Source organism: Streptomyces javensis, from assembly GCF_039525925.1.
GTDB lineage: Bacteria > Actinomycetota > Actinomycetes > Streptomycetales > Streptomycetaceae > Streptomyces > Streptomyces asiaticus.
The window spans coordinates 1-56,782 of record NZ_BAAAIF010000042.1 but is presented as its reverse complement, the minus strand read 5'-3'; the positions used below and the strand labels follow the sequence as shown (position 1 = coordinate 56,782).

The window sequence follows — 56,782 nt, the reverse complement described above, 5'->3', positions numbered from 1 at the left end:
GCGCCGGGAGCGCACCGGACGCGGCGCGTACCTGGACGTCTCGATGCTGGAGGCCGCGCTCACCGCGATGGGGTGGGTGACCTCCAACTACCTGATCACCGGCCGTCCGCCGCGGCCCATGGGCAACGAGAACTTCACCGCCGCGCCGTCGGGGACGTTCCGCACGGCGGACGGGTACCTCAACATCGCGGCCAACCGCCAGCGCCAGTTCGCCACCCTGTGCCGGCTCATCGGCCGTGCGGAACTGCTGGACGACGAGCGGTTCGCGCACCCCGCGGACCGCAAGGCCCACCGCGAGGAGCTGCGCGCCGAGATCGAGAAGGGGCTCGCCGAGCGGACCGCGGGGGAGTGGGAGGAGGTACTCGCCGACGCCGGGGTCCCGGCGGCTCGGGTGCTGTCCGTACCCGACGCGCTGGGCCTGGAGCAGCTCGCGGAGCGGGACTTCGTCCGCACCCTGCCCTTCCCGGACGGTCGGACGCGCGAACTGCGCGTGCTGGGCAGCCCGTTCCGGGTCGACGGCGAACCGGTGGCCGCGACCGCCCCGCCACCGCTGCTGGGCCAGCACACCGACCAGGCCCTGGCCGAACTCGGCTACACCCCGAAGGAGATCGACACGATGAAGGAGCGTGGCGCGATATGACCCGCCGGTCAGACGAGGTGCCGGAATCCGCGGAGGTGCCACAGGACGTCACCGACTGGTGGGCCACCGGCGTCAGCCGCATCCGCCCCGGCGAGATCCTGCTGCGCGGCTACCCGGTCGAGCAGCTGATCGGCCAGGTGTCGTTCGCCGAGACCGTCTGGCTGCTGCTGCGCGGCGAGTTCCCCACCCGGACCCAGGGCCGGTTGCTGGAAGCCGCGCTCGTCGCCGCCGTCGACCACGGGCCGCAGGCCCCGTCGATCGCCGCCGCCCGGATGGCGGCCACCTGCGGACTGGGGCTGAACAACGCGGTGGCCACCGGGGTGAACCTGCTGGGGGACGTCCACGGCGGGGCCGGTCAGCAGTGCATGGGCGTCCTGGCCGAACTGGAGGAGGCCGTGGCCGAGGGGGCGGACCTCGACGCCGCCGCGAAGAACCTGGTGGCGGAGTACCGCGCCACGGGCTCCCATGTGCCCGGATTCGGCCACCGCTTCCACCCGTACGACCCGCGCCGCACCCCGCTGCTCGACCTGGTGGGCGCGGCGGTGGCGGACGGCGGGGCGCCGGGCTGGGCGCTGCGCGCCGGGACGGCCCTGGAGCGGGCCCTGGCGGAGGGCCGCAGCCGTCCCGTTCCGATGAACATCGACGGCGCCACCGCCATCGTCTACAGCGAACTCGGCTTTCCGCCCGAGCTCGGACGCGGGCTGTTCGTGCTCTCCCGCAGCGTGGGCATCCTCTCCCACGCCTGGGAGGAGAAGTCCGGCGGGGCGAGGATCAAGGGCCCGCTGCCCCGGCGGCTGCTGCCCTCGTACGAGGGCCCCGCGCCCCGGAACCTCGACCGGCCGGCGGGCGGCGGGAACGGCGCCGAAGGCGCGTGAACGTCAGCGACGCCGGCAAACGTCAGCCGCTCCCGCCGAGGAACCGCAGCTCCGACAGCCGCTTCGCGGCCTCGGCCAGCGCCGGGCGGAAGGACTCGACGCGCTCCTCGGTGAAGCGGCTGGTGGGCCCGCCGAGCCCCACCGCGGCGACGACCTGCCCGGCCGCGTCGGTGACCGGGGCGGCCACGGCCGACACCCCGTCCGCGCGCTCACCGTGGCTGACCGCCCAGCCCCGCTCCGCGGCGAGCCGCGCCCGTGTCGCCAGGACGGCGGCGAAGTCGGGGCCGCGCCCGGCCGCCGCGGCCACCCGGCTCAGCGTCCGGGCCGAGCCGCCGATGAGCAGGACATGCCCGGAGGCACCGGCCCACAGGGGCATCTCCTCGCCGATGCGCACCACATGGCGCAGCTGCTGGGTGCCCTCGTGCTGGGCCACGCACACCCTGGAGCCGCCCTGGCGGATGTAGATCCGGGAGGATTCGCCACCCGACCGGACCGAGAGGACGCGCAGACACTCCACCGCCTCCGGGGGCAGCCGCCAGGCGTCCTGGGCGAGCGCCGCCCAGCGCAGCAGACCCGCGCCGGGGGTGAGCCGGCCGTCCCCCCGGCTCCACAGCAGCCCGCGCTGTTCGAGGGTGGCCACCAGCCGGACCACGGTGGACTTGGCCAGCCCGGTGGCGTCGGTCAACTCCCGTACGCTGCGGGAGCGGTGGGTCTCGTCGAACAGGGCGAGCAGATCCAGTGCGCGCAGGACGCTCCGTACGCCCTCGCCGCCCTCTCCGGCCGCCGTCCCCATCGCCGTCCTCCTCGCCGCACACCGCATAAGCCACCTATCGGTGCGACGGTACCACCAGGCGGTTCAGGGGAGGCGGGGGTCGGCTACGCCGGGATGACGGTGGCCAGGTCGGCGGGCATCCGGCCCCGGAGATCGTCCCACTCGCCCTCGCTGATATGGCGTTGCAGGACCTCCAGGACGGTGTGGACCAGCTGCTCGGTGTCGCCCTGGACCGCGTACGGGAAGTCGTGCCGGATCCGCTGGAAGAACTCCTCGCTGTGCGTCTTCACGGGCGTCTCCGCTGGTCTCCACCCCTCGTAGTAGATGCCGCGCACCAGCATCGGGAGCTGTGCGCCGAACTGGACGGCCTCGTCCACCGTCAGCCGGTCCCGCAGCTGGTGCAGGACCGCGCGCAGGGCGGCGTAGGACTGTTTACGGCGCTCCTTGGGCCAGCCGTACGCGTCCTCGATCTCCTTGAGGAGCCGGTTGGTCTTGTCGACGGTCGTGTCGAACGCGGGAAAGCCTGTCGCAACCATCGTGTTCGTCCTTTCGATGCCTCAGAAGCCTCCTGGGGCGGTGGAGGCGGGAGGCGTCATCATCGGGTATCGGGTCGACGGCTCAGGGACCCGGCGGATGCCACTCGATCATCAAAATCGTGGCGTCGTCGCTGAGTTCGCTGTGCCGGTGGTCGAGGATCGCGTGGATGAGCAGGCGCAGCACCTCGGGGGCGTTCTGCCCGGCGGCCGTCGAGCGGATGATGTGGTCGGCGAAGCGCTCCAGGCCGAACTGCTCGCCTCCCTCGTCGCGCGACTCCACGACCCCGTCGGTGTAGAGCAGGACGCGGTCACCGGGCTCCAGCGTCGTCTCGTGGATCTGGCGGGGCGTGTCGGACAGCCGCGCGGGCAGCCCCAGCGGCGGTTCGGCGGGCCGCTCCAGCTCCTTGCCCAGCAGCCGCTGGCGGCGGATGACCAGCGGGGTGGGATGGCCGCAGTTGGACCAGCGCAGCGCCCCGCTGGGCATGTGCAGCTGGAGGAAGACGCCGGTGCAGAACTGGTCCGGAAGCCATTTGGCCAGCGCGTCGTCCACGGTGGAGACGAGCGCCGCCAGATCGGCGCCGGTGCGCCGGGCGTTGCGGCTGCCCGCCATCGCCACGGAGGTGGTCAGCCCGGACGCCAGGTCGTGGCCCATCGCGTCGAGGATCGTGGCGTGCAGGACGTCCTCGGTGAACGAGTGGTCGAAGGCATCGCCCCCCAGCTCGTACGCGGGCTCCACGACGGCCGTCGAGACCACCCGGCCGGTGCCGATGGAGCGGGGCGGGAGGAAGGCCCGCAGCATCTCCGTGGGCAGCTGCATGGACCGGGTGCGGGTGCGCTGCGCGAAGGTGTCGATATAGGTCCGCTTGGACGTGATGACCATGGCGAGGAGCGAGGCCAGCGTCCGGCAGCGCCAGAGCCTGAGCCCGTCCAGGGAGGCCATCCGCAGTTGCAGGACCCCCAGCCGCTCCGCGCCGTTCAGCAGCGGCAGCCATACGCTGAGCCCGCCCGCACCGTCCTCCTCGACCCGCACCGAATCGGTGCGGTAGGCGAATCCGGCCAGGGAGTGGTCGAGCTCCAGGCGCGGCTCGCCCTCCTCGAGCGGCATCAGCAGCCGCTGCCGGAGATCGATCAGGAAGACGACCGCGCGGCCCATGTTCATGGCCTCGGTGTAGTGGTCCAGGGCCACCGGGAGCTCCGCCGGTGATGCCTCCTGGGTGGCCCTGAGCAGCTCTTCCAGCAACTGCTCAGCGGTCTCGGCCGAGGTCGACACGTTCGCGTCCACCATGCGCTCAACCTTACGGCGGCGGGCCCAGCGACGCCCGGGGGTCGCGGGGGATCACGGGGGATCACGGGGGCGTGGGCACCGGCTCCCGGGGGACGGTGGCGGGCTCGCGTACGGCGGCGGTCTGCGGCACGGCCACAGGGGCTTCGCGTACGGCGGTCTGTGGCACGGCTAGGACGGTCTGCGGTACGGCTGGGGCGGCTTCGCGTACGGCGGACTCCCGTACGACCACGGTGGCATCGCGCACCCCCGCCCTCGCCCCCGACCGCGGTGCCCGGGAGAGCAGGACCACCCCGCGGGCGGCCGCCGCCGCGCCCACGGCGGCCAGGGCCCAGCCGCCCGGGCCGCCCCGGAACCGCTCGTCCAGCAGGACGATCCCGATGGCGGCCGCCGCCACCGGGTTGGCCAGGGTCAGGGTGGCCAGGGGTGCGCCGAGGCCGCTGCCGTAGGCGCTCTGGGACAGCAGCAGACCGCTCACCGCGAAGACCGCGACCAGCAACGCCACGACCACGGTCCGCCAGGACACCAGGGCCGCCCCGGGGGCGCGGGAGTCGGCGAGCGCGACCGTGAGGGTCTGGGTGAGCGCCGAGGCGACACCGGAGGCTACCCCGGACGCGGTGGCGAACCGCAGCCCCCGGCCCGGGGTGCCGCGCCCCCCGCGCCCCGGCCGGACGCACAGCCCGATGAACGCCAGCACGACGGCCGCGAGCCCGACCGCCTCCGGCAGGCTCAGCGTCTCGCGCGGGGTCTCCCCGGCGGTGACCGGCAGCAGGGCGCCGAGGCCGAGCAGCGCGAGGACCACGCCCCGCCACTCGTCCCGGACCACCCGCCGCCCCGCGAGCCGCGCGCCCAGCGGGACGGCCGCCACCAGGGTCAGCGCGCCGAGCGGCTGGACCAGGGTGAGCGGTCCGTACCGCAGCGCCGCCACATGCAGCAGGGCACCGGTGGAGTTGAGGCCGACCGCTCCCCACCAGGCGCCGCGCAGCAGCAGCCGCGGCATGCGGTCCGGCCGGCCGCCCGCGGCCAGCCGTTCCTGGGCCACGGCCGCGGTCGCGTAGGCGACGGCCGAGGCGAGCGCGAGCGCTACGGCTATGACGGTCGGGTTCATCGTGAACCCTGCCTTCCTCTGGGCACTGTCCGCCTGTCACCGGTGGAGCTATCGGCACACGGACGTATCGATACGAGAGTGTACCGGTGCGAGACCGTATCGGTACAAGGGTGTATCGGTACGCGGATGTGTCGGTACACTGCGTGGTCGGGGAGGGAAGCCGGAGTCCGGTGGACCGAGGAGGAGGACCCGATGGCGACGCAGAGCCCGGAGACGGACGCGCCGCAGCGCCGTTCCAAGATCACCCCCGAGCGGGAGCAGGAGTTCTACCAGGCGGTCCTCGATCTGCTCCAGGAGGGCGGCTACGAGGCCCTCACCATCGAGGCGGTCGCCGCCCGCACCCGCGCCAGCCGCTCCACCCTCTACCGGCAGTGGTGCACCAAGCCCCAGCTCGTCGTCGCCGCGCTGCGCTCGTGCAAGCGCCCCTTCGCGCTGGAGGGCATCGACACCGGCTCCCTCGCGGGTGATCTGCGCGCGGTCGCGGAGGCCGTGGGCGAGGCGGGGGAGGTGTGCGGCGGTGACACCGCGCTGGTGTACGCCCTCGGGCACGCCGCGTTGCAGAACCCCGAACTGCTCCAGGCGCTGCGTGCCGCGCTGATCGAGCACGAGGTGAAGACGATCCAGGCGATGGTCCGCCGGGGGGTGGAGCGCGGTGAGGTGGCCGCGGACAACCCGGCTGTCGAGTTCGTTCCCACTCAGCTGATCGGCGCGATGCGGGTGCGTCATCTGCTTGAGGGGCGGGTCGCCGACCGTGCGTATCTGACGCGCTTCCTCGAGGCTTCGGTCTTCCCCGCGCTGGGGTTGGCGCCTTAGGGGGCCTTAAGGGGCGTTGGCGCCTTCAGACCGGTCCCGTAAGGCCGTCGGCCGGGCTGTCGGGCTGCGGAGCCCGTAAGGCCGTCGGCCGGGCTGCCGGGCCCGTCGGCCGGGCTGTCGGGCCGTCAGATGATGGGCGGGCGGCCCAGCTTGGTCATGTGCCACACCGTGCGCCAGCGCATCGGACGGCGCCGCCCGCAGCTGGTGCGCAGGCCCTCCAGGAAGCCGCCCGCCCAGGCCCGGAGCCCGGTCAGGGAGCGGGTGCGGGCGAGGGTGAGCAGCGTCCAGGTGGCCAGGTAGAGCGGCACCAGCGGCAGCGGCAAGTGGCGGCGGGCCAGCCAGACCCGGTTGCGGGCGGTCATCCGGTGGTAGACGGCGTGCCGGGCGGGGGAGGTCCGGGGGTGCTGGAGCAGCAGTTCGGGGGCGTAGACGACCTTCCAGCGCGCGTCGAGGGCCCGCCAGGCGAGGTCGGTCTCCTCATGGGTGAAGAAGAACGCGTCCGGCCAGCCGCCGATCTGCTCCAGCATCGCCATCGACAGGCCGTGGGCGCCGCCGAGGAAGGTGGTCACCTCACCGCCGCGCATCGGGTCGGACGCGCGCAGCCGGGGCACATGACGGCGCTGGGTCTCGCCCCTCTCGTCGGCGATGCGGAAGCTCACGATGCCCAGGCGGGGGTCCTCGGCGTACAGATCGCGCACCCGGCGGAAGACATCGGCGTCCACCAGCAGCCCGTCGTCGTCGAGGTCGACCACCACGTCCACGTCGCCGAACTCGCGCAGCCGCCGCCAGGCGACGTTACGGCCGCCCGAGACCCCGAGGTTCTCCGCCAGCTCGACCGTGGTCACCTCGCCGGGGAACTCCGGAAACTCCGGGAGCGGGGAGCCGTTGCCGACGACCACGACGCGGGCCGGGGGCACGTCCTGCTTCGCGACCGACTCCAGCAGGGCGGCCACCTCTCTGGGCCGGTTGCCCATGGTCAGGATGGCGATACCCAGGCGTGGTTCGGGGGCGGCGGACACGGTGGGACTCCAGAGTTCGGTTGCGATGCCCGCGATCGTAACCGTTCACTCAGAAAGACACTTCCGTATGGCTGATGTTCATCAAGGGCCGAGCAAGGAGTCAGTTTCAAAGACTGAGCAAAGCAATCAGCCGTCGAGTGCGGCGAGCGCCTTCCTGGCCGCGCCGATGGCGCCCTTGCGGATCTCATCGGAGTCGGCGGCCTTGTGGCTCTCGAAGTCGCCGCCGTTGTAGGTCACGGTGACCGTGGCGTTGTCCTGGTGGACCGTCACCACGGCCTCGCGTATGCCCTGGTCGTCGTCCTCGGTGGTCTTCTCGGTCACCGAGGCGTCGTCGCCGAGGCCGGGTACCGCGCTGCCGCCCTCGCTCTTCTGCTTCCCCGCGACGCTCTTGACGTCGTAGGCGATGTCCAGCCAGCGGTAGTCGAAGTCGTCCAGCGCGTGCCAGGAGCAGCCCGTACGGCGGTTGAGGTCGCTGGACTTCAGCTCGTTACCGGTTGTTTTGGCCCCTGGCACCAGGTCCTTGATCATCGACTCCGGGAGAACCGTGCACGCCTCCTCGGGCGGCTTGGTGTAACGCGGTGCGGCGGCGCTGGTGGCCGGGGCCGAGGTCTGCGGGGAGGGGCCCGCCGGGGTGGCGCTCGTGTCCGAGTCGTCCGATGTCGTCATGGCCACTCCCGCGGCGGCGAGGACGGCGACGGGCAGCAGACGGGCGACCAGGGTGAGCGGCAGAGAACGCACGGCGGTCTCTCTTCGTTCGGATGCCGGTGTGGGGCGGTGGTGGTGCGGCGGTGGGGCGGTGGTGGTGCGGCGGTGGGACAGTGGTGAAGATGTGGCGCGGTGGGAAACGACCCTGCCATATCGAGCGGTCCTCGAACAGTCCGGGGGTGGCGAGGGGGCGGCCGGGAACCGCTGTGCCGATGGGGTGAATTGCCCGCATCTCCACATTATCTCCACAATCGGAGGGTTATCTACGACGGGTGACGTTCCCTCATCCGTCAGCCGCGGCCGATGTACGGCATCGCCGTCGCCATGACCGTCGCGAACTGAACATTCGCCTCCAGCGGCAGCGACGCCATATGCCGTACCGTCCGTGCCACGTCCGCGACGTCCATCACGGGCTCGGCCACCACCTCCCCGCTCGCCTGCGGCACACCGGCGGACATCCGCTCGGTCATCTCGGTCGCCGCGTTGCCGATGTCGATCTGCCCGCAGGCGATGCCGTACCGGCGCCCGTCCAGCGACAGCGACTTGGTGAGCCCCGTGATGGCGTGCTTGGTGGCCGTGTACGCCACGCTGTCCGGCCTGGGCACATGCGCCGAGAGCGAGCCGTTGTTGATGATCCGGCCGCCCCGCGGGTCCTGATCCCGCATCAGCCGGAAGGCCGCCTGCGCGCACAGGAACGCCCCGGTGAGGTTGGTGTCCACGACCGACCGCCAGTCCTCGTAGGCCAGATCCTCCAGCGGCACGCCGCGCGGGCCGAAGCTGCCCGCGTTGTTGAACAGCAGATCCAGCCGTCCGAATCGCTCCCGTACCGCCGCGAAGAGCGCGTCCACCCGCTCCGGGTCGGCCACGTCCGTCGGCACCACCGGGGCCGGGGGACCGCCCCCGGCCAGCCGCGCCGTCTCGGCCAGGGCCTCCTCGCGGCGGCCCGCCAGCACCACCGACCAGCCCGCCTCGAGGAGTTCGAGCGCCACGGCCCGGCCGACACCGGAGCCCGCGCCCGTCACCACCGCCACTTTCGACACCACCGACACACGACCGTCGCTCATAGCGCCGCAGCGTACGCCACGTCAGTTCACCGTGCGGGTGGGCCGGTTCGCACGCCGGTTCGCGCGCCGATTCGCGGCAAAGGTCCCTTCCGGCAACGGACCTCACCGAGCGGTCATATCGATGTCGTGTGCACGCAAACGCCCGGCCGTCCTCCGACACTCCAATTCCTCTGACGCCACGAGCCAGGGGAGAGCACATGGCACACGACTCGCATCAGCGCGCCATACGAGCCGCGGCCGCAACGTTGGGACGCCGCCGCTTCCTCACCGTGACGGGGGCCGCCGCCGCGCTCGCCTTCACCACCAACCTGCCCAGCGCCCACGCCGCGCAGGTGTCGCCGCACGCGCTCGCCGACAACCCGTTCACGCTCGGCGTGGCCTCCGGCGACCCGCTGCCCGACGCCGTCGTGCTGTGGACCAGGCTGGCGCCCCGGCCCTACGAGCCGGGGAACGGGCTGCCCGAAAAGGGCACCGTCAAGGTCGAGTGGGAGATCGCCCGCGACGAGAAGTTCCGCCGCGTCGCCCGCCGGGGGACCGTCACCGCGCACGCCGAGTTCAACTACACGGTGCACGTGGACGCCAAGGGCCTCGAGCCGGGCCGCGTCTACTGGTACCGCTTCAAGGCCGGGAACTGGACCAGCCCGGTGGGCCGCACCCGCACCACCCCCTCCGCGGGCGCCAAGGTCCAGGAGGTCCGCTTCGGCCTGGTGTCCTGCCAGGCGTACCACGACGGCTACTTCACCGCCTACCGCCACCTGGCGCAGGAGGACCTGGACGCCGTCTTCCACGTGGGCGACTACCAGTACGAGTACGCGGTCAACGCCGCGGGCGGCGCCCGCAACTACACCGACCGCACCCTCCCCGCGGTGTTCAACAAAGAGACCATGACGCTCGGGGACTACCGGCTGCGCTACGCGCTCTACAAGTCCGACGAGGACCTCCAGGCCGCCCACGCCGCCTTCCCCTGGTACGTCACCTGGGACGACCACGAGACCGAGAACAACTACGCGGGCGACATCGACGAGAACGGCGGCCCGTCGGACGAGTTCCTGATCCGCCGGGCGGCCGCCTACCGGGCGTACTGGGAGAACATGCCGCTGCGGATGCCGCAGCAGCCGAGCGGCGCCGACATGCGGCTCTACCGCCGCTTCCACTACGGCAAGCTGGCCCAGTTCGACATCCTCGACACCCGCCAGTACCGCTCCAACCAGGCGTACGGCGACGGCTGGCAGTACCCGGGCCCGGAGTCCGAGGACCCCTCGCGCACCCTCACCGGCACCGCCCAGGAGCGCTGGCTGCTGGACGGCTTCCAGCGCTCCACCGCCACCTGGAACGTGCTGCCGCAGCAGGTCACCTTCTCCCAGCGGAAGAACACCACGGCCGCGCGCTCCAAGCTCTCCATGGACTCCTGGGACGGCTACCCCGCCTCCCGGGAGCGGATCCTGGCCGGTGTCGAGAAGGCGGGCCTGGACAACTTCGTCGTCCTGACCGGCGATGTCCATGTGCACTACGCCTTCGACATCAAGAAGGACTTCGACGACCCGGGGTCCCGGACCCTGGGCGTGGAGTTCGTCGGCACCTCCGTCAGCAGCGGCAAGGACGGCGCCGACAAGCCCGACAACTGGTCCACGTACATGGCCGCCAACCCGCATATGAAGTTCTACAACGGCCGGCGCGGCTATGTGACGGTCTCGCTGGACGAGGAGCGGGCACGGGCCGACTACAAGACTGTCTCCGCGGTCACGACCCAGGGCGCGCCGCTCACCACGGCGGCGTCGTTCGTCAGCGAGGCCGGGAACCCCGGCCTGAAGCAGGTCTGACGGGCGGGCGGGCCCGGCGCGCACCCCATGCGCCGGGCCCGCCCCGCTCACGCCCCGCCCTCGTTCGTGTCCGCGTCCTCGCCCACGCCTTCGTCCTCTCGCGCTCCCTCTCCCGCTCCCTCTCCCGGGTACCGCACCCCCAGCCGCTCACGGGCCGCGTCCAGGGTCCGCATCACCGCCAGCGTGCCGTCCAGCGGTACCAGCGGGGACTCCGTCTCGCCCGCGCGCAGCGCGCGCATCACCTCCGCCGCCTCCCGCTGGTAGGAGCGCAGCCCGTCCACCGCCGTGATCTCCTCCGGATCCCGGCCGGGCCGGTGCAGTACGCACCGCTCGGGCTGGAAGAAGCCGCGCGGGAACTCGATCCGGCCCGCCGTGCCCGTCACCGCCGCCGTCATCGGCGTATCGGCGGTGATCGAGCAGGACAGCAGCGCCACCGCCCCGCTGTCCCAGCCCAGCGCCAGGCCCGTGTTCACGTCCACGCCCTCGGGGGAGAGCTGTCCCACGGCCCGCACCTCGTCCGGCTCGCCGAGCAGCAGCTGCGCGAAGGACACCGGATAGACGCCGAGGTCCAGCAGGGCGCCGCCGCCCAGCGCCGGATCGCGCAGCCGGTGGTCCGGTGGATACGGGCCGGGCAGTCCGAAGTCCGCGTGGACCGCCCGGACCTCGCCGATCGCGCCATCGTGGATCAGCTCGGTCATCCGACGGACGACCGGATCGCAGTACGTCCACATCGCCTCCATCAGGAAGCGGCCCCGGGCCCGGGCGAGGTCCACCAGCTCCTCGGCCTCGCGGACATTGAGCGTGAACGGCTTCTCGCACAGCACCGCGCGCCCCGCCTCCAGACACAGCCCGGCCGCCGCGCGATGGGCCGAGTGCGGGGTGGCGACATAGATCACATCGATGTCGTCATCGGCGGCCAGCTCCTCCCAGCCGCCGTAGGCGCGGGGTATCCCGAACCGCTCCGCGAACCGCTTCGCCGACTCAGGACGGCGCGAGCCGACCGCGATGACCTGCGCGTCCGTCATCTCCAGCAGATCCGTGGCGAACGAGGCGGCGATCCCACCGGTCGCCAGAATCCCCCACCGCACGGTGCCCGACCCGCTCGTCCCGGCCATCCCGACCCCATTCCCCCCTGTCCCCAGAGGTTCGAGTCCATTCGAATCGCTGAGAGCATAGAAACGTATCAACGACTCATGGAAGGTACGCATGCAGCAGCCCGGCCAACCGGCCGCCGCTCCCACCCGGGCCGACCTGCCCGGAACCCCGTCCCCCGAAGCCTCCCTCACCTCCGCTGCCGCCTCTCCCGGGCTCACCGCGCAGCGCCGTACGAGCCTTCTCGTCACCCTGATCCTCGGCGGGCTCACCGCACTCCCGCCGCTGTCCATGGACATGTACCTCCCGGCCCTGCCGGAGGTCACCGACGCGCTCCACAGCTCGGCCGCCACCGCCCAGCTCACCCTCACCGCCTGTCTGATGGGCATGGCGCTCGGCCAGCTCGCCGTCGGCCCGATGAGCGACCGGTGGGGGCGCCGCCGTCCGCTGCTCATCGGCATGGTGGTCTACGTCATCGCCACCGCCATCTGCGCCTTCGCCCCCACCGCCGGGCTGCTCATCGGCTTCCGGCTGCTCCAGGGGCTCGCGGGCGCCGCCGGTATCGTGATCGCCCGCGCCGTCGTCCGGGACCTCTACGACGGCATCGCGATGGCCCGCTTCTTCTCCACCCTGATGCTGATCTCGGGGGTGGCACCCATCGTGGCCCCGCTCATCGGCGGCCAGATCCTGCGCCTCACCGACTGGCGCGGGGTCTTCGCGGTGCTCACCGTGATCGGCACCCTGCTCACCCTCGTGGTCTGGCGGTGGCTGGGCGAGACGCTGCCGCCCGAGCGGCGCCAGGACGGAGGGCTCGGCCAGACCCTGCGCACCATGCGCGGGCTGCTCGCCGACCGCGTCTTCACCGGCTACATGCTCGCGGGCAGCTTCGCCTTCGCGGCGCTCTTCGCCTATGTCGCCGGGTCGTCCTTCATCGTCCAGGAGATCTACGGCGCCTCACCGCAGACCTTCAGCCTGCTCTTCGGGCTGAACTCGATCGGCCTGATCGCCACCGGTCAGCTCAACGGCCGGGTGCTGGTCGGCCGGGTCAGCATGGACAAGGTGCTGATGGTGGGGCTGGTCGTGATCACCGTCGCGGCGGCCGCGCTGCTCGTGCTGGCCTCCGGGGTCTTCGGGAAGGCCGGGCTGGTCCCGGTGGCGGGGAGCCTGTTCGTGCTGATGTCCGCGATGGGCCTGGCCATGCCGAACACCAACGCCCAGGCCCTGAACCGCACCCCGCACGCCGCCGGTTCCGCCTCCGCGCTGCTGGGCACCTCCACCTTCCTGCTGGGCGCGGTCGCCTCCCCGCTGGTGGGGATCGCGGGCGAGACCACGGCGGTGCCGATGGCCGTCGTCCAGCTGGTTTGCGCGCTCGCGGCCGTGGCCTGCTTCATGGGACTCTGCCGTCCGTGGCAGCGACGTACGAAGCACAGCGTGGCCGTGGTCTGACCCGGCTGGTGGAGACCGTCAGGGCGCTTCCCGAGGGGGAGCGCCCTTGGTGTTCCGGGGTGGCGCTGGCCGCCGGGACCGGCTCCGGCCCGCTGGCCGAGGAGTGCTTCGGCTGGGCGGTGCGTTACGCGGCGTACGACGAGACCTCCGACCGGGGCGTGGAGCTGCCGCGCGAGCGATGGGTGCCGGTGCGCCGCGACACCCTCTTCGACCTCGCCTCGCTCACCAAGCTGTGCACCACGATCGTGGCGCTGCGGGCCGTCGAGCGCGGTCTGATCGCGCTGGACGGGCGGGTGGCCGCGTACGCCCCGGAGTGCACGGCCGCCGCCGAGCACGGCATCACCGTACGGCAGCTGCTCACCCACACCTCGGGGCTGATCCCCGAACTGCCGCTGTACGAGTACGGGTACGAGGAGGACGGCCGGGAGCGGGCGCTGGCCCGGCTCGCGGCCGAGCCGCCGACCACCCCGCCCGGCACCGCCCGCCGCTACTCCGACCTCAACTTCCTGCTGCTCCAGCGCGTCCTGGAGCGGTCGGCGGGGCAGCCGCTCGACCGGCTCGTCCAGGAGACGGTCACCGGCCCGCTGGGCATGGCCGACACCCGCTTCAACCCGCCCGCCTCCTGGCTGCCCCGGAGCGCGGCCACCGAGGACCAGCGGCGGCCCTGGGGCAAGCTGGACCGGGGGATGCTGCGGGGCGTGGTGCACGACGAGAACGCCTGGGCGCTGGGCGGGGTCGCGGGGCACGCCGGGCTCTTCTCGACGGCCGGGGACCTGGCCGTGCTGTGCCGGGCGCTGCTGGCCGGGGGCGGGCCCGTGCTGTCGGCCGAGTCCACCGAGCTGATGCTGACCGCGCCGGGGCTGGGCTTCGAGGTCGACCAGCCGTGGTTCATGGGGGAGTTGGCGGGACGGGGCGCGGCGGGGCACACCGGGTTCACCGGGACCAGCCTGGTGGTGGACCGGGCCCGCGGGGCCTATCTGGTGCTGCTCGCCACCACCGTGCATCCGCGCCGTCGCCCCGGCGACAGCGCGCCCCGCGCGGCGGCGGCCACGGCGCTGGCCCGCGCACTGGGCTGACGGCGCGGGTCGGCGCACCCCTTGGGTGGCCCCCTGCCTGGCCCACGGCTGGCCCTTGACCGGCCCACGGCTGGCCCTTGGCTGACCTGCCCTCACCAGTCGGTGGCGTCCGGACAGTTGGCCTGATCCGTTCGCTTGGTTAGCCTGTGCAACTGCCGTGTACCCCCGGACGGCCGCGCTTGCTCCACCGCCATGAGGAAGACCGCTGTGACGAACCTCCAGGACCCGCAGGACTCTCCGGCCCTTCAGGACCCACCAGGCGCGGAGGACGCGTCCGGCGGTCCGGGCCCGGCGGCACCGCCCCCCGGCTGCCCCGCCCACGCCGACCCCTCCTACGGCGACCCCTCCTCCGCCGGACCCGCGCTGCTGTACGGGGAGCGGTACCTGCGGAATCCCGCCGAGAGCTATGAGCGGATGCGGCGCGACCACGGACAGGTGGCCCCGGTCCTGCTGGATTCCGACGTCCCCGCCTGGCTCGTCCTCGGCTATCGCGAGATACGCCAGGTCGTCACCGACGTAGAGACCTACGGCCGCGACTCGCGCCGCTGGAACCGCTGGGACGAGGTGCCGTCCGACTGGCCCCTCATGCCCTGGGTGGCCCACAGCCCCATGATGCACTTCACGGAGGGCGACGAGCACCGGCGGCGCTCGGCGGCCGTCAGCGACGCCCTGGCCTCCGTCGACCCCTTCGAACTGCGCCGGCACTGCGAGCGCTTCGCCGACTCGCTGATCGACAAGTTCGTCGGCAGCGGCAAGGCGGACCTGGTCTTCGACTACGTCTACTCGGTGCCCGCCCTCGCCATGGGCCAGATGTTCGGCCTGCCCGAGGACCAGCTGGAGTACATGGCGGAGGCGGTGACCGTCTCACTGCTCTCCAACGACGAGGCCATGGCGGCCCAGCAGCGGGCCGCCGAGGTGGTGCAGCGGCTGGTGGCGGCCAAGCGCGAGGAGCCGGGCCCGGACGTCACCTCCCGGTTCATCCAGAACTCCCCGGACCTCACCGACGAGCAGCTCGTCGGGGACCTGATGGTGATGATCGCCGCGGGCATGCCCGCCACGTCCTACTGGATCGGCAACACCGTCCGGCTGATGCTCACCGACGACCGGTTCACCATGACCCTCGCGGGCAACCGCCGCAGCATCGGCGAGGCCATGAACGAGGTGCTGTGGGCGGACTCCCCGCTCCAGAACGTCATCGGCCGCTTCGCCACCCGGGACACCACGCTCGGGGGCCAGCGCATCCGCGCCGGCGACCTCCTCGTCCTCGGCCTCGCCGCGGCCAACGCGGACCCGTTGCTGTGGCCCGACGCGGGGGCGGGGTACGCCGGGAACAACGCGTATGTGTCCTTCACCGGGGGCGACTACGGGTGCCCGGCGGGCGCGCCGGACCTGGGCAAGATCATCTCGGAGACGGCGATCGAGGTGTTGCTCGACCGGGTGCCGGACCTGGAGCTGGCGGTCGAGCCCGACGAGCTCCAGTGGATGGACTCCCTCTGGTACCGCTGCCTGGTCTCCCTCCCGGTCACCTTCACCCCCGCCCCGGCCGCGGGCCCACCCAACGGATCGTGACGCCTGCGGCGGGCTGTTCCCCTACCCGCCCCTTCCCGAAGCATCGAAATGCGGCTCCGCCGCGCGGTGGGGCTCCGTCCCGGACCCCTCGGTGGCGCGGGCCAGGTGGCGGGCTGAGCGTCGGTGTGCGGCTCCGCCGCGTGTGGGGGCCCGCCCAGACTTTGGGGTCCAGGGGCGAAGCCCCTGGTATCGGGAAGGGGCGGGTAGGGGGAAGCCCCCGGCACCGGCCGCCGGCCAGGTGGCGTCCGGCGGATCGTGGCGCCTGCGGCGGGCCGCGTGTCGATATGCGGCTCCGCCGCGCGGTGGGGCTCCGTCCCGGACCCCTCGGTGGCGCGGGCCAGGTGGCGGGCTGAGCGTCGGTGTGCGGCTCCGCCGCGTGTGGGGGTCCGCCCAGACTTTGGGGTCCAGGGGCGAAGCCCCTGGTATCGGGAAGGGGCGGGTAGGGGGAAGCCCCCGGCACCGGCCGCCGGCCAGGTGGCGTCCGGCGGATCGTGACGCCTGCGGCGGGCCGCGCATCGATATGCGGCTCCGCCGCGCGGTGGGGCTCCGTCCCGGACCCCTCGGTGGCGCGGGCCAGGTGGCGGGCTGAGCGCAGGTGTGCGGCTCCGCCGCGTGTGGGGGTCCGCCCAGACTCTGGGGTCCAGGGGCGGAGCCCTGGTTCGGTAAGGGGCGGGTAGGGGAAAGATCCGCCGAAGGCGCGGGGCCGTGCCGATGGGCGACTCCGCCGCGGACGACCGACGGCAGCTCGGGGCACTCCCAGCGGAGCGCTCGGCGCAGCGCCCAGCGGAGCGCCTAGCGGGACGGCGCCTCCTCGGGCGGCCAGACATCCCCCCAAGCCACGTCCCGCGCGGCCCGGTACAGCGCCCCCTGACGCTTGGTCACCGTGGCGCGCCCCAGCCCCTCCTCGGGCGCGCACAGGTCCAGCAGCACCTGGCCCTTGCGGATCTGCGGGCGGCGCACCACCCGCGCCCCGGCGGGCGTCGCGTCGAACCGTACGGCCGCGACGTAGCTGAACTTCTCGTCCTCGTACGGCAGCGAACCGCCCTTGACCCGCCGGTGGAGGGAGGATCGGCTGACCCGGGTGGCGAAGTGGCACCAGTCGGTGCCGGGTTCGATCGGGCAGGACACGCCGTGCGGGCAGGGGGCCACGATCCGCAGCCCGGCCGCCAGCAGCCGGTCCCGGGCCTCGCGGATCCGCAGATAGCCGTCCGGGGTGCCCGGTTCGATCAGCACCACGGCCTGCGCCGCGCGCGCCGCCTCGGCCACGACGGCGTGCCGGTCGGCCTCGGTCAGCTCGCCCAGCACATAGCTGACGGTCACCAGGTCGGTCCCGTCCGGCAGTGCGAGGCCGTCGCCGATGGCCCGGCGCTGCCAGCGGGCGGTGCGCAGCGCCTCGGAGGGCGCCTGCCGGGCCAGTTCGCGGCCGAGGGTGAGGGCGGGTTCGGCCCAGTCCAGGACCGTGGTGGTGTGCCCGGCCCCCGGCCACGAGGCGGCCACCGCCCAACTGGCCGCGCCCGTACCGCCGCCGATGTCGATGTGCGTGGCCGGGGCCCACTCGGGCGTACGCGCGCGGAAGGCGTCGAGGGCGGCGCGCACGGCCTCGAAGGTCGCGGGCATCCGGTACGCGGCGTACGCGGCGACGTCGGAGCGGTCGCGCAGCACGGGCGCGTCGGTCGGGGTACGCCCCCGGTAGTGGCCGATCAGCCGGTCGACCGCCTGGGCCGCCTGGCGGGGCGGCAGACCGTCGAGGAGTCCGGCGAGCGCGGTGTGGGGCGTCTCGTCGGTGGGGGCGGCGTCGGGGGCGTGCATTCGGCGAATTCTACCGGCGGGAGGGGTCGCCTTCGGCGCCTGGGCAGGGGCCGCCGCCTGGGCCGGGGGCCTCCCGCGGGCCCCCGCTGCCCTCGGGGCTCTGCCGCCTGGGCTGGGGGCTTCTCGCGGGGGTCCGCCCGCGTCCCAGGTGGGTGTCGGCGCCTGGGCCGGGGCCCCCTCGCGGGGTTCGCTGCCCTCGGGGCTCTGCCGCCTGGAGTGGGGGTCTCTCGCGGGGTCGGCTGCGTCCCGGGTGGGTGTCGGGGTCTGGGCCGGGGGCCCCTCGCGGGGTTCGCTGCCCTCGGGGCTCTGCCGCCTGGGCTGGGGGCTTCTCGCGGGGGTCCGCCCGCGTCCCAGGTGGGTGTCGGGGTCTGGGCCGGGAGCCCCTTGCGGGGTTCGCTGCCCTCGGGGCTCTGCCGCCTGGGCTGGGGGCTTCTCGCGGGGGTCCGCCCGCGTCCCAGGTCGGCGTCGGAGTCTGGGCCGGGGGCCCCTCGCGGGGTCGGTTGCGGCCCAGGCCACCCTCCCCACCCGGGCGGGGGCGCGTGGTCCGGCCTCGCTCACCCCCCGCTGAGCGCCCGCGGCATGCGTACGGGCGTGGAGATCAGCCGTCCCGGCGCGTCCGTGATGATGCCGTCGCAGCCCAGCCGCAGCGTCCGGTCCCGCTGGGCCGGGGTGTCCACGGTGTGTGCCCATACCCGCGGTATCCCGGAGGCGACGGCCCGCCGTACGTCCTTGTCGCGCGCCCGGTAGTCGACGTCCAGCAGATCGACGACCCCGCGCCAGTCGCGCGGGGTGTCGGTGCGCATCTGCCGGGCGGACCGCCACAGCTGGGTCAGCAGCCCCTTGCGGTGGGCCTCGCGGGCCACCTCGGGGCGGTTGCTGTTGACGTAGACGGAGTGGACCAGCCCCCGGTCGCGGATCAGCTTCGCCAGCCGCGGCAGGCTCTCCGGGTCCTTGGCCTCGACCATCAAGGTGATCCGGCCGCCGAACCGGTCCAGCACCTCGGCGACGGTCGGCGGCCGCTCGGGCCGCCAGGTGCCGCGCAGGGAGGGGTCGGGGCGCAGCCGGACGTCCCGCCACTGGGCGGCGGTCAGGGCCCGTACGGGCCCGGTCCGGTCGGTGGTGCGGTTCAGTGTCGCGTCGTGCATCACCACGAGCGTGCCGTCCGCCAGCATGCGGCTGTCGAAGTCCAGGACCTGGACGTCATGTCTGCTGAAGGCGCTGGCCAGCCCGGACATGCTGTTCTCGGGCACCTCCAGGGCGCCGCCGCGGTGCGCGGTGTAGACGACGGCGGACCTGCGGGACGACGGTGTCGTGAGCGCGGGCTGGAGCTGGAGACGGAGGCGTCCCGGTTCCGCGGCCGACGGGGGTATGAGGCGTCGTACGGACGGACGAGCGGTGGGGTGGGCCGCGACGGCCGCCGGTATGGAGAGGCCGAGCACCAGGACGGCGGTCAGAAAATGCCTGCTGATCATATTGGGAACGCTAGGGGCGTGACGTCCGTTATGCCCTGATATCGACACCCGCTCGGGGTGCTCTCACCCACCCCGGATGCGGACACCGGCCACTTCCGGAGCAGGATGGTGGCAGCATTGATCGGGTACCGGCGGTACCGCCGGGTGCCGGCGGTGAAGCGAGGCGGTAGATGGAACGCAAGGGCAGGTTCTCCCAGTGGCTGCGCCGGCCGAGGAGCGGAGCGGGCGGCGAGCAGGGCACGGGAGCGGGCGCCGGGGGCGTCCGCGAGGATCTGCTCATGGCCGCCGCGGCGGCCGGATTCCCGCTCGCGCCGGCCGCGCACCCCTCCGGTTACGGCTGTTCCTGCGACCGCATCGGCTGTCCCACCCCGGCCCGCCACCCCGTCTCGTTCGCCTGGCAGACCCAGGCGACGACGGACCCGGACAAGGTCACGCAGTGGCTGCGGGCCGACCCGCAGGCCAACTTCATCACCGCCACCGGAATCGTCCACGATGTGCTCGACGTACCCGCGGACGCGGGGCGGCTGGCCCTGGAGCGGCTGGGGGCGGCCGAGGTCGAGGTCGGGCCCGTGGCCACGAGCAGCGGCGATCTCCAGCAGGGCCGGATGCTGTTCTTCACGGCCACGCGGGGTACGCCCGACGACGAGGACGAGTGGTGGCCCTGTGAGCTCGACTGCCATCCGGAGACGATGGACGAGCATCCGGGGCTGCGGTGGCATTGCCGGGGGAGCTATGTGCTGGTGCCGCCCGCGAGGTTGCCGGGGGACGGGCATGTGGGGTGGGTGCTCGGGCCGGAGCGGCCGCTGCCGGATCCGCTGACCTTGCTTGAGGCGCTCACCGATGCGTGTGCCCGCTTCGCGGGCGAGGACCAGGATCAGGCGGCTGCTTGGCCGATGGGGCGGTAGCCCGTCTCAGGTTTCGTTGCCGGGTGCGGGCCGGTGGGTGGGTTGCGCCCACCCGTCCCTCCCCAGCTACCGCTGGGAGGTGCCCCCTCCGCGGGACGATTGCCCACGACCCCGCCTATTCGCCCTTCGCCGCGGTGACGCCCTCCAGGCGGTTGAGGAAGACCACCTTCGGGTCCGCCGCGTCCTTCGCGGGGACGCGTACCGCCGACTCCGCGATCCTCGTCAGCGTCACCGCCTTCTTCGCCTCCCCCGTCATCAGCGCCTTGATCTGCGGATCCGGGTTGGGCCGGAACCCCTTCGCCATGGTCTGCTTCTGCCGGTGGTGCGAGGTGAAGAACACGATCGCCCCGCCGTCCGAGGTGCGCAGCCCCACCGGGGCGTCCTGTGCGCCCTGCGCCGGGCTGTCGATGTACTCGGTCCAGAACTTCGGCGTGCGCAGGTACTTCTTCCGGGTGTCCCGCATCCCCGACGTGGACTGGCCGTCGGCGAAGACCGAGCCCTTGCCCGTCATCAGGTAGTCGGCGTACTCCGCGCTCAGCTTGTCCGGCCGGGTGGCCAGCTTCGGGGCCGGTCCCGCGGCCCGGACCGGCTTGGCCCAGCCGTCCTTGTCGGTCGCGAAGTCCGGCACCTCGTCCTGGCTGAGGATCGACAGATACGCGGCCTTCCACGGCTCATCGGCACCGCCACGGGTGAAGACGAACAGCCAGCGGTTGTCGTCGCGGTTGCTGTCGGTGTCCGCGACGAAGAACTTCGGCCAGCCCACCTGCTTGGGGATGCGGTAGGTGACGTCGGACAGCTCCAGCGACGGGTACTTGGGGTTGCCCTCTGGCGAGCTCGCGTGCTGGGCCTTGAGGTCGGCCGTGGTGATGGCCTCCAGCGGGCCCGTCTCCACCTGGCTCGCCAGCGCCGGATCCAGCTCCCGGTACGCCTTGTTGTACGTCTCGGTGAACCGCTGGAGCGCCTTGGGCGCCTCAGCCTTGTCCACCGACGGAATGTTCTCCCGCTCGCCGTGCACCGTCATGCACCCCGTGAGCGTCATCCCCAGCGTCAGTACCACCGCTGCGGTCGGAACTGCCAGCTGCCGACGGGGCGACCTGCGTGTCATGGGGCTCCGGCTCCCGATTCGTGGGGGCTGCTGTGGACGGCGACACCCTACCGGGGCGGAGGAACAGCGCGAGCGTGGGGACCAGGTAGAGCGCCCATATCCACACCTGGAGCCAGGTCGGGTCCGGCTGGAAGTTGAAGACGCCCTTGAGCACCGTGCCGTACCAGGAGTCCGGTGCGATGGTGGAGCTGATGTCGAAGGCCAGCGAGTGCAGCCCGGGCAGCCAGTCGGCCTCCTGGAGGTCGTGGAAGCCGTACGCGAGCACCCCCGCCGCCACCACGACCAGCATCGCACCGGTCCAGGTGAAGAACTTCGCCAGGTTGATCCGCAGCGCGCCCCGGTAGAACAGCCAGCCCAGCACCACCGCGGTGACCAGGCCCAGGACCACGCCGATCAGCGGGTCCGCCGTACCGTCGTTGCTCGCCCGCACCGCCGTCCACACGAACAGCGCGGTCTCCAGGCCCTCCCGGCCGACCGCGAGGAAGGCCGTGGCCACCAGCGCCCCGGTGCCCATCGCGAGCGCCGCGTCCAGCTTGCTGTGCAGCTCGGACCTCAGATGGCGGGCGGTGCGCCGCATCCAGAACACCATCCAGGTCACCAGGGACACCGACAGGATCGACAGCGAACCGCCCAGCGCCTCCTGCGCCTCGAAGGTCAGCTCCTGCGAGCCGAACTCCAGGGCCGCGCCGAAGGACATGCTCAGGATGACCGCGACGGCGATCCCCAGCCACACCGGGCGCAGCGCCTCCCGGCGCCCGGTCTTGACCAGATAGGCGACCAGGATGCAGACCACGAGGCTGGCTTCGAGCCCTTCGCGCAGACCGATCAGGTAATTGCCGAACACGGGGTTCGCCTTCCTTGTCGAGGGTTCCTGGAGGGTTTCCGGAGGAGGTCGAGGGTTCCTGGAGGAGTCCGTCAGTCCATCAGTTCGTCAGGAGAACAGCGCCCTGCCCCACCAGTCGTCCGCGTCCCGGACGCCCGGCGGGATCGCGAAGAGCGCCGAACCCACGTGCTGGATGTACTCGTTGAGCGCGTCGGTCCGCGCCAGCCGCCGCTGTACGGGCACGAATCCGTCCCGTACGTCGTGCTGGTAGGCGAGGAAGAACAGCCCCGCGTCCAGCCGCCCCAGACCGTCCGTGCCATCGGTGAAGGAGTAACCGCGGCGCAGGATCCGGGCCCCGCCGTTGGAGTCCGGATGCGCCAGCCGGACGTGCGCGGTGGGCAGCATCGCCTTCAGGTTCGGCTCGTCGTGCTCCCGCTGCTTTCCCTGCGGCGCGCCCTCGCCCTTGTCCCGGCCGAAGACGTCCTCCTGCTCCTTCAGCGAGGTCCGGTCCCAGGTCTCGATGTGCATCCGGATGCGCCGCGCCACCAGGTACGAGCCGCCGACCAGCCACGCCGGGCCCGCCTTTCCGCTCACCCACACATGCTTGTCCAGGGCGGCGGTGTCGGTGCCCGCGATGTTCCGGGTGCCGTCCTTGAAGCCCATCATGTTGCGCGGGGTCTGGGCGTCCGGCGTGGTCGAGGACGTCTTGCCGAAGCCCAGCTGCGACCAGCGGATGGCCACCTTGCCCATGCCGATGCGGGCCAGGTTGCGGATGGCGTGCACGGCCACCTGCGGGTCGTCGGCGCACGCCTGCACACACAGATCGCCGTCGCTGCGCGCCGGGTCGAGGTTGTCGCCGGGGAAGGCGGGCAGGTCGATCAGCGCCTCGGGGCGGCGGTCGGCGATGCCGAAGCGGTCCTTGCCCTTCTTGTCCCTGAACAGCGTGGGTCCGAAGCCGATGGTGAGGGTGAGCCGGGACGCCTTGAGCCCCAGCGCCTCGCCGGTGTCGTCCGGCGGGGCCTCCGCCAGATCGCTCACCGCGCCGCCGCCGACCGTGTGCCCCTGGGTCATCCGGGCCGCCGCCTTCGTCCACTCCTTCAGCAGCGCGATCAGCTCGGCGCGGTCGTCGGTGGTGACGTCGAACGCCGCGAAGTGCAGCCGGTCCTGCACCGCGGTGGCGATCCCCGCCTGGTGCGCCCCGTGGAAGGGCACCGCGGCGCCGCTGTCGGCCACCGTCTTGGTGTCGTCCGAGCCGCCGCCGAGCGCGGCCGCGGTGCCCCCGGCGGCCGCGGCGCCGAGCGCGAGCCCGGCGCCGCCCCAGCCGATCAGCGCCCGGCGCGAGGGGGGCGTACCGGTCTCGCGCGAGGGAGCCGTGTTGGCCTCGTCGGTCATGCCCCGCCCCCTCACTTGGTCACGACGGCGGCGGCGAGCCGGGAGAGCGGCTCGGCGAGCGCGTTGACCGCGTCGGACAGCTTCTTGCGCTGGGACTCCGAGACGGTGTCGTACGACACGAAGCCATCGCCCTCGCGGTACTGGTCCAGCAGCTTCGCGACGGCCGCGAACTGCTTGTCGAGCTCCCTGGCCAGCTCCGGGTCGTTCTTCGAAGCCACCGGCTTGAGCAGCTTGTACGAGGTCTCGGCGCCCTCGACGTTGGCCTTGAAGTCCACCAGGTCGGTGTGGCTGTAGCGCTCCTCCTCACCGGTCACCTTGCCGGTCTGCACCTCGTCCAGCAGCTCCTTGGCGCCGTTGGCCATGCCGGTGGGGGTGATGTCGGCGGTGCCGACGCGCTTCTGCCAGTCCTTCAGGTCCTTGACGAGCCGGTCGGCGAGGTCATGGTCGGCCGCGGTGATCTTCTTGGTCTGCCACAGCGACTTCTCCAGTCGGTGCCAGCCGGTCCACTTCTGGCCCTTCTCCAGGCCGTCCTCGCGCACATCCACCTTGGGGTCGATATCGCCGAAGGACTCGGCGACCGGCTCGGTGCGCTCCCAGCCGATGCGCGAGGGGGCGTAGAGCTTCTTGGCGCCCTCGAGGTCGTCCTTCTTGACCGCGTCGGCGAACTTCTGGACGGCGGGCAGCGTGTCGTCGGCCTGCTTCTGGACGTACGTCCGGTACCCGGCCACCGCCTTGTCCAGCTTCGGATCGCGCTTGGCCGGCTTGCCCTTGCCGGTGGCGGACACCTTCTGGCGGATGCCGTGGCCCTTCATCCCGGGCTTGCAGGCGATGTCGTACGAACCGGCCTTGACCTCGGCGTTGATCGAGGCGCTGGTGCCGGGGCCGATGTTCTCCCGCTCGGTGACGATCCGGTCGCCCGGGGCGTAGACATAGACCTCGGTGACCTTGGAGCCCTTGTTCTCCACCGCGAACTTCACATGCCCGGCGGGGAAGGAGGTCTTGGAGACCTCGCACGCGCTGTCGGAGGCGGTGACCTGGATGGCGTCCGAGTCCTTGGCGTCGGACTTCTGGGCGCATCCGGCGACGGCGGTGATCGTCGTCAGTGCCGATATCGCGGCGACAACGGAGGTGCGAGCGGCTCGCATACGGGCTCCAGACGGAATCAGGGCAGGCGGGACAGGACGGACGTACGGCGGGTGGATAAGGCTGGCCTAACTTAACTGAGCCTTGCCTGTGTGGATCCTGTGTAAGGTCAAGAGGTGCCCTGTGGATGGCAAAGGTTTGGCCAAGGTGGCTGATTTGATGCGGTTCGCAGTCCGGGGAGCGTGACGCACGCCTCTTAAGGGCGCGGCTCGGTTGACGGGCGCGGGTCGCCCGGTCGCCCGGTCGCGCAGCGGCAGCACGATCCGCTCCCCGGTGCGCGGATGGCGGATCACCTCCACCGGCTGCCAGTAGACCCGGGACAGCGGCGCGGCTCCGACGGCGGCCGGACATCCCGGCGAAGCTCGCCGCCGACGGCGCCAAGGTGTTCAACGACATGTAACAGGAGGGGCGGCAGCTGACCTTGCCCTGCGGCGGCTACGCCTGGGCTGCGCCTACCGCTGGGGGCTTGGAGGGTGAGCCGCTGGGGCCGTCGTCCGGTACGGGGGCCCGGAGCCCAGCGACCCACCCGGCTTATGGGGCGGGGGCGCTCGCGAAGTGGAGCCGGACCGCGAGCACCGGCGGCGCGGGGATTACGTAGAGCGGCAGGACGCGCGGAGTGGCGCGGAAGGCGAGCAGTCCGGCCCGCGGGGCGGTTGACCGCGGATGGCGCCGCCTCATGTGCCCTCCTCTGCCCGAGCCAGGCGTACTGCCTCCTCGTAGACGCTGAGCAACCGCTCCCCGGTCTGGCATACGGCGCCGGGCGTCCGGCAGGCCGGGCAGCCCGCAGCGTGCTCGATGGCCGCCCGCCAAGCCTCCTCAGCGTTCAAGGCGACATCGGTCTGCTCGCCGCCCGCCATCAGCAGCGCTCCTGCGGCCTGGCCCGGAACGCCGCGTTGGAGCCACGCGGGCGGCCGTGCTGCGGGCGGACGACGCTACGGATGATCAGCCGCACTTCAGCTCGCCCCAGACCTGCTTGCCCCAGCGGTATCGGTCCGTCCCCCATCGGTCCGTGAGGGCATCGACCAACAGCAGCCCTCGGCCACGGGTGTTGTCGCCGTTGGGGTCCGTCCGCAGGTAGGGGATATTCCGGGACCGGTCCACCACGCCGAGGCGGACGAACGTCTCGGACGGCCGGGTGACGACGACGCGGATCGACTCCAGGCGGGCGTGGTCCACGGCGTTGGAGACCAATTCGGTGATGACCAGGGCGGCGTCCTCGATCAGGTTCTCCTGCCCCCAGGCGGTCAGTGCGGTCCGTACCAGCGTGCGGGCGGCCTCCGCGCTCTCCGGTACGCGGCGCATGGTCTGGGAGTATCCGGGGTGCCCCGTGGGGCGAGGTGTAGCGGTCACGGACATCAGGACCTCAGTGGGTGCGAAGTGAGCGGCCTTGTCCGAGTGAACGACGGCTCGTCGCGCGTGGGGAGGTAATACCCATCGGGTGTGCAAACCACCCAACCGGAAATTCTCGGCGAACTCCCATCACGGAGGGGGCTCGCATGGCTACGGTGGGTACGTGGAGGGGAACGAAAACCTCATCGGCGCCATGCGCGAGAGCGGGCTCACCCAGACCGGGTTGGCGGACGCGGTGAACACTCATCTGCACCGCGACGGCTACGAAGGCACGGTCAGCGACCGGACCGTTCGCAACTGGCTGACCGGAAAGACCCGTTGGCCGCACTCTCGGCAGCGGGCAGCCTTAAGGGCAGTATTCGGATGTACGGCCGAAGAACTGGGATTCGTCCCACCGGCCCGAAGATGCCCCGCCACAGAACCGGAGGATCCCGTGAGGCGCAGGAACTTCCTGACCGCCACCACTGGTACGACGGCCGCGGTCGCCGTCCCTCTCGTCGCACAGCACTCCGTAGGCACCTCGGACGTGATTCGGCTCCGTTCGGGTGTGGACGCCCTGGTGGCCCTGGACGCCGCACGGGGAGGTCATGACGAATTGCAGCGCACGGCCCTTGCCGGGGCGGCCGAGGCGCTGGAGAAGCAGAAGCTGGGCGCTTCCCAGCGCATCCGCCAGAGGTTGTTCAGCGTGGCCGCCGACTACATGTCCATGGCCGCTTGGTCCGCCATCGACGCCAAGCGGACCGACCGGGCGCAGAGCCTGCTGGACCGGTCGCTCTATCTGGCCGGGATGGCGAAGGACTCCATTGCGGAGCTGGATGCCTGGAACTTGTACTCCATTCTGGCCCATCATCGTGGTGCGTACACCGAGGCCGTCGACTCCGGCCACGCGGCCCAGGCGACGGCCATCGCCCGGCGGGATCCGTTCTACGCCTCTCTGGCCCACGCCCGGACCGCGCTCGCCCACTCCAATCTGGGCGACCGACAGGCCGCCTTACGCTCCCTCGGCTGCGCCCAAGAGGCCCTGGGCAAGGCGTCCATGGACGATCCCAGGCCGAGCTGGACCGTCTTCTACGGGCCTGCCGAGCTCCTGGCCATGACGGCCATCGTCCGGGACCGGATCGGCGAACCCGCGGAGGCGGAGGCCGCCTCGCACAAGGCGCTGGCCACCATCCCTCAGCAGTTCCGCCGCAACCGTGCCCTGGCCACCGCACGGCTCGCCCTGACCCAGCTGCACCAGCGCGACATCGATCAGGCATGCGCAACCGCCTCCACGGTCTTCGACCTAATGGCCGGGGACCCGCTGCCCGGCCGCCTGCGCTCACTTCTCGGCGACTACTACCGCGACTTGATCATTCTCGCCCCGGACGCAGGCGTCGCCCGCGAGTGGGGAGACCGCTACCGATCCGAATGGAGTCGAGCTTGAGTGCCACAGGTCTGGACGTCCGCCATTTCACCCACGCGAACCTCCCGGAGATCCGCCAGACCCTGATCGACGTGCACGCCGAGGCGTATGCGGACGCGATGGACGACGAGTTCAACCAGCGCTTCCCCTGGTTCGTGGACCACTGGGGCGGCCACCCGGAGTTCTCCTGCGTGATCGCGTTCGACGGCGACAAGCCAGTGGGCTTCGCCTACGGCGCCCCGGCCGTTCCGGGCCGCGAGTGGTGGCGCGAGCACCTCGACCCGGCGCCCGTGAAGGATCTGACCTTCTCGTATTCCGAGCTGGCTGTCAGCCCGAAGTGGCGCAAGAAGGGAGTGGCCGAACGGCTGACCCGCACATTGATGGCAGGGCGGGACGAGGATCTCGCAGTGCTGCTCGTGGACCCCGAGCACCCTCGGGTCCAGGCCCTCTACGAGACCTGGGGCTTCCGGAAGGTCGGGGAGCGTCAGCCCTTCCCGGACTCCCCGGTCTATGCCGTCATGCTCGCCGAGCTGCCCCTGAAATAGGCTGAGAACAGGGAAGGTTGGTGGCTGGGCTTCCAGCAGTGTGCTGAGCCCAGCCTCTGCCGCACTCCTGGGGTACGTCTGCCGCCGTTCCTCCTTGGCAATCTTCGCCCGGTGTCGCTGCTGGAGCCATCCGCTCAGAAGAGCGCCCCGCCACCCCGACTGAGGCCCCGAACGGGCCGATCCACGCTGCTGACAGCTCTGCTTTCACGGGTAGATCACGAGTCCTCGCGTAGAAGGCGGGCGACTTGACGCCGCCATTGCTCGGCAGCCTCCTCTGCTCAGCGCATGGCGGGCCTAGGCTTGTCCAGCTTCCAGTTGAGTGAGGTAGTTGGTGGCTGTTTCGGCGGCGCCGAGGCGTCGGTAGATGGTCACGGCTTCGCGAAGGCTGATGATCGCTGCCTGCGTGTCGGTGTGTGCTTGGGAGCGGGCGATTCCTTCAAGGGCGTGTGCCTCGTCCAGGGGGCTGTGTATCTGACAGGCAAGAGTCAGGGCTAGGTGGTAGGTGTCGAGTGCGGGCTGCGGTCCAGTAGCGGCGGCCTGTAGGTCGCCGGTAGCAGCGAGAGCTTCGGCCTCGCCTTGGCCGTGGCCGACGTCGTGGAACCAGGCTAGCGAGCGGTCCAGGAAGTCGGCAGCTGGCGCAAATTCTCGAACAGCGGTGCTTAGCCGCCCTAGTTCCAAAAGAGCCCAGGCTTCGTTCTGGAGGTTGCCGAGGGCGTGGTAGAGGTCGTAGGCCCGTTGGATGAGTTTGTTGGCTGTTTGATAGTCGCCTGTTTCTCGTCGTACGCGGCCTAAGTCGTACAGGGCGTGTCCTTGACCGATGCGGTTGCCGAGGGCTTGGAACAGGTTGTAGGCCCGTTGGATGAGTTTGTTGGCTGTTTGATAGTCGCCTGTTTCTCGTCGTACGCGGCCTAAGTCGCGCAGGGCGTGTCCTTGACCGATGCGGTCACCCAGGGCGTGGAACAGGTCGTAGGCCCGTTGGGCCAGCTCCTCGGCCTTCGGATAGTCGCCCGTGCGCTGCCGCACCAGGCCTAAGTCGCGCAGGGCGATGGCTTGGCCGTAGCGGTTGCCGAGGGCTTGGAACAGGTTGTAGGCCCGTTGGATGAGTTTGTTGGCTGTTTGATAGTCGCCTGTTTCTCGTCGTACGCGGCCTAAGTCGCGCAGGGCGTGTCCTTGACCGTAGCGGTTACCGAGGGCGTGGTAGAGGTCGTAGGCGTGTTGGGCCAGCTTCTCGGCCTTGGGATAGTCACCTGTGCGTTGCCGCACCCAACCCAGTGCAAGCAGCGTGTTGGCTTGGCCGTAGTGGTTGCCGAGGGCGTGGTAGAGGTCGTAGGCGTGTTGGGCCAGCTTCTCGGCCTTGGGATAGTCACCTGTGCGTTGCCGCACCCAACCTAAGCTGCGCAGGGCGTGTGCTTGACCGGTGTGGTTGCCGAGGGCGTGGTAGAGGTCGTAGGCGCGTTGGGCCAGCTCCTCGGCCTTGGGATAGTCACCCATCAGCTGCCGCACTCGGCCCAGGGTCAGGAGTGTGTTGGCTTGGCCGTAGTGATTACCGAGGGCGTGGTAGAGGTCGTAGGCGCGTTGGGCCAGCTCCTCCACCTTCGGAAAGTCACCTCTCCGCTGCCATACCAGGCCCAAGTCGTGCAGAGCAGTGGCTTCGGCGCGGAGGTCGCCCAGGGTGCGGGAGGTATGGGTGACGGTCTGATGGAGGCGGATAGCAATGGTCCAGTATCCATCCTGGTCAAAGAAGGCGGCCATGGCGTGGGCGAGCGCGGCGGCGTGGTGCAGGTGGTGGGTGGGTTGGGCGTGGGTGATGGTGTCGTGGGCGCAGGCGAGGAGGTTGGGGTATTCGGTGCGCATCCAGGTCAGTGCCTGTTCGCGGGTGGTGAGTTCGGGTGCCGCGCCGGGCGCAGGAATGGTGCGGGTGTCGGGGCTTGGGGTGTTGTTGAGGTGGTGGTCGGCGGTTTGGGCGGTGTGGGTGTAGTAGTTCAGGAGACGTTGGGTGGCTTGGGCGCGGGTTTCGGTGGGGTCGTGGGTGGTGAGGGTGTGGGCGTATTCGCGGAGGAGGTCGTGGAGGCGGTAGCGGCGGGGGGTGGGTTCTTCGATGAGGTGGTCGGTGTAGAGGGTTTCCAGGTGGCGTCGTGCCTGGGCCAGGGGGACGTTGGTGAGGGCGGCGGTGGCGTAGGGGTCGATGTCGGGGCCGGGGTGGAGGCCGAGGTGGCGGAAGAGGTGTTGGAGGTGGGGTGGGAGGTCTTGGTAGGAGAGGTCGAAGGCGGCGGCGACGGCGCGGTCGCTGGTTTCGAGTTCGCCCAGGCGGTCCTGTGCGGTGGCGAATTCGTCGGTGAAGGTGGTGAGGTCCCAGTTGGGGTGGTGGGCCAGGCGTGAGGCGAGCAGGGTGATCGCCAGGGGTAAGTGGCCGCATAGCCGTACGGCTTCGATGACCGCCCTGTGGTCGGTGTCGGTGGGGGCGCGACGGGCCAGGCGGGTGAAGAGGCGAGCGGCCTGGTCGGGCGGCAGGGTGTCCAGGGGGAGGGGTTCGGCGCCGTCGAGGGCGATCAGGCGCCGTCGGCTGGTGACCAGGACCAGACACTCCTGGGAGGCGGGCAGGAGAGGTTCGACCTGGTCGGGGCTGGCGGCGTTGTCCAGGATCAGCAGCATCCTGCTTCCGGACAGCCGGTCCCGCCACATGGCGGCGCGGTCCTCCAGGGTGTCGGGGAGGTTCTGGGGGCTGATGCCGATGCTGATGAGCAGGGTGGCCAGGACGTCGGCAGGGTCGGCGGGTGGCTGGCCTGCGGTGTGGGCGTGGAGGTCGACGAACCGATGTCCGTCCGGGTAGCGCTTCGCGAGCTGGTGGGCGGCGTGGGTGACCAGGGCGGTCTTCCCAACACCGGCCATGCCGTCGACGGTGTGGATGCTGATGACCGGGGCGTGCCCGTCCTCGGCCGCGCGCAGAAGGCGGTGGAGTTCGCCCTCGCGGCCGGTGAAGGCCGCGATGTCCCGGGGCAGGGTGCTGTGCAGAGCGGCGGGAGCAGGCCGGGGCGGCGCCTGCGAGGTGGGGCGCTGTGACTGTTGGCGTCGGCTGGCGGTGCGGGCGGTGTGGTAGGCGCGCCAGAGGCGCGTCAGGGCCTCACCGGAGCCAAAGAACTCGTCGGCCTGGCGGGCGACCGGCTTGGTGGGCGCCTGGGTACAGCGTTCGAGATGGGTGACGTAGGTCTTGTCGTACCCGAGACGCTGGGCCAGGGCGAGTTGGGAGAGTCTTGCGGCGGTGCGCAGCCGGATCAGTTCGGCCGCGAACGCTTCGGCGGCCTGCCGTACCGGACCGTCCGCACCGCCCGCGGACGGGACCGGCACCGAGTTCTCCGGCGCGCGGTCGGGCGGTGGGCTGTGCGGTTCGTCTTCGGGCAGCGGAGGGTCAGTGGCTTCGTCTGGCACGGGCCGCAGGTGGGCGTTCGGCCGGGGTTGGTCCACCGGGTCTTCGTCGTCTGGTGTTGCGCCGGTGGCGTCCATGCCGTGCCCCTCTACCGTCCAGGTCCCCGTCACGCGCCCCAGGCGGGTTCGGATCGGCGAACGCGGATTCGGTGCTCGGGGTGGCGTGTCCTTGGCGGACCACCGTTGGACAGCGCACGGGGCGCGTACCAGAAGCGCACAGGAGCAAATACCGGAGCGAACCGCCTCTCCCGTCACAGCAGAGCACTCCTGTCCCAGCTGTGACATGAGCACCCGCTGCGCGGGGCTGGGGCACCACGTTCTCGGAGCGGGTTTGCGGCTGTTCCCGGGGCGGCCGTCGTGCCTCCGACCGAAGGGCGTTGGACCGTCTGCGGTCGACATACCTTGCTGGCGCTTTCCCGGGCCGGTGGTGAGTGAGGTGTGAGTGAGGTGTGAGTGAGCGCTTCTCACCGTGGCCTCACCCCTGTGCTCACCGGTGTGCTCATGGCACCGGGGCGCCGCATCAGGGCGAGCGGCCCGTACACGGGGAAGGAGAAGGCGATGACCGCGATGACGGTGTTCCCGCCGGCGGACGAGGGTTGGTTCAAGAGCAGCTTCAGCCCGAACGCGGGACAGTGTGTGGAGGTCCGCTTCGACGCGGGGGTGGCGCACGTGCGTAACACCCGCAACAGGACGGGCCCGATGGTGGCGTTCGACCGGGCCGAGTGGGAGGCATTCCTGCTGGGGGTGTGGAACGGCGAGTTCGACATGCCCGCCTGATCCAACAGGCTGGCAACGGGGTGCTGTGGACCGGTACCGGTCCACAGCACCCTTCACTATGGCTTGAGCCGAGCACCCGCGGTCGGCCCTTGCCCTTCAGGCCGTCGTGACAGACGGGGTTGGGTGTGTGAGGTTGGGAGCGGCAGAGACCGTATCGCTCTTGCCGTGACGCCGGGCGCTGGGCGCCGGGCGCCGGGCGCCGCGAGATGCGGAAGGGGGAGGCTGGGGATGGAGGATGTCTTACCCGGCGGGCCGGGGGACGGGACGGTGCGTGGTGGGGTGTGGTCGGATCTGTCCGGAGCGGCCCGGGATGTGGTGCAGGCCGGGCAGGTACTTGGTGGTGTGCATTTCCACGGTCCCGCCCCGGTGAGTGTGGAGGTTCCGGTGCCGCGGCAGCTCCCGGGCGATGTGTCCGGCTTCGTCGGCCGGGCCGCTGAGCTCGCTGAGCTGGACGCGCTGCACTCCAGCGATGGCCGGGATGGCGTGGTGCCGGTGGTGGTGATCGCCGGGACGGCCGGGGTGGGCAAGACCTCGCTCGCCGTCCGTCTGGCCCACCGGATCAGCGGGCGCTTCCCCGATGGCCAGTTGTTCGTGAACCTGCGCGGCTACGACACGGGACCGCCCTTGGCACCCGCAGCCGCCCTGGAACGGTTCCTGCGCGCGTTCGGCGTTCCCGCCCCAGCGATCCCGGCTGGGCTGGAGGAACGTGCCGAGCTGTACCGGTCGCTGGTGGCGGGCAAGCAGGTCCTGGTGGTGCTGGACAATGCCGCCACCGTTGGGCAGGTCCGCCCGCTGCTGCCCGGCACCGCGGGGTGTCTGACGGTGGTGACCAGCCGACACCGCCTGTCCGGTCTGGCTGTGCGCGACGGCGCCCGCCGCATCACCCTGGGCATGCTCGCCGAGCAGGAGTCCGCGGACCTGATCGCCGCGGCCACCCGCGGCTACCGCACCGGCGACGACCCTGCTCAGATAGCCGAGCTGGCCCGGTTGTGCGCACGGCTGCCGCTGGCGCTACGGATCGCCGCCGAACGGGCCGCGACTCACCCCCTGCTCGCCCTGCCCGAACTGACCGCCCAGCTACGCGACGAGTCGACCCTGTGGGAGGCGCTCTCCAGCCCCGACCAGGAGGAAGCCGACGCGGTACGCACCGTCTTCGCCTGGTCCTACCGCACCCTCCCGCCCCCCGTCGCCCGCCTCTTCCGTCTCCTGGGCCTGCACCCCGGCCCCGACTTCTCAGTCCAGGCCGCCGCCGCCCTCTCCGAACGTGCACCTCGAGAGACCCACGGCCTGCTGGACCTCCTTGCCGGCGCCCATCTGATCGAGTCCACCGGCGCGGACCGATACCGGTTCCACGATCTTCTGCGCGCCTACGCCACCGACCAGGCCCACCAGGAAGAAACCACCGAAGACCAGCACTCCGCTCTCAGCCGGGTGGCCGTCTGGTACCTGCACACCGCCGACGCCGCACGCGCGGCGGTCCAGACCCATCACCCCTCCGTCCTGTCCCCGGAGCAGACCCGCCCGGCGCCGTTAGTGGCCTTCGACGGACAGCAGGACGCGTTCGCCTGGCACCGACGGGAGCAGGTCAACCTCCTGGCCATCGCACAGATCGCGGCACAGGCCGGGCTGGACGAGATCGCCTGGCAGCTGTCGGCCACCCTGCACAGCCTCCACATCGCCCGCGACACCTTCGACGACTGGCAGACGATGGGGCACATCGGACTGGAGGCCGCCCGACGGCTGGGCGACCTGCGGGCCCAAGCCCTGATGCACGACACCTTGGGCACCGCGTACAAGGACTCCAGGCGGCTGGCGCAGGCCGGCGAACACCATCAGGCCGCACTCGACCTGCGCACCCGTATCGGCGACCTGCCCGGGGTGGCCGAATCCGCGGGCGGCCTGGGCCTGGTCCACCTGTGGCAGCGCGACCTGGACGCGAGCCGCACCCGCCTGGAACAGGCGCTGGCCTTCTACCAACAGCACGGTCCCTACCACCGGACCGGCCCGGCCCTGTGCGGTCTCGCCTACGTCGCCGCCGACCTCGGCGAACACCAGCAGGCCGCGCGTCTGGCCCACCAGGCTCTGGCCGTTTACCGCGAAACCGGAGCCGACCACTACATGCATGTCGATGCCCGGCTCCTCCTGACCCGCGTCGCCCGGGAAGCCGGCGACCCTGCTCAGGCCGAGGAGCACATGGCGGAAGCCACAGCCATGCTCGACACCACGAGCCCACCCGGACTTGAAGCGCTCCTCCACCTCGAACAGGCCGCCCTGCACCGCGAACAGAACCATCACGACCAGGCCCTTGAGGCGTACTGGGCGTGCGAGACCCTCCAGCGCTCCATCGGCAACCGCACGGGCCAGGCCCTGGCCTACGACGGCATCGGCCAAACGATGCGCGCCCTCGGCCGCCTGCCGGAAGCCATCGACTTCCACACCACCGCCGCGCGCATCCTCCGCGACCTCGACCAGCCCTGGAACCTGGCCCAGACCCTGGCCCACCTCGCCGACGCCCACGCCGACAACGACCAGCCCGAGCAAGCCCGTCAGCACCGCATCGAAGCCCTCACCCTCCTCGACGGCTTCACCGACCCGCCCGCCGCCGCCCTGCGCCAGCGGCTCCAGGAGCTGACCACCGGATGACACCACAGCGGCTCCCGTCCAAGCGACCCCTCGTGGCGCGCGGGTAAGCCGTACGTGACGCGGGGCGGAGCAGTGCAGACCTGGCCCGCCGGGGCCATGGTCTGGCCGGTACGGCGGCCGTCCTTGCCGCCGTACCGACGGCGTATCGACGAGTCGGCGGGCAGCGGGTCCTGACCGACCCGCCGCACCGATCGCCCGCGCTCACCGATCCCTCCTGCCCAGTGGGCGCGGGCTTTCGCGCGGGCTTGGGCGTGGGCTTCTGCGGAGGTTCAAGCGCTGAGCCGGAACTCCTCGGCCAGTTCCCGGAAGATCCCCGCGTTCAGCGCGTAGGCGCGCTTGCACTCCTCCACCACGCGCTGCTTCTCCAGATCGTCCACCGGCAGCGCGTCCAGCAGCGCGCGGTACTCCCGCTTGAAGGCCGCCGGGTTGGCTATCGACTCGAAGACGTAGAACCGCACCCCGTCGCCCTTACGGTCGAAGCCCCAGGTCTTCTCCGCCGTGTCCCGGACGATCTGGCCGCCGGACAGGTCGCCCATATAGCGGGTGTAGTGGTGGGCCACATAGCCCGCCGGCCAGTCACGGGCGCACTCCGCGACCCGCGCCGCGTACGCCGCCGTGGCGGGCAGCGCGGTGAGGTCGCCGTGCCAGGCCGGGCCGCCGAGGTGGGCCAGGTCGCGCTCCAGCTCGGCCAGCCGGGCCAGTTCCGGCCGGAGGAACGGCCCCGCCACGGGGTCCCCCGCGAGGGCGTCGGCCGGGGTCTCCAGGGCGCGGTAGACGAACCACAGCTGCTCGGAGTAGCGGCGATAGGCCGCCACTCCCAGCCGCCCACCGAGCAGATCGCTCATGAACGACGAGCTCCCGACGTCCGAGTGCGCTTCCCGTGAGGCGTTGCGGATCAGGGCGGAGAACTCCACGGTGGACCTCCGGGGCCGACGTATGCAGGTTAGGCTTACCTAAGTAGAGACCATCGCCTACGTCAATGCTTTCCCGACAGCCTGTCGGTAAAACAACCGCCGAAGAATCGGCCCCCGGCACAAGGCATCTCGAACCGCCCCGTCCACTACGGCAGGGCTACGGCAGAGTGAGGATCTCCGCCCCGGTCTCGGTCACCACCAGCGTGTGCTCGAACTGCGCCGTCCGCTTGCGGTCCTTGGTGACCACGGTCCAGCCGTCCTCCCACATGTCGTACTCATGGGTGCCGAGCGTCAGCATCGGCTCGATGGTGAAGGTCATCCCCGGCTTGATCTCGGTGGTGTGGTGCGGGCTGTCGTAGTGCGGCACGATCAGGCCGGAGTGGAACGAGGTGTTGATCCCGTGGCCGGTGAAGTCGCGGACCACGCCGTAGCCGAAGCGCTTGGCGTACGACTCGATGACCCGGCCGATGATGTTGATCCGGCGGCCGGGCTTGACGGCCTTGATCGCGCGGTTGAGGGACTCACGGGTGCGCTCCACGAGCAGTCGCGACTCCTCGTCCACCTCGCCGCACAGATAGGTGGCGTTGTTGTCCCCGTGCACCCCGCCGATGTAGGCGGTGACGTCGAGGTTCACGATGTCGCCGTCCTTGAGGACGGTGGTGTCGGGGATGCCGTGGCAGATGACCTCGTTGACCGAGCTGCACAGCGACTTGGGGAACCCGCGGTAGCCCAGCGTCGAGGGGTACGCGCCGTGGTCGCACATGTACTCATGGGCCACCCGGTCCAGCTCGTCCGTGGTGACCCCCGGTGCGATCAGCTTGGCGGCCTCCTCCATCGCCCGCGCGGCGATCCGCCCGGCGATCCGCATGCGCTCGATCGTCTCGGCGTCCTGGACCTCGGGCCCGTCATAACGCGTGGGGCCCTCCTTCCCGACGTACTCCGGACGCGGGATCGAGGCGGGGACGGTGCGAGTGGGGGAGAGCTTCCCCGGGACTAGAAGCGACTGGCCAGACATATCAGCGAGTGTATCGGCGGCGCATGGGGCAGCATGGCCGCAAGGGCCCTTCGGGCCACTGGGGAACGAGCGGAGGCCGGGATGGCGCTGTTCAAGAGGGGAACCGCCGGCAAGCCCGGTGAGTGGTACTACTGCATCAAGCACCAGAAGGTCGAAGAGGGCCCGGAGTGCCGCGCCGCCGACCGCCTCGGCCCGTACGCCTCCCCGGAGGAGGCCGCCCGCGCGATGGAGACGGCGCGCGAGCGCAACGAGGAGTGGCGGAACGACCCGCGCTGGCGGGATGACGATCCCGCGGCGACGGACTGAGGCTGACCTCACGAGTCGTGCGCCTTACGGCCTGCGCCTGCCTCAGGGCCCGCGCCCGCCTTACCGCCTGCGCCCGCCTTACCGCCTGCGCCCGCCTTACCGCCTGCGCCCGCCTTACCGCCTGCGCCTGTCTTACGGCTCGCGGGGCGCCGTCAGCAGCCCGTAGGCCGCGGTCCGTACGGCCCCCCTCACCAATGCGTCGGCGGCGGCGCCGCCAAGTGCTCCGCCAGCCGGGCGAGCCGGTCCTGGAAGCGGCGGCGGCCGGGGCGCGGCAGGCTGTTCTCGCCGGCGGCCGCGCTGACCAGGTGCTGAAGGGTGTCGAGGTCGAGTTCGCCGCCCTCGGGGGCGGAGAGGGCGTCATGGGCCAGCGCGTGCAGTTCGGTGGCGCCGCCGTCGAGGGCGAGCACGGTGGCCCCGCCCCGGCGGGCGTCGTTCACCCGCTCCAGCAGCCCGGATCCGGGGTCGTCCGGCGCGACCACCAGCAGGGTCTCCCCGCGGCCCGCCCGCTCCAGCCGCCCGAGCCCGACCGCCAGGTGCGCGGGGACGGCGGTGCCCTCCGGCACCCGGTGGCGGACGAGGGTGGGGGACAGTTCGGGCAGCCCGGACCAGGCCGCCTCGTCGTCGAGGTGCGCGGCCAGGTGCCACGGTTCGTAAGCCTCGCTGCCGACCAGCAGCAGTCCGCCCGCGCGCGGTCCGACCGAGGCCCGTAGCGAGCCCGCGAAGCGGCGGGTGGCCTGGAGCCACTCCGTTCCGGCGAGGACTTCGCGCAGCAGCGCGACCCTTACGGCGTCCATGGCATCCGGATCCTGCCCCGGCCCGCGCCCCGGCGGGCGCGATTCGGGCCCGGCTCACCCGTTCGGGGCATATGCGGCGGGCATGCCGTCAACCCGCTCCGCACCCGGCGCCCACACGCGCTCCCGCCGCGTCTCCAACTGTTCATGCGCCGTCTCTTGACGCTCTGTAAGGCAAACCCTAAGGTCGCCGCACACAAGGGACGTCCTACGTCCCATTTATGACTCGGCACTCGATTGCGACGGGGCATCGGGAGGCTTGATGGCAGTCGACACGGGGGCGGCACGCTCGTACGAGGTGTCCGTTCCCTTCCGGGCGGGGACCGAGGGCTATGCGAGCTACCGGATCCCGGCAGCCGTGCTGACCCACGACGGCACCGTCCTCGCGTTCGCCGAGGGCAGGGTGAACTCCTCCGCCGACGACGGCCATATCGACCTCGTGCTCAAGCGGTCGGCCGACGGCGGACGGACCTGGGGCGCCTTACAGGTCGTCGCCCGCAACGGCGACGGAACGGCGGGCAACCCCGCCCCCGTCGTCCTCGACGGCGGCCCGAACGACGGCCGCGTCCTGCTGGTGCACATCCGCAGCGCCGCCTCCGCCACCGAGGACCGGATCCGGCGCGGCGAGGTGAGCGCGGCCGACGGGCGGCGGGTGTGGCTGACCTACAGCGATGACGACGGCACGAGTTGGAGCGAGCCCCGCGAGATCACCGCGAGCACCAAGCGGCCCGAATGGCGCTGGTACGCCACCACCCCCGGCCACGCCCTCCAGTTGCGGTACGGCCCCCACGCGGGCCGGATCGTCATCCCCGGCAACCACTCCCTGCCCCCGACCGTCCCCGGCGACGACGGCACCGAGGGGCGCTACAACGGCGGGCACGACCTGCTCAGCGACGACGACGGCGCCACCTGGCGGATCGGGTACGTGGACGACAACCCGGACGGCTACGTCAACGTCAACGAGACCACCGCCGCCCAACTCCCCGACGGCCGGGTCTACTTCAACACCCGCACCGACGCCACCGCGCCCGGCACCCGCGCCGACGCCCACTCCGGCGACGGCGGCGCCACCCTGGACCTCCCCTTCCGGCCGCAGGCCGGACTGGTCGCCCCGGTCGTGGAGTGCAGCGTGCTGCACCTCGGCGAGCCGGACGCGCTGCTCTTCTCCGGCCCCGCCGACCCCGCGTACCGGGCGCTGATGACCGTCCGCACCAGCCTTGACGGCGGCGTCACCTGGCGGCCGAGCCACACCGTGAACGGCCTGCCCGCCGCCTACTCCGATCTGGTCCGGCTCGACGACGCCACGGTCGGACTGCTCTACGAGACCGGCGACTTCAGCGCCTACTCGACCATCACATTCCGGCGCATTCCCGTGGAGGAGCTGGTATGAGCGACACCGCAAGAAACCGGAACACCTGGACGCACGGCACGCCGCGCCGCGCGGTCCTCGGCGGCGCCGCCGCCGCGGCCGCCGGGTTCGCCCTCGCGGGCTGCGGCTCGGACGACGACGGGGGTGATGAGCCCAAGGGCCGCAAGAAGGGCGAGAAGATCACCCTGACCTTCTGGTCCTGGGTGCCGGGCATCGACAAGCCCGTCGCCCTGTGGAACAGCAAGAACCCGGAGGTGCGGGTCAAGGTCGAGAAGGTCTCGGCCGTCGACGGCGCCCAGTACGCCAAGATGCACGCCGCCATCAAGGCGGGCAATCCGCCGGACCTCGGCCAGATCGAGTACCCGGTCGTGCCCAGCTTCCTCATCGACAACGGGCTGCTGGACCTGACCAAGTACGGGGTCGCCGACCACAAGGACAAGTTCATCGGCTGGCAGTGGCAGCAGTCCGTCTTCGGCAAGGCCGTCTACGCCGTACCGCAGGCGTCCGGCCCCATGGGCCTGTTCATCCGTCAGGACCTCTTCGAGAAGTGGGGCATAGAGCCGCCCACCACCTGGGACGAGTACGAGGCGGCGGCCACCGCGATCCGTAAGAAGGGCGCCTGGATCGAGACCTTCTCGGCCACCAACGGCAACCGCTTCGCGGGGCTCGCCTGGCAGGCCGGGGCGCGCTGGTTCGGCACCGAGGGCGACACCTGGACCGTCTCCATCGACGACGAGCCCACCCGTAAGGTCGCCGACTACTGGTACGGGCTGGTCCGCCGGAAGCTCATCAAGACCATCCCGGACCGACAGAACGCCTGGTACAAGGACGTCCAGACCGGCGACATGGCCTCCTGGCTCGGCGCCAGCTGGGGCGACGCCCTGCTGGTCGGCAACGCCCCCAAGACCGCGGGCAAATGGCGCGTGGTGCCCATGCCGCAGTGGAAGAAGGGCGACGCCGCCTTCGCCAACTGGGGCGGCTCCACCACCGCGGTCTTCGCCAAGTCCAAGTACCCCAAGGACGCGCTGGCCTTCGCGATCTGGCTCAACACCGACCCCGAGTCGATCAAGCTCCTGATCGAGAACGGCTATGGCACCCCGGGCGCCAAGCAGGGGTACACCACCTCCCAGCTCGATGTGCACAAGGACTTCTTCGGCGGCCAGGAGTACAGCAAGGTCTTCGACGAGGCGAGCAAGGGCGTGGACACCAGCTGGAAGTGGGGCCCCGCCACGGACACCCTCTACCAGCGGCTCGGCGACGCCTTCACGGCGGCCATCGGCGACGGGTCCGACTTCCGCTCCGTGCTGAAGAAGGTGCAGGGCCAGACGATCACCGATCTGAAGGAAAAGGGCCTCCAGGTGAAGGCCGGGTGAGGCGGATGAGAGGAGCCCCCCGCCGCCTCACCAGGACCGAGGCACGCAGCGCCCGGGCGGCGTCCGGGTTCCTGCTGCCCTTCCTCGCGCTCTTCCTGCTGTGCTTCATCGCCCCGATCGCGTACGCCCTCTACGAGAGCCTGCTGAAGGTCGAGCGCACCGGGCCGCTCGGCCTCGGCGGGGAGACCAAGCAGGTGTGGGCGGGGCTGTCCAACTACGCCCACGCGCTGGAGGACGACCGGTTCACGGCGGGCTTCGGGCGGGTGCTGCTCTTCGGCGCCGTCCAGATCCCGGTGATGATCGCCTTCGCCACCGGGCTGGCGCTGCTGCTGGACGCGGCGTCCGCGCGCTGGGTCGGCTTCTTCCGGACCGCCTTCTTCCTGCCGTACGGGGTGCCCGGTGTGATCGCCTCGATCCTGTGGGGCTTCCTCTACGTCCCCGGGATCAGCCCGCTGGTGGAGATGGCCCATTCGATGGGCTGGAACGTGGACTTCCTGGGCCGCGGGGCGGTTCTGTGGTCCATCGCCAACATCGTCACCTGGCAGTTCACCGGCTACAACATGCTGGTGCTGATCGCCCAGCTCAAGGCCGTCCCCGGCGAGCTGTACGAGGCGGCGCGGATCGACGGGGCCAGTGCCTGGCAGGTGGCCCGGCACATCAAGCTCCCGCTGATCCGGCCCGCGCTCGTGCTCACCACCGTCTTCAGCCTCATCGGCACCCTCCAGCTCTTCGCCGAACCGAAGGTGCTCAAACCGCTGAGCAACTCCATCGACTCCGGTTACACCCCCAATCTGGCCGCCTACAACGAGGCGTTCACCAGCAACAACCAGCACATCGCGGCGGCCGAGGCGGTGCTGCTCGCCCTCGTCGCCTGCGTACTGTCCTTCGGCTTCCTGAGGCTCGTGGGACAGCGGGGGAAGGACGGCGAGAGCGGATGACCGAGGCGAACGACCTGACCGGCGGCGTGGTCGCCGACGAGCCCGGCGGGCCCACGGACGGGGCCGCGCGCGGACGGGGGCCCGACGCGGCCCCGCCCGGCGACCGGCCCGGTACGGGCCGCCGCGCGGCGAAGCGCCGGGAGGGTCTGGAACCCCCCTTGCGGCACCGGATCATCACCGTCTCACTGCTCACCGTCGCCGCCATCTACTTCCTGACCCCCGTCTACTGGCTCGTGGTCTCCTCCACCAAGTCCAGCAGCGACCTCTTCGGCACCTTCGGCTTCTGGTTCCACGACCCGCACCCGCTGGACTTTCTGCACCGGGTGCTCACCTACGACGACGGCATCTATGCCCGCTGGTTCGCCAACAGCCTGATGTACGCGGGCGTCGGCGCCCTCGCCGCCACCCTGCTGTCGGCCGCGGCCGGGTACGCCCTGGCCAAGTACCGCTTCCCCGGCCGGGAGGGCATCTTCAACGTCATCCTGGCCGGAGTGCTGATCCCGGGCACGGCACTCGCCCTCCCGCTGTATCTGCTCTTCAGCGAGATCGGCCTGGCCAACACCTACTGGGCCGTGCTGATCCCCAGCGTGGTCAGCCCGTTCGGGGTCTATCTGTGCCGGATCTACGCGGCCGCCGCCGTGCCGGACTCCCTCCTGGAGGCGGCGCGGATCGACGGCGCTGGCGAGGCCCGGATCTTCTCCACGCTGGGGCTGCGGCTGATGACCCCGGCGCTGGTGACCGTCTTCCTGTTCCAGTTCGTGCACATCTGGAACAACTTCTTTCTGCCGCTGGTCATGCTCTCCGACTCCGACCTCTATCCGATCCAGCTCGGTCTGACGTCCTGGCAGGGATACGCGGACCGACAGCCCGAGCTGTACCAGTACACGGTCGGCGGGGCGTTCCTGTCCGTCCTGCCGCTGATGGTGCTGATGGGCGTACTCCAGCGGTACTGGCGCACAGGGCTGACGGAGGGGAGTGTCAAAGCGTAAGAGACGTCACCATGAAGGTGGCCGCGGTGCGTGACAGGATCACTGTCATGACTACTCCTGATGCCCCGAACTCCGCGTCCGACGCCCCCGCGAAGAAGGCCCCCGCCAAGGACCCCTGGGACCTCCCCGATGTGTCCGGCCTGACCGTCGGTGTCCTCGGTGGCACCGGCGACCAGGGCCGCGGTCTCGCCTACCGGCTGGCCAGGGCGGGCCAGAAGGTGATCATCGGCTCGCGCGCCGCCGAGCGCGCGCAGACCGCGGCGCGGGAGCTGGGCGGCGCGGAGCTCGGCATCGAGGGGGCGGACAACGCGGAGTGCTCGCGCCGCAGCGACATCGTCATCGTCGCGGTCCCGTGGGACGGCCACGCCAAGACGCTGGAGGGGCTGCGCGAGGAACTCGGCGGCAAGCTGGTCATCGACTGCGTCAACCCGCTGGGCTTCGACAAGAAGGGCGCGTACGCGCTGCGGCCGGAGGAGGGCAGCGCCGCCGAGCAGGCCGCCGCCCTGCTGCCGGACTCCCGTGTCACCGCGGCCTTCCACCACCTCTCGGCCGTGCTGCTCCAGGACCCCGAGGTCGAGCAGATCGACACCGATGTGATGGTCCTGGGCGAGTCGCGCGCCGACACCGACCTGGTCCAGGCGCTCGCGGCGCGCATCCCGGGCATGCGCGGGGTCTTCGCGGGCCGGCTGCGCAACGCCCACCAGGTGGAGTCCCTGGTGGCCAATCTGATCTCGGTCAACCGCCGCTACAAGGCCCACGCGGGCCTGCGCGTCACGGACGTCTGAGGGCGGCCCGCGGGCTTGTCCGGAATCCGGGGGCTCGGGCTTGTCCACCTACGGGGTGCCCGGGTCTGTCCACCCCCGGGGCGCCCGGCCTCTTCGGCGGCGCATGGGGGACAATGTCGGGGAGTGACACACCCCCCGACAGGAGCCGACCCCATGCCCCGCCTCGCCCTCTACACCCTGGCCGTCTGCGTGCTCGCGATCGCCGCGGCCGTCGTGTCCTTCGCGCGGGGGAGCTGGCTCGGCGTCGTCTGGATCCTGATCGCCGGTATCTCGTCCAACATGGCCTGGTACTACCTCCGCAAGGCCCGCGCGGACCGCGCCGACCACGCGGCCGACCGCGAGAGCACGGGCGCGGCGGGCTGAGGCTGCGGCGGCGCGCCGAGGCCGCGGCCGCGCGCTGAGGCTGCGGGGGAGCCGCTACGGGTGTCCGGCGGATCTGTCCCCTACCCGCCCCTTCCCGAAACTGGGGCTGAAGCCCCAGACCCCAGGGTCTGGGGCTTCGGCCCCGCACGCGGCGGAGCCGCACATCGCCCCCAGACCCCTGGGGTCCAGGGGTCTGGGGCGTCAGCCCCAGTTTCGGGAAGGGGAACAGCCCGCCGCAGGCGCCCCCTAGGAGCGGAATGAGGCGATATCGGGCTCGCCCTGCCAGAAGCGGAAGAACTCCTGCCCCCAATAGGTGTCCCACTCCGATACGCCCAGCGCCCGCATCACCGCGTCGACCGCGTCGAAGAACGCCTGGTTGACCTCGGGTATCCACAGGATCCCGAAGACCGCGAGCAGCCCGAACGGCGCGTACGGCTCGACCTGGCGCCGGATGCGGTACGACAGCCACGGCTCGATCACCCCGTACCCGTCCAGACCCGGCACCGGCAGGAAGTTCAGGATCGCCGCCGTGACCTGGAGCAGCGCCAGGAAGGCGAGCGCGAAGCGGAAGAGCTCCGGCACCCGGTCGGTGGCGCCGAGCCAGAACGGCGCGGTCAGCGCGGCCGCGAACAGCACGTTGGTCAGCGGCCCCGCGGCCGAGATCAGGCTGTGCTTCCAGCGCCCCCGGATCCGGTGCCGCTCGATGAAGACCGCCCCGCCCGGCAGCCCGATCCCGCCCATGATCACGAAGATCACGGGCAGCACGATGCTCAGCGCCACATGGGTGTACTTCAGCGGGTTGAGGGTCAGATAGCCCTTCGCGCCGATCGTCAGATCCCCGCCGTGCAGCGCGGTGCGCGCATGGGCGTACTCATGCAGACAGAGGGAGACGATCCAGCCCGAGACGACGAACAGGAACACGGCGAAGCCGGGGCTCGCGGAGTACTCCGTCCACACGGCCCACGCGGATACGACCATGATCGCGAACAGACCGAGGAAGACGGGGCTGATACGCCGGTCACGGCGGCTGATTGCGGTGGTCATCGGGTGGGGTCTCCATAAGGGCTGGTGAGCGCTGAGGGGGAAACGACGGACAGTGTGCGCGGAGTTCCGGGCCGAGCGGGCCGGATGTGAGCAGCGCCACGCGCCCGCCCATGCCCGCCCGCGCCCGTCCGCGACTCGTCGCCGTTCCCACGACGCGTCCCCGCGACGCGTCCCCGCGACGCGTCCCCGCCCCCCGCGTCCGAGGCCGATGCCCCGCCCGGCGGGGCATCCATCAGAATGGGCCCGTGCGCTACGGCATCCTCGGCACCACCCAGGCCCGCCATGACGACGGCACCCCCGTGGAGGTCGGTGGCGCGCGGCTGCGTGCGCTGCTGGCGGCGCTCGCGCTGGCGCCCGGGCGGGCGCGCACCACCGGGGCGCTCATCGGGGAGATCTGGGAAACCGATCCGCCCGCCGATGAGCACGGCGCCCTTCAGGCGCTGGTCGGGCGGTTGCGGCGGGCGCTCGGCAAGGACGCCGTGGAGTCCGTTCCGGGCGGCTACCGGCTGACCGCCGACCCCGACGACGTCGATCTGCACCGCTTCGAACGGCTCGCGGAGGAGGGCGCCCGGGCCCTCGCCGACGGCGATCCGGCCAAGGCCGTCGATCTGCTCGACGCCGCCCTGGCGCTGTGGCGGGGGCCCGCGCTCAGCGATCTGCCCGACACCACCGCGCCCGCCGCCCGCGCCGAGGCGCGACGGCTGGAGGCGCGGCGCGCCCGGCTCGCCGCCGACCTCGCCCTCGGCCGCGCCGACCATGCCCTCCCCGTGCTCACCGGGCTCTGCGACGCCCACCCGCTGGACGAGCCGCTGCACGCGCTGCGCATCCGCGCCCTGCGGGACGTGGGGCGGGTGGCGGAGGCGCTGGCCGCGTACGAGGTGATCCGTACGGAGATCGCCGACCGGCTGGGCGCCGATCCGGGGCCGGAGCTGCGGGCGCTCCACGCCGGGCTGCTGGCGGTGACCGGCGACGGGGTGCCCGGGCCGCCGGGCGCCGGTTCGCCGGAGCCCGTACCGGCGGCCGCCGCCGCCCGCACCGGTGGCGGCAATCTGCGGGCCCGGCTGACCAGCTTCGTCGGGCGCGAGGCCGATCTGGCGGCGCTGCGCGGCGATCTGGCCGAGCACCGGCTGATCACGCTCCTCGGGCCCGGCGGGGCCGGGAAGACACGGCTGTCGCAGGAGGCCGCCGAGGCGGTCGCGCCCGGCTGGCCGGACGGGGTGTGGCTGGCCGAGCTCGCGCCCGTGGACGACCCCGAGACCGTTCCGGAGACGGTCCTCAGCGCGCTCGGGGCGCGTGAGACGGTCATCCTCGGCACGGCGGCCGAGGGGCTGCGCGCCGCCACCGACCCGACCCTGCACGATCCGCGCGCCCGGCTCATCGAGCACTGCGCTCCGCGCCGGATGCTGATCGTCCTCGACAACTGCGAACACCTCGTGGCGGCCGCGGCCCACCTCGCCGAGTCCCTGCTCGCCCAGTGCCCCGGGGTCACCATCCTGGCCACCAGCCGTGAACCCCTCGCCGTTCCCGGCGAGTTGGTGCGCCCGGTGGAGCCGCTGCCCGACCCCGTCGCGCTGCGGCTGCTCCAGGACCGGGGCGCGGCGGCCCGGCCCGGGTTCCGTATCGAGGACGACCCGGCCGCGTGCGCCGAGATCTGCCACCGCCTCGACGGGCTGCCACTGGCGATCGAGCTGGCCGCCGCGCGGCTGCGGCTGCTCACCCCGCGCCGGCTCGCCGACCGGCTGGACGACCGCTTCCGCCTGCTGACCAGCGGCAGCCGTACGGCGCTGCCCCGCCAGCAGACCCTGCGCGCGGTGGTCGACTGGTCCTGGGACCTGCTCGACGCCCCCGAGCGCACCGTGCTCGCCCGGCTGTCCGTCTTCGCGGGCGGCTGCGGACTGGCCGAGGCGGAGGCGGTGTGCGGGGACAACGACGGGCATGCCGAAGCCGTGGACCCCCGCGACGTGGCCGCCCTGCTCGGTTCCCTTGTCGATAAATCGCTCGTCGTCACCGCGCCCGGAACGGATGCCGGACCGGAGCCCGGACCGGAGCCCGGGGCGGCCGGGGAGATGCGCTACCGGCTGCTGGAGACCGTCGCCGAGTACGCGGCGGAGCGGCTGGACGAGTCCGGTGAGCGGGCCGCGGTCGAACGCCGCCATCTGGTCGCCTACCGCGAGCTGGCCCGTACCGCCGATCCGCTGCTGCGCGGCCCGGCACAGCGCCACTGGCTCCTCCGGCTGGAGACCGAGCACGAGAATCTGCGCACCGCGCTGCGCCGGGCCGTGGCCGCCCGCGACGAGCAGGAGGCGCTGTGCCTGGTGCTCTCGCTCGGCTGGTTCTGGCATCTGCGCGGCCACCGCGTCGAGGCCCACCACTGGGCGACCGCCGCGGCCGGGCTCGGGCCGAGCCCCTTCGCACCGCCCGTGACCCCAGCGCCGCCGCTGTACGTCAGCTGTATCGCCGCCCCGCCGCCGATGGAGCCCGAGCTGCTGGACGAGGCGCGGCGCGGAGTGCGGCTGTTCGCGCTGTCCAACATCGAGGGCGACCTCCAGGCCATGGTGGGCGACGACACCCGGCGCGAGCTGGAGGGCATCGTCTCCGCCTATCGGCCGGGGCTGCCCCAGACCTGCGCTCTCCCGGGTGTGCTGTGGTTCTTCGCGGTGATCCTCAAGGGTGACTTCGCCCTGCTGCGGGGGATGGCCGACGAGGCGGTGCGCACCTGCCGGGAGCTGGGCTACGCATGGGAGCTGGCGTTCAACCTCCAGCTGCGCGCCAGGGTCTACAACGAGCGGAGCGACGATCACGAGGGCGCGATCCGCGACGCCGACGAGGCCCTGGAGATCTTCCGCCGGCTCGGTGACGTATGGGGCATGGCGGAGGCGCTGGCCGGCCGCGGCGAGACCCGGGAGCAGCGCGGCGAGGCCGCGGCCGCGGCCGCGGACTACCGCGCGGCGATCCGCTGCGCCAGGGAGCTCGGGGCCCATGAGCAGGTGCTGTTCCTCCGCTCCCGGCTGGCCGGGGTCTTCGTGGAGCTGGGCGACGAGGAGGAGGCCGCGGAGGGCGAGCGGATCCTGCGCGAGGTGGTCGAGCAGCGGCAGCACGTGGGCGCCGAGGCGCTCTCGTACGCCCGGATCCATCTGGCGCTGCGCTACGGGTCCACGGGCCGCCTCGCCGAGGCACGGGCCCTTCTGACCACGTTGCACGGGGAGTTCGAGGGCCGGGCGCTGCGGCTGTTCGCGGGCATGGTGGAGGGGATGCTGGCCTGGCTCGACCTGCTGGAGGGACGGCCGGACGACGCCCTGGAGAATGTGCGCGGTGCGCTGGCGAAGATGCCCGGCCGGATGACGGACCTCATCGCGCCGCATCTCCCGGTGACCCAGCTGCTCACCGGGGCCGAGGCGCTGACCGGCCTCGGCGGCGCCGAGCGGGCCGGGACCGCGGCGCGGCTGGTGGGGGCGTACGACGCGCTGCGCGAGACGCAGCACCACCGGAAGTCCGCCGTCGAGCGGACGGGCCGGGAGCGCACCGAGGCCGCGGCGCGGGCCGAGCTCGGGGACGCCGCGTACGAGCGGGGCCACGCCGAGGGCACCGGCCTCACGCTGGAGGAGGCCACCGCACTGCTCTGAGCGGGCCCGCCCGGGGTCCGGCGGCGAAAACACCCGGCGCCCGGCGGCGAAAACCCGCCCGGGGTCCGGCGGCGAAACACCCGGGGTCCGGCGGCCACCCGGTGCCCGGCGGCGACCGGGCCACCGGCCGGGCGCGTCCCACCGGTGGGACGCGCCCGGCCGGTGGCCCGGATCCGCGGACCGTCAGGTGGTCTTGTCGCGGAACCTGCGCACCGCGAGCGGCGCGATGAGCACCGTGAGGGCCACCGCCCAGCCCAGGGTCACCAGCACCGGTTCGGCCACCGCGCCATGGCCGCTGGTCAGCGCCCGTGCGGCGTCCGCGAGCCGGGACAGCGGGTTGTACTCGGTGAAGGACCGCAGCCACCCCGGCATGGTGGCGGTCGGGGCGAAGATGGACGAGCCGAACTGCAACGGCATCATCACCAGGAAGCCCATACCGCTGACCGCCTGCGGGGTGCTCAGCGACATCCCCAGCAGCATGAAGATCCAGGTCAGCGACGATCCGAAGACCACGGACAGGGCCACCGCGGCCACCAGCTCCACGGGCCCGGTCTCGAGCTCGAAGCCCATGATGAAGCCCATGATCAGCAGGATGAGGGTGGACACCAGCATTCGGCCGGCCTCCACGATCAGCTTGGCGATCAGCACCGAGGAGCGGGCGATCGGCATCGTGCGGAAACGGTCCATGACGCCCTTGCTGAAGTCGTCATTGACGCCGATGCCGATCGACATCGCGATGTTGAGCCCGCCCATCGCCATCAGACCGGGGATGAAGTAGTTGACGTACTCGGAGCGGTTGCCGCCGGTCATCGCGCCGCCGAAGACATAGGTGAACAGCAGCGCGAAGACGATCGGCATCGCCAGGGCGTCGAACATCGCGAACGGTTCGTACCTGATCTGCATGACGTTGCGCCGCACCAGCGCGCCGATGTGGCGCAGATTGGCGCGCGGGCCGATCCGGCCGTCGCTCTTCCCCCGTACGGGCGCGGTCATCGTGGCCGTACTCACGCGGCGACCTCTTCCAGCTTCTTGTCGTCCTGCGGTGCGGACGCCTTCCGGCCGGTGATGGCCAGGAAGACCTCGTCCAGACTGGGCAGTTGGGTGTGGATCCCGGCGATCGCGAAACCGCGCTCACCGAGCAGACCGATCAGGGCGGTCAGCTGCTCATCGCTGGCGATGGGCACATTGACCTGGCCCTCCTCCACATCGGCGATCGCGCCGCCGATGCCGTCGAGCCCCGCCTGGCTGATGGCGCCGACCATGCGGTGCAGCTCACCGGGGTCGGACGGGCGGATCTGGAGGGTGCGGCCGCCGATCTTGGCCTTGAGCTCGTGCACCCGGCCGTTGGCGATGACCCTGCCCCGGTCGATCACCGTCAGGTTGTCGGCGAGCTGCTCGGCCTCCTCCATGTACTGCGTGGTCAGCAGCACGGTGGCGCCGTCGGCGACCATCCGCCGGACCTCGTCCCACACCTCGTTGCGCGAGTGCGGGTCCAGACCGGTCGTGGGCTCGTCCAGGTAGAGCACCGACGGCCGGCCGATCATGGACGCGGCGAGGTCGAGCCGGCGGCGCATACCGCCGGAGTAGGTGCGCACCCGCCGCTTGCCCGCCTCGGTGAGCGAGAACCGCTCGAGCATGGCGTCCGCCCGGGTCCGCGCCTCCTTGCGGGAGAGATCCAGCAGCCGCCCGATCATGTAGAGGTTCTCCCAGCCGGGGAGCTTCTCGTCGACCGAGGCGTACTGCCCGGTCAGCCCGATGGTGCGGCGCAGCTGCCGGGGCTGGCGCATCACGTCGTACCCGGCCACCATCGCGGTGCCGGCGTCCGGCACCAGCAGGGTGGACAGACACCGGACGACGGTCGTCTTACCGGCGCCGTTGGGTCCCAGCACTCCCAGGACGGTGCCCTCCGGCACGTCCAGATCCACTCCGTCGACGGCCTTGGTGTCACCGAAGTGCTTGACCAGCCCCCGAACTTCGACGGCGTTGCCGTCCCTGATCCTGTGTTCCCGTCGCGTCATGCCGCCCACGATGTCAGCCGTCACCGACAGACCACCGACAAGCGGCAGACAGCCCGCCGACGGGGGAAGATCGGCGGGCTGTCGTTGTACCGCAGTGGCTCCTGGCGTGTACCGCAGTGCTCCTGGCGTCTGACGGCGCGGTGCTCGGCGAGCTCAGGCGTGGTCTCAGTGGAAGGAGTGCTCCTCGGCCGGGTAGGCCCCGCCGACGACGTCCTCCGCGAAGGCCCGCGCCGCGTCGCCCAGGCCCTGGCGCAGCTGGGCGTACTGCTTGACGAAGCGCGGCACCCGGCCGTCGGTCATGCCCGCCATGTCCGTCCACACCAGCACCTGCGCGTCGCAGTCGGGACCGGCGCCGATGCCGACGGTCGCGATGTGCAGCGACCGGGTCACCTCGGCGGCCAGCTCGGCCGGGACCAGTTCCAGGACGACCGCGAAGGCGCCCGCGTCCTGGACCGCCTTGGCGTCCCGCAGCAGCTGCTGGGCCGCCTCCTCGCCGCGCCCCTGGACGGGGTAGCCGCCGTAGGCGTTGACGGACTGCGGGGTCAGGCCGATGTGCGCCATGACCGGGATGCCGGACTGGACCAGCAGCTCGATCTGGTGCGCGGAGCGCTCCCCGCCCTCCAGCTTCACCGCGCCCACGCCCGCCTCCTTGACCAGCCGGGTGGCGTTGCGCAGCGCCTGGACCGGGCCCTCCTGGTACGAGCCGAAGGGGAGGTCGCCGACGACGAGGGCGCGCCGGGTGCCGCGGACCACGGCGGCGGACAGCAGCGTCATCTCGTCCATGGTGACGGGCACGGTGGACTCGTAGCCCAGGTGGCAGTTGCCCATCGAGTCGCCGACCAGCAGCACCGGGATGCCCGCCTGGTCGAGGACGGACGCGGTCATCGCGTCGTAGGCGGTGAGCATCGGCCACTTCTCGGCGCGCTCCTTGGCGGCCGCGATGTCGCGGACGGTGATGCGGCGGGAGCCCGTGCCCCCGTAGAGCGCCTTCTCGGACTGCTTTCGCGCAGGACTGACGTGCGTCATCGCTACGGCTCCTGTTCATCATCTCGAGGCGCCCTGACGGCGTCCCCGGACCAACCCCATGCTGGCACGGCTCCTGCCGGGGCGAAAGTGGGCCAGGACCGCGCGGGCGGGTGGCCTTGACCACCTTTCGCGCGCCTTTCCCCGGCGCCTCGCCGGTCCTTCGCCCGCCCACCCACGGCCCGCCGGCCCAAAGCCTCGCAAAGATTTTCCAATACGAGACGGTCTCGTATCGTAAGCCGCCTAGCCTGGGCGGCATGGCAACCCCACCCAGCACCCAGGGCCCGCCGGCCGGGTCCGGCGTCCCCGAGGCGATCCACCGCAGGCGCTGGGCGATCCTCGTCGTCCTGATGTTCAGCGTGCTGGTCGTCGTCCTCGACAACTCGATACTCAACGTGGCGATGAAGACCATCGCCTCGCCGAAGCCCACCGGGCTCGGCGCCACCCAGAGCCAGCTCGAGTGGGCGATCAACTCCTACACGCTGGTCTTCGCCGGGCTGCTGTTCACCGCGGGGATCCTCGGCGACCGGATCGGCCGCAAGAAGGTCCTGCTCGGCGGGATGGCGGTGTTCGGCATGGGCTCGGTGCTCGCCGCCTTCTCCGGATCGCCCGGTGAACTCATCGGCTTCCGGGCGCTCATGGGTCTCGGCGCCGCCTTCGTGATGCCCGCGACCCTCGCCATCCTGGTCAATGTCTTCGAACGCGAGGAGCAGGCCAAGGCGATCGGCATCTGGGTCGCCGCGGTGGGGCTGGCCATCGCCATCGGACCGATCACCGGCGGACTGCTGCTCGAACACTTCTGGTGGGGCTCGGTCTTCTTCGTCAATGTGCCGATCGTGATCGCCGGACTGATCGCGATGGTGGTGCTCGTCCCCGACTCCAGGGACCCGGCGCCCGGCCGGGTGGACCCGCTGGGCGTGCTGCTGTCCGTGATCGGGCTCGTCCTGCTGGTCTACGGCATCATCAAGGGCGGCCAGCTCGCCGACTTCACCGACGCCCAGGTGCTGGGCTCGATCGCCGCCGGGCTCGCCGTCCTGGCCCTGTTCGTGGTGCACGAGAAGCGCAGCGACCACCCGGCCATCGACGTCGGCTACTTCCGCAACCCCGCCTTCTCCGCCGCCATCGCCGCCGTCGCCCTGGTCTTCTTCGCCCTCATGGGCGTGACCTTCTTCATGGTCTTCTACACCCAGAGCGTGCGCGGCTACAGCGCCCTCGAATCCGGGCTGCTGATCCTGCCGCTTGCCGTGGCGCAGCTGATCTTCGCCCCGCGCGCCCGGCTGGTCGTCGAGCGGTTCGGCGCCCGCGCGGTGTGCACCTGCGGGATGCTGCTGGTGGCCGCCGCGATGTCGGGGTTCCTGCTGCTGGACGTGGACACCCCGATCGTCGTGCTCGAGGTGCTGTTCTTCGCCCAGGGTGCCGGAATGGCGCACATCATGCCGCCGGTGACCACCGGGATCATGCAGGCGCTGCCGCGCCAGAAGGCCGGTTCCGGCTCGGCGCTCAACAACACCTTCCGGCAGGTCGGCGGCGCGCTCGGGGTCGCGGTGCTGGGCTCGGTGCTCTCCACCGCCTACCGCGACCGGATCGGGGACACCCTGGCCGCCGTGCCCGGACTGCCCGACTCCGTACGGCGCTCGGCGGGCGAGTCCGTCGAGGCCACCATGGGGGTCGCCGAGAAGCTGGGGCCCAAGGGGCAGGCGCTGGTGGGCCCGGCCCAGGACGCCTTCGTCCACGCCATGCACATCACCGCCCTCGGCTCGGCGGGCGTCGCCGTCCTCGGCGCGCTGGTCGTCCTGGCCTTCCTGCCCGGCAAGGAAGGCTCCGGCCGGGCCCCCGACGACGGGCGGCCGCGGTCGCGGGAGGAGGCGTCGGCCGACCGATGACCGCACCGGAGAGCCCCGCGCCCAGGCTCCGCGGCCGCCCCCGCAGCCCGGCCACCGATGCCGCGATCATCGAGGCCGCGCTGCGGCTGCTGGAGGAGGGCGCCTCGGTCGGCGGTCTTTCGATCGAGGGGATCGCCCGCGAGGCGGGGGTCGGCAAGGCCACCGTCTACCGCCGCTGGCCCGGTAAGGACGCGCTGATGCTCGATGTGCTGCGCTCCCTGGAGGAGCCCAGCCCCGAGCCGGCCGGGGTCTCGGTGCGCGACGACCTCGTCGCCATCCTGGAGTTCATGCGCCGCCGCGGACTCGCCAAGCGCAACTCCGCCCTGCTGCGCAGCGTCATCACCCAGATGCACGCGCACAAGGAGCTGTGGCGGGCGTACGACGAGAACGTCATAGCGGCCCGCCGCGCCAGCCTGCGCGCCGTGCTGCGGCGGGGCCGGGAGAGCGGTGAGATCCGGGCCGATGTGGATCTGGAGCTGCTCGCCGACCTCTTCACCGGCCCGATGCTCGCCCGCGCCATGCTCCACGAGTGGAAGGAGCTGCCCGAGGGGCTGGCCGAACGGATCGTCGACACGGTCCTCGAAGGGGTCTCCCCACGCCACTGAGCTCCGCTGAGCGGTTTGTGCCCGTTGTGTCACAACACCCCCTCCCGGGCCGGGATGTGGAACTCGGGGCCGTCCTCCCGTCGTCCTCGGACGGGGAGCACCCCCACCGGGGGCGTCGGGAAAAGCCCTGGTCATCACCTAGGGTCGTAGTCCAAGGCGCGGCAGTTGAGGCAGTGAGGGACAGCGAATGACGCAGGCGTACACGCAGGAGACGGGACAGCTCGGGGACGCGCCCCGGCAATCGGGCTCCCGGACCGGCCGCCTGTTCGACCGGCTGCGGAACGATCGCGGCATCTGGCGGCGCGGACTGGTGCTGGCGGCGATCGCGGTCCTGCTCGCCCTTGTCATGATCTTCCACGCCGACATCCCCAACCGGGTGGGCAACCTGGGCTCGCTGCTGGAGACCTTCCTGCCGTGGCTGGGTCTGTTCCTTCCGGTGCTGCTGGTGCTCGGCCTGGTGCGGCGGTCGGCGAGCGCCGTGCTGGCGCTGGTGCTGCCCGTCGCCGTCTGGCTGAACCTCTTCGGCGGGCTGATGTTCTCCGACAAGTCCGGCAGCGGCGGGGACCTGACCGTCGTCACCCACAACGTCAACGCGGAGAACGCCGATCCGACCGGCACCGCGAAGGACGTGGCCGCCTCGGGCGCCGATGTGGTGGCCCTGGAGGAGCTGACGAGTTCGGCCGTGCCGACGTACGAGCGGGCCCTGGCGGGCGCCTACCGCTACCACACCGTGCAGGGCACGGTGGGGCTGTGGAGCAAGTACCCGCTGTCCGGCACCAAGCCGGTGAACATCAAGCTGGGCTGGACGCGGGCGCTGCGCACCGCCGTCGCCACTCCGCGCGGTGAGGTCGGCGTCTATGTGGCCCATCTGCCCTCGGTGCGCGTGAAGTTCAACGCCGGCTTCACCGCCGGGCAGCGCGACGACAGCGCCGAGGCGCTGGGTCAGGCCATCGCCAAGGAGCCGCTGAAGAAGGTGATCCTGCTGGGCGATCTGAACGGCACCATGAACGACCGCGCGCTCGCCCCCGTCACCGCGCAGATGCGGTCCGCCCAGGGCGCGGCGGGCGACGGCTTCGGCTTCAGCTGGCCCGCCTCGTTCCCGATGGCGCGGATCGACCAGATCATGGTGCGGGGGCTGGATCCGGTCTCTGCCTGGGCGCTGCCCAGGACCGGCAGCGATCACCTTCCGCTGGCGGCGTCGGTCGACTACTGAGCCGGTGGCTCGGGGCCGTCGGGTGACATAGCTCACGGGGCACCCGGCGAGATCTTACGTGCCGTTCATCTTGGGGATCTCCTCGGGAACATTCTGCGTGAGAGACTTTGTTCAGCTAGAGAACATACGCATCCCTGCACGTTTCTCCTTCGTTTGAAAGGTCTCTCATGCCCCTGGCCCTGCTCGCCCTTGCTGTGAGCGCCTTCGGCATTGGTACTACCGAATTCGTGATGATGGGCCTGCTGCCCAATGTCGCGCATGATCTGGACACCTCGGTGCCCACGGCCGGATACCTCGTCTCCGCCTACGCCATCGGAGTCGTGGTGGGCGCTCCGCTGCTGACCGCCCTCGGTTCCCGTATCCCGCGCAAGCGGATGCTCGTGTTGCTCATGGCGCTCTTCACGGTGGGCAACCTCGCCTCCGCCCTCGCCCCCAGCTTCGGGCTGCTGATCGCGGGCCGGGTGCTCGCCGGACTGCCCCACGGCGCGTTCTTCGGCGTCGGCGCGGTGGTCGCCGCGCGGCTGGTGACCGAGGACCGGCGGGCGCGCGCGGTCGCCACCATGTTCCTCGGGCTGACCATCGCCAACATCGTCGGCGTCCCCGTGGCCACCCTGCTCGGCCAGAACCTCGGCTGGCGCGCGACCTTCCTGGTCGTCGCCGCGATCGGCGTGGTCGCCATGGCCGCGCTCGCCCGGCTCGTCCCGCAGATCTCCCACGAGCAGCAGGGTGGGCTGCGCCAGGAGCTCGGCGCGCTGCGCTACCGCCAGGTGCTGCTGGGGCTGCTCACCGCCGTCTTCGGCTTCGCCGGCGTCTTCGCCGTCTACAGCTACCTCGCCTCGATGATGACCGAGGTCACCGGGTTCGGTGAGTCGACGGTCACCCTGGTGCTGGCGCTGTTCGGCATCGGCATGACGCTGGGCGCCCTGGTCGCCGGTCCGCTGACCGACCGGGCGCTGCGGCCGACCCTCTACGGCTCGCTGGCGGCGCTGGCCGCCGTGCTCGTGGCCTTCGACTTCACGGTGCATGTGAAGTGGGCGGCGCTGCTGTCGGTTGTGGTGCTGGGCGCGGTCGGCTTCATGACCACCACCCCGCTCCAGATGCTGGTGATGAACAAGGCCCAGCACGCCCCGACGCTGGCCTCCGCCTCCAACCACTCCGCGTTCAACCTGGCCAACGCGGGTGGTGCGTGGCTCGGTGGTGTCGCCATCGCGGCGGGCTGGGGCTGGACGTCCCCGACGCTGGTCGGCGCGGTGCTCGCGGTGATCGGTCTCGCGATCGCGCTGATCGCGGGGGTGACGGATCGGGCTCCGGTGAGTGGGTCGCGGGTGGTGGCGAGCAGTGAGTCGCTGCCGCAGATGTCTGAGGTGGGCTGAGCGGGGCGCTCCACCGGAGCGTACCGCCTGGCGGCGGGCTGCTCCCCTCCCCGCCCCTTCCCGAACCCGGGACTCCGCCCCGGGCCCCGAACCGGGGCTTCGCCCCGGGCCCTGAGCTGGGGTTTCGCCCCGGGCCCTGAGCCGGGCTTCGTCCCGGGCCCCGAGCTGGGGGTTCTGCCTCTGGTCCCGGGCCGGGGCTCTGCCCCAGCACCCGAAACCGGGGCTTCGCCCCGGGCCCCGAACTGGGGCTCCGCCCCGGGCCCTGAGCTGGGGCTTCGCCCCGGGCCCTGAGCTGGGGCTTCGTCCCGGGCCCTGAGCCGGGCTTCGTCCCGGGCCCCGAGCTGGGGGTTCTGCCTCTGGTCCCGGGCCGGGGCTCTGCCCCAGCACCCGAACCGGGGCTCCGCCCCGGGCCCCGAACCGGGGCTTCGCCCCGGGCCCCGAACCGGGGCTTCGCCCCGGGCCCTGAGCCGGGCTTCGTCCCGGGCCCCGAGCTGGGGGTTCTGCCTCTGGTCCCGGGCCGGGGCTCTGCCCCAGCACCCGAACCCGGGCTC

Annotated in this window: 47 protein-coding genes (1 of these 47 cut by a window edge); 24 read left to right on the top strand and 23 right to left on the bottom strand. The window is 71.7% G+C overall.

Annotated elements, in window-relative coordinates:
- Both ABD329_RS30565 and ABD329_RS30560 read left to right on the top strand, forming a co-directional pair.
- Positions 1 to 640, top strand: partial view of a CaiB/BaiF CoA transferase family protein gene (locus ABD329_RS30565; protein WP_344317202.1) — the 3' portion only. 587 nt of this gene lie to the left of the window's left edge; only the last 640 of its 1,227 coding nucleotides appear in the window; its start codon lies off the left edge, out of view; it ends in the stop codon at positions 638 to 640.
- Positions 637 to 1,515, top strand: coding sequence for a citryl-CoA lyase (locus ABD329_RS30560; protein ID WP_246619077.1), 879 nt, complete (start codon positions 637 to 639; stop codon positions 1,513 to 1,515). The genes ABD329_RS30565 and ABD329_RS30560 overlap by 4 nt, the downstream gene beginning before the upstream one ends.
- A 22-nt stretch (positions 1,516 to 1,537) precedes the next feature.
- On the opposite strand, the gene ABD329_RS30555 is transcribed toward ABD329_RS30560, so the two are convergent.
- From ABD329_RS30555 to ABD329_RS30540, 4 genes are all read right to left on the bottom strand, one after another.
- Positions 1,538 to 2,308 (bottom strand): IclR family transcriptional regulator, encoded by a 771-nt coding sequence (locus tag ABD329_RS30555; protein WP_198281429.1) that lies wholly within the window; start codon positions 2,306 to 2,308, stop codon positions 1,538 to 1,540.
- 83 nt (positions 2,309 to 2,391) lie between these two features.
- Positions 2,392 to 2,823 carry a DUF2267 domain-containing protein gene (locus ABD329_RS30550; protein WP_198281428.1) on the bottom strand — a complete coding sequence of 144 codons (432 nt, stop codon included), beginning with the start codon at positions 2,821 to 2,823 and terminating at the stop codon, positions 2,392 to 2,394.
- A gap of 82 nt (positions 2,824 to 2,905) precedes the next feature.
- On the bottom strand, positions 2,906 to 4,108 hold the full coding sequence (locus tag ABD329_RS30545) for a PP2C family protein-serine/threonine phosphatase (protein WP_198281427.1): 1,203 nt from the start codon (positions 4,106 to 4,108) through the stop codon (positions 2,906 to 2,908).
- A 61-nt stretch (positions 4,109 to 4,169) separates the two neighbouring features.
- Positions 4,170 to 5,213, bottom strand: a complete 1,044-nt coding sequence (locus ABD329_RS30540) for a DMT family transporter (RefSeq protein WP_344317201.1) — start codon at positions 5,211 to 5,213, stop codon at positions 4,170 to 4,172.
- Positions 5,214 to 5,405: 192 nt separating this feature from the next.
- Here ABD329_RS30540 and ABD329_RS30535 point away from each other — a divergent pair, with 192 nt between their 5' ends.
- Positions 5,406 to 6,026 carry a TetR/AcrR family transcriptional regulator gene (locus ABD329_RS30535; RefSeq protein ID WP_198281840.1) on the top strand — a complete coding sequence of 207 codons (621 nt, stop codon included), beginning with the start codon at positions 5,406 to 5,408 and terminating at the stop codon, positions 6,024 to 6,026.
- A gap of 125 nt (positions 6,027 to 6,151) precedes the next feature.
- Here the strand turns inward: ABD329_RS30535 and ABD329_RS30530 are convergent, their stop codons facing one another.
- The 3 genes from ABD329_RS30530 to ABD329_RS30520 all read right to left on the bottom strand — a co-directional run bounded on the left by ABD329_RS30530 (position 6,152) and on the right by ABD329_RS30520 (position 8,814).
- Positions 6,152 to 7,000: a glycosyltransferase family 2 protein gene (locus ABD329_RS30530; protein WP_198281842.1), complete on the bottom strand. Its 849-nt coding sequence runs from the start codon at positions 6,998 to 7,000 to the stop codon at positions 6,152 to 6,154.
- A 171-nt stretch (positions 7,001 to 7,171) separates the two neighbouring features.
- Positions 7,172 to 7,783, bottom strand: coding sequence for a hypothetical protein (locus ABD329_RS30525; RefSeq protein WP_198281841.1), 612 nt, complete (start codon positions 7,781 to 7,783; stop codon positions 7,172 to 7,174).
- Between the two features lie 257 nt (positions 7,784 to 8,040).
- Positions 8,041 to 8,814 (bottom strand): SDR family oxidoreductase, encoded by a 774-nt coding sequence (locus ABD329_RS30520; RefSeq protein WP_198281734.1) that lies wholly within the window; start codon positions 8,812 to 8,814, stop codon positions 8,041 to 8,043.
- A gap of 197 nt (positions 8,815 to 9,011) precedes the next feature.
- Between ABD329_RS30520 and ABD329_RS30515 the strand changes: the two genes are divergently transcribed.
- The gene (locus ABD329_RS30515; RefSeq protein ID WP_198281733.1) at positions 9,012 to 10,634 is read left to right on the top strand and encodes an alkaline phosphatase D family protein; all 1,623 of its coding nucleotides are present in this window, start codon (positions 9,012 to 9,014) and stop codon (positions 10,632 to 10,634) included.
- Between the two features lie 47 nt (positions 10,635 to 10,681).
- On the opposite strand, the gene ABD329_RS30510 is transcribed toward ABD329_RS30515, so the two are convergent.
- Positions 10,682 to 11,749, bottom strand: a complete 1,068-nt coding sequence (locus tag ABD329_RS30510) for a Gfo/Idh/MocA family protein (protein WP_198281732.1) — start codon at positions 11,747 to 11,749, stop codon at positions 10,682 to 10,684.
- A 91-nt stretch (positions 11,750 to 11,840) separates the two neighbouring features.
- Here ABD329_RS30510 and ABD329_RS30505 point away from each other — a divergent pair, with 91 nt between their 5' ends.
- The 3 genes from ABD329_RS30505 to ABD329_RS30495 all read left to right on the top strand — a co-directional run bounded on the left by ABD329_RS30505 (position 11,841) and on the right by ABD329_RS30495 (position 15,817).
- A complete protein-coding gene (locus ABD329_RS30505) occupies positions 11,841 to 13,172 on the top strand; it encodes a multidrug effflux MFS transporter (RefSeq protein ID WP_198282264.1) in 1,332 nt (443 codons plus the stop codon).
- A complete protein-coding gene (locus ABD329_RS30500; RefSeq protein WP_425574399.1) occupies positions 13,133 to 14,248 on the top strand; it encodes a serine hydrolase domain-containing protein in 1,116 nt (371 codons plus the stop codon). Before ABD329_RS30505 ends, ABD329_RS30500 begins: the two co-directional genes overlap by 40 nt.
- 207 nt (positions 14,249 to 14,455) lie before the next feature.
- Positions 14,456 to 15,817 carry a cytochrome P450 gene (locus tag ABD329_RS30495; protein WP_344317200.1) on the top strand — a complete coding sequence of 454 codons (1,362 nt, stop codon included), beginning with the start codon at positions 14,456 to 14,458 and terminating at the stop codon, positions 15,815 to 15,817.
- Positions 15,818 to 16,609: 792 nt separating this feature from the next.
- On the opposite strand, the gene ABD329_RS30490 is transcribed toward ABD329_RS30495, so the two are convergent.
- Together ABD329_RS30490 and ABD329_RS30485 are read right to left on the bottom strand one after the other, a co-directional pair.
- Positions 16,610 to 17,626, bottom strand: a complete 1,017-nt coding sequence (locus ABD329_RS30490; protein WP_344317197.1) for a small ribosomal subunit Rsm22 family protein — start codon at positions 17,624 to 17,626, stop codon at positions 16,610 to 16,612.
- A 554-nt stretch (positions 17,627 to 18,180) separates the two neighbouring features.
- The gene (locus tag ABD329_RS30485) at positions 18,181 to 19,098 is read right to left on the bottom strand and encodes a glycerophosphodiester phosphodiesterase (protein ID WP_344317196.1); all 918 of its coding nucleotides are present in this window, start codon (positions 19,096 to 19,098) and stop codon (positions 18,181 to 18,183) included.
- A gap of 170 nt (positions 19,099 to 19,268) precedes the next feature.
- On the opposite strand from ABD329_RS30485, the gene ABD329_RS30480 reads away from it, so the two are divergent.
- Entirely contained in the window at positions 19,269 to 20,003 is a 735-nt protein-coding gene (locus tag ABD329_RS30480; RefSeq protein ID WP_344317195.1) for a bifunctional DNA primase/polymerase, read from the top strand.
- A 115-nt stretch (positions 20,004 to 20,118) separates the two neighbouring features.
- On the opposite strand, the gene ABD329_RS30475 is transcribed toward ABD329_RS30480, so the two are convergent.
- The 5 genes from ABD329_RS30475 to ABD329_RS30455 all read right to left on the bottom strand — a co-directional run bounded on the left by ABD329_RS30475 (position 20,119) and on the right by ABD329_RS30455 (position 25,822).
- On the bottom strand, positions 20,119 to 21,042 hold the full coding sequence (locus ABD329_RS30475; protein WP_486388702.1) for an SCO2278 family lipoprotein: 924 nt from the start codon (positions 21,040 to 21,042) through the stop codon (positions 20,119 to 20,121).
- On the bottom strand, positions 20,975 to 21,952 hold the full coding sequence (gene efeU / locus ABD329_RS30470) for an iron uptake transporter permease EfeU (protein ID WP_198279845.1): 978 nt from the start codon (positions 21,950 to 21,952) through the stop codon (positions 20,975 to 20,977). Before efeU ends, ABD329_RS30475 begins: the two co-directional genes overlap by 68 nt.
- Before the next feature lie 87 nt (positions 21,953 to 22,039).
- Complete coding sequence (gene efeB, locus ABD329_RS30465; protein WP_198279846.1) at positions 22,040 to 23,323, bottom strand: iron uptake transporter deferrochelatase/peroxidase subunit; 1,284 nt, start codon at positions 23,321 to 23,323, stop codon at positions 22,040 to 22,042.
- 11 nt (positions 23,324 to 23,334) lie between these two features.
- Positions 23,335 to 24,468 (bottom strand): iron uptake system protein EfeO, encoded by a 1,134-nt coding sequence (efeO, locus tag ABD329_RS30460; RefSeq protein WP_198279847.1) that lies wholly within the window; start codon positions 24,466 to 24,468, stop codon positions 23,335 to 23,337.
- Between the two features lie 940 nt (positions 24,469 to 25,408).
- Positions 25,409 to 25,822, bottom strand: coding sequence for an ATP-binding protein (locus ABD329_RS30455; protein ID WP_198279848.1), 414 nt, complete (start codon positions 25,820 to 25,822; stop codon positions 25,409 to 25,411).
- Positions 25,823 to 26,009: 187 nt separating this feature from the next.
- Between ABD329_RS30455 and ABD329_RS30450 the strand changes: the two genes are divergently transcribed.
- Entirely contained in the window at positions 26,010 to 27,239 is a 1,230-nt protein-coding gene (locus tag ABD329_RS30450; protein WP_214665356.1) for an NsdA family TPR-like regulatory protein, read from the top strand.
- The gene (locus ABD329_RS30445) at positions 27,224 to 27,763 is read left to right on the top strand and encodes a GNAT family N-acetyltransferase (RefSeq protein WP_198279850.1); all 540 of its coding nucleotides are present in this window, start codon (positions 27,224 to 27,226) and stop codon (positions 27,761 to 27,763) included. Before ABD329_RS30450 ends, ABD329_RS30445 begins: the two co-directional genes overlap by 16 nt.
- A 294-nt stretch (positions 27,764 to 28,057) precedes the next feature.
- Here the strand turns inward: ABD329_RS30445 and ABD329_RS30440 are convergent, their stop codons facing one another.
- Positions 28,058 to 31,108 carry an ATP-binding protein gene (locus tag ABD329_RS30440; RefSeq protein ID WP_344317193.1) on the bottom strand — a complete coding sequence of 1,017 codons (3,051 nt, stop codon included), beginning with the start codon at positions 31,106 to 31,108 and terminating at the stop codon, positions 28,058 to 28,060.
- Between the two features lie 531 nt (positions 31,109 to 31,639).
- Between ABD329_RS30440 and ABD329_RS30435 the strand changes: the two genes are divergently transcribed.
- Both ABD329_RS30435 and ABD329_RS30430 read left to right on the top strand, forming a co-directional pair.
- Positions 31,640 to 31,963 carry a DUF397 domain-containing protein gene (locus ABD329_RS30435; protein WP_309142960.1) on the top strand — a complete coding sequence of 108 codons (324 nt, stop codon included), beginning with the start codon at positions 31,640 to 31,642 and terminating at the stop codon, positions 31,961 to 31,963.
- A gap of 228 nt (positions 31,964 to 32,191) precedes the next feature.
- On the top strand, positions 32,192 to 34,606 hold the full coding sequence (locus tag ABD329_RS30430) for an ATP-binding protein (protein WP_344317192.1): 2,415 nt from the start codon (positions 32,192 to 32,194) through the stop codon (positions 34,604 to 34,606).
- 269 nt (positions 34,607 to 34,875) lie between these two features.
- Here ABD329_RS30430 and ABD329_RS30425 read toward each other — a convergent pair whose 3' ends face one another.
- Complete coding sequence (locus tag ABD329_RS30425; protein ID WP_309142781.1) at positions 34,876 to 35,520, bottom strand: biliverdin-producing heme oxygenase; 645 nt, start codon at positions 35,518 to 35,520, stop codon at positions 34,876 to 34,878.
- A 157-nt stretch (positions 35,521 to 35,677) separates the two neighbouring features.
- Entirely contained in the window at positions 35,678 to 36,535 is an 858-nt protein-coding gene (gene map / locus ABD329_RS30420) for a type I methionyl aminopeptidase (protein ID WP_086883424.1), read from the bottom strand.
- Between the two features lie 81 nt (positions 36,536 to 36,616).
- Here map and ABD329_RS30415 point away from each other — a divergent pair, with 81 nt between their 5' ends.
- On the top strand, positions 36,617 to 36,841 hold the full coding sequence (locus ABD329_RS30415; RefSeq protein WP_198278463.1) for a hypothetical protein: 225 nt from the start codon (positions 36,617 to 36,619) through the stop codon (positions 36,839 to 36,841).
- A 188-nt stretch (positions 36,842 to 37,029) separates the two neighbouring features.
- On the opposite strand, the gene ABD329_RS30410 is transcribed toward ABD329_RS30415, so the two are convergent.
- Complete coding sequence (locus tag ABD329_RS30410; protein WP_198278462.1) at positions 37,030 to 37,635, bottom strand: hypothetical protein; 606 nt, start codon at positions 37,633 to 37,635, stop codon at positions 37,030 to 37,032.
- Positions 37,636 to 37,894: 259 nt separating this feature from the next.
- On the opposite strand from ABD329_RS30410, the gene ABD329_RS30405 reads away from it, so the two are divergent.
- From ABD329_RS30405 to ABD329_RS30380, 6 genes are all read left to right on the top strand, one after another.
- A complete protein-coding gene (locus ABD329_RS30405; RefSeq protein ID WP_198278461.1) occupies positions 37,895 to 39,022 on the top strand; it encodes a sialidase family protein in 1,128 nt (375 codons plus the stop codon).
- On the top strand, positions 39,019 to 40,374 hold the full coding sequence (locus ABD329_RS30400) for an ABC transporter substrate-binding protein (RefSeq protein ID WP_198278460.1): 1,356 nt from the start codon (positions 39,019 to 39,021) through the stop codon (positions 40,372 to 40,374). The genes ABD329_RS30405 and ABD329_RS30400 overlap by 4 nt, the downstream gene beginning before the upstream one ends.
- 5 nt (positions 40,375 to 40,379) lie before the next feature.
- Positions 40,380 to 41,312 (top strand): carbohydrate ABC transporter permease, encoded by a 933-nt coding sequence (locus tag ABD329_RS30395; RefSeq protein ID WP_198278459.1) that lies wholly within the window; start codon positions 40,380 to 40,382, stop codon positions 41,310 to 41,312.
- Entirely contained in the window at positions 41,309 to 42,301 is a 993-nt protein-coding gene (locus ABD329_RS30390; RefSeq protein ID WP_246618632.1) for a carbohydrate ABC transporter permease, read from the top strand. The genes ABD329_RS30395 and ABD329_RS30390 overlap by 4 nt, the downstream gene beginning before the upstream one ends.
- Positions 42,302 to 42,348: 47 nt before the next feature.
- Positions 42,349 to 43,086, top strand: a complete 738-nt coding sequence (npdG, locus tag ABD329_RS30385) for an NADPH-dependent F420 reductase (protein ID WP_138910981.1) — start codon at positions 42,349 to 42,351, stop codon at positions 43,084 to 43,086.
- A gap of 153 nt (positions 43,087 to 43,239) precedes the next feature.
- On the top strand, positions 43,240 to 43,449 hold the full coding sequence (locus ABD329_RS30380) for a hypothetical protein (RefSeq protein ID WP_198278458.1): 210 nt from the start codon (positions 43,240 to 43,242) through the stop codon (positions 43,447 to 43,449).
- A 246-nt stretch (positions 43,450 to 43,695) separates the two neighbouring features.
- Here ABD329_RS30380 and ABD329_RS30375 read toward each other — a convergent pair whose 3' ends face one another.
- On the bottom strand, positions 43,696 to 44,493 hold the full coding sequence (locus ABD329_RS30375) for a site-2 protease family protein (protein WP_198282477.1): 798 nt from the start codon (positions 44,491 to 44,493) through the stop codon (positions 43,696 to 43,698).
- Positions 44,494 to 44,738: 245 nt separating this feature from the next.
- Between ABD329_RS30375 and ABD329_RS30370 the strand changes: the two genes are divergently transcribed.
- Positions 44,739 to 48,116, top strand: a complete 3,378-nt coding sequence (locus tag ABD329_RS30370; RefSeq protein ID WP_344317191.1) for an ATP-binding protein — start codon at positions 44,739 to 44,741, stop codon at positions 48,114 to 48,116.
- 183 nt (positions 48,117 to 48,299) lie between these two features.
- Here the strand turns inward: ABD329_RS30370 and ABD329_RS30365 are convergent, their stop codons facing one another.
- The 3 genes from ABD329_RS30365 to panB form a co-directional block, all read right to left on the bottom strand.
- On the bottom strand, positions 48,300 to 49,124 hold the full coding sequence (locus ABD329_RS30365) for an ABC transporter permease (protein WP_198279072.1): 825 nt from the start codon (positions 49,122 to 49,124) through the stop codon (positions 48,300 to 48,302).
- Positions 49,121 to 50,134, bottom strand: coding sequence for an ATP-binding cassette domain-containing protein (locus tag ABD329_RS30360; RefSeq protein WP_198279073.1), 1,014 nt, complete (start codon positions 50,132 to 50,134; stop codon positions 49,121 to 49,123). Before ABD329_RS30360 ends, ABD329_RS30365 begins: the two co-directional genes overlap by 4 nt.
- A 165-nt stretch (positions 50,135 to 50,299) precedes the next feature.
- Positions 50,300 to 51,160 carry a 3-methyl-2-oxobutanoate hydroxymethyltransferase gene (gene panB, locus ABD329_RS30355; protein WP_138910986.1) on the bottom strand — a complete coding sequence of 287 codons (861 nt, stop codon included), beginning with the start codon at positions 51,158 to 51,160 and terminating at the stop codon, positions 50,300 to 50,302.
- A 254-nt stretch (positions 51,161 to 51,414) separates the two neighbouring features.
- Here panB and ABD329_RS30350 point away from each other — a divergent pair, with 254 nt between their 5' ends.
- The 4 genes from ABD329_RS30350 to ABD329_RS30335 all read left to right on the top strand — a co-directional run bounded on the left by ABD329_RS30350 (position 51,415) and on the right by ABD329_RS30335 (position 56,231).
- Entirely contained in the window at positions 51,415 to 53,040 is a 1,626-nt protein-coding gene (locus ABD329_RS30350) for a DHA2 family efflux MFS transporter permease subunit (protein WP_198279074.1), read from the top strand.
- Positions 53,037 to 53,645, top strand: a complete 609-nt coding sequence (locus ABD329_RS30345) for a TetR/AcrR family transcriptional regulator (RefSeq protein WP_198279075.1) — start codon at positions 53,037 to 53,039, stop codon at positions 53,643 to 53,645. Before ABD329_RS30350 ends, ABD329_RS30345 begins: the two co-directional genes overlap by 4 nt.
- Positions 53,646 to 53,832: 187 nt before the next feature.
- Positions 53,833 to 54,858, top strand: a complete 1,026-nt coding sequence (locus ABD329_RS30340; protein ID WP_198279076.1) for an endonuclease/exonuclease/phosphatase family protein — start codon at positions 53,833 to 53,835, stop codon at positions 54,856 to 54,858.
- Positions 54,859 to 55,025: 167 nt separating this feature from the next.
- Positions 55,026 to 56,231, top strand: coding sequence for an MFS transporter (locus ABD329_RS30335; RefSeq protein ID WP_198279077.1), 1,206 nt, complete (start codon positions 55,026 to 55,028; stop codon positions 56,229 to 56,231).
- The last annotated feature ends 551 nt before the right edge of the window (positions 56,232 to 56,782 follow it).

Coding starts and splice junctions, on each gene's coding strand:
- ABD329_RS30560 (WP_246619077.1), top strand. CDS start 637: ATGACCCGCCGGTCAGACGAGGTGCCGGAATCCGCGGAGGTGCCACAG.
- ABD329_RS30555 (WP_198281429.1), bottom strand. CDS start 2,308: ATGGGGACGGCGGCCGGAGAGGGCGGCGAGGGCGTACGGAGCGTCCTG.
- ABD329_RS30550 (WP_198281428.1), bottom strand. CDS start 2,823: ATGGTTGCGACAGGCTTTCCCGCGTTCGACACGACCGTCGACAAGACC.
- ABD329_RS30545 (WP_198281427.1), bottom strand. CDS start 4,108: ATGGTGGACGCGAACGTGTCGACCTCGGCCGAGACCGCTGAGCAGTTG.
- ABD329_RS30540 (WP_344317201.1), bottom strand. CDS start 5,213: ATGAACCCGACCGTCATAGCCGTAGCGCTCGCGCTCGCCTCGGCCGTC.
- ABD329_RS30535 (WP_198281840.1), top strand. CDS start 5,406: ATGGCGACGCAGAGCCCGGAGACGGACGCGCCGCAGCGCCGTTCCAAG.
- ABD329_RS30530 (WP_198281842.1), bottom strand. CDS start 7,000: ATGGGCAACCGGCCCAGAGAGGTGGCCGCCCTGCTGGAGTCGGTCGCG.
- ABD329_RS30520 (WP_198281734.1), bottom strand. CDS start 8,814: ATGAGCGACGGTCGTGTGTCGGTGGTGTCGAAAGTGGCGGTGGTGACG.
- ABD329_RS30515 (WP_198281733.1), top strand. CDS start 9,012: ATGGCACACGACTCGCATCAGCGCGCCATACGAGCCGCGGCCGCAACG.
- ABD329_RS30510 (WP_198281732.1), bottom strand. CDS start 11,749: ATGGCCGGGACGAGCGGGTCGGGCACCGTGCGGTGGGGGATTCTGGCG.
- ABD329_RS30505 (WP_198282264.1), top strand. CDS start 11,841: ATGCAGCAGCCCGGCCAACCGGCCGCCGCTCCCACCCGGGCCGACCTG.
- ABD329_RS30490 (WP_344317197.1), bottom strand. CDS start 17,626: ATGCACGCCCCCGACGCCGCCCCCACCGACGAGACGCCCCACACCGCG.
- ABD329_RS30485 (WP_344317196.1), bottom strand. CDS start 19,098: ATGATCAGCAGGCATTTTCTGACCGCCGTCCTGGTGCTCGGCCTCTCC.
- ABD329_RS30480 (WP_344317195.1), top strand. CDS start 19,269: ATGGAACGCAAGGGCAGGTTCTCCCAGTGGCTGCGCCGGCCGAGGAGC.
- ABD329_RS30475 (WP_486388702.1), bottom strand. CDS start 21,042: ATGACGCTCACGGGGTGCATGACGGTGCACGGCGAGCGGGAGAACATT.
- efeB (WP_198279846.1), bottom strand. CDS start 23,323: ATGACCGACGAGGCCAACACGGCTCCCTCGCGCGAGACCGGTACGCCC.
- efeO (WP_198279847.1), bottom strand. CDS start 24,468: ATGCGAGCCGCTCGCACCTCCGTTGTCGCCGCGATATCGGCACTGACG.
- ABD329_RS30455 (WP_198279848.1), bottom strand. CDS start 25,822: ATGTCCGTGACCGCTACACCTCGCCCCACGGGGCACCCCGGATACTCC.
- ABD329_RS30450 (WP_214665356.1), top strand. CDS start 26,010: ATGCGCGAGAGCGGGCTCACCCAGACCGGGTTGGCGGACGCGGTGAAC.
- ABD329_RS30445 (WP_198279850.1), top strand. CDS start 27,224: ATGGAGTCGAGCTTGAGTGCCACAGGTCTGGACGTCCGCCATTTCACC.
- ABD329_RS30430 (WP_344317192.1), top strand. CDS start 32,192: ATGGAGGATGTCTTACCCGGCGGGCCGGGGGACGGGACGGTGCGTGGT.
- map (WP_086883424.1), bottom strand. CDS start 36,535: ATGTCTGGCCAGTCGCTTCTAGTCCCGGGGAAGCTCTCCCCCACTCGC.
- ABD329_RS30415 (WP_198278463.1), top strand. CDS start 36,617: ATGGCGCTGTTCAAGAGGGGAACCGCCGGCAAGCCCGGTGAGTGGTAC.
- ABD329_RS30410 (WP_198278462.1), bottom strand. CDS start 37,635: ATGGACGCCGTAAGGGTCGCGCTGCTGCGCGAAGTCCTCGCCGGAACG.
- ABD329_RS30405 (WP_198278461.1), top strand. CDS start 37,895: ATGGCAGTCGACACGGGGGCGGCACGCTCGTACGAGGTGTCCGTTCCC.
- ABD329_RS30400 (WP_198278460.1), top strand. CDS start 39,019: ATGAGCGACACCGCAAGAAACCGGAACACCTGGACGCACGGCACGCCG.
- ABD329_RS30395 (WP_198278459.1), top strand. CDS start 40,380: ATGAGAGGAGCCCCCCGCCGCCTCACCAGGACCGAGGCACGCAGCGCC.
- ABD329_RS30390 (WP_246618632.1), top strand. CDS start 41,309: ATGACCGAGGCGAACGACCTGACCGGCGGCGTGGTCGCCGACGAGCCC.
- npdG (WP_138910981.1), top strand. CDS start 42,349: ATGACTACTCCTGATGCCCCGAACTCCGCGTCCGACGCCCCCGCGAAG.
- ABD329_RS30380 (WP_198278458.1), top strand. CDS start 43,240: ATGCCCCGCCTCGCCCTCTACACCCTGGCCGTCTGCGTGCTCGCGATC.
- ABD329_RS30375 (WP_198282477.1), bottom strand. CDS start 44,493: ATGACCACCGCAATCAGCCGCCGTGACCGGCGTATCAGCCCCGTCTTC.
- ABD329_RS30360 (WP_198279073.1), bottom strand. CDS start 50,134: ATGACGCGACGGGAACACAGGATCAGGGACGGCAACGCCGTCGAAGTT.
- panB (WP_138910986.1), bottom strand. CDS start 51,160: ATGACGCACGTCAGTCCTGCGCGAAAGCAGTCCGAGAAGGCGCTCTAC.
- ABD329_RS30350 (WP_198279074.1), top strand. CDS start 51,415: ATGGCAACCCCACCCAGCACCCAGGGCCCGCCGGCCGGGTCCGGCGTC.
- ABD329_RS30345 (WP_198279075.1), top strand. CDS start 53,037: ATGACCGCACCGGAGAGCCCCGCGCCCAGGCTCCGCGGCCGCCCCCGC.
- ABD329_RS30340 (WP_198279076.1), top strand. CDS start 53,833: ATGACGCAGGCGTACACGCAGGAGACGGGACAGCTCGGGGACGCGCCC.
- ABD329_RS30335 (WP_198279077.1), top strand. CDS start 55,026: ATGCCCCTGGCCCTGCTCGCCCTTGCTGTGAGCGCCTTCGGCATTGGT.